Below are 56,159 nucleotides of genomic sequence, written 5' to 3'. Positions count from 1 at the left end.
GATCATATTCGCCTCAACCGGATGCAGCAGTGTCGCGCCCTGATCGGTCAGCCCTGCCGCCAGCCGTGCGGCCTTGGCATTGGCCGCCCCGGCCAGACGCAGCCAGAGGTCATCCGCAAACCACGCCTCGAACTGCGCTGCCATATAACGCAGTTTCGACCCCAGATGCCCGGCCCGCTTGCGCCGCAGCTGAAATTCCCATGCGCGGGCCGGATCGAAGATAACCACCGCCTCACCCGCCATCAGGCCGTTCTTGGTGCCCCCCAGCGACAGGATATCCACCCCCGCCCGCCATGTCATGTTGGCGGGGCTGGCCCCGGTCGTGGCCAGCGCATTGGCAAGGCGCGCGCCGTCCAGATGCACCGGCAGGCCGTGATCCCGCGCCAGCGTGGCAAGGGCGGCCAGATCGGCGGTGGAATAGACGCTGCCCGCCTCAGTCACAGTGCTGAGGCTGAGCGCACCGCGCTGCGCGCCGTGAACCGACCCGCCCGCACCCGCGATGGCCGTCGCCAGCGCCTGCGGGGCAATCCGGCCATGCGCGCCATCCACCAGTGTCAGCTTTGCGCCGCCGGTGAAAAACTCGGGCGCGTTGCATTCATCCTCGGCGATATGGGCGTGGCGGTGGCAGAAGATCGTCGACCAGGACGGGGCCAGTATCGCCAGCGCCAGCGCATTGGCCGCCGTGCCTGTCGAGACCAGAAACACTGCCGCATCCGGAGCCTCGAACACCGCGCGGATCGTCGCGGTCAGCGCGGCGGTTGCTGCATCATCGCCATAGGACAGCGAGGGCGCTGCATTGGCCGCCATGATCGCGGCCATGATCTCGGGCGCGACCGTTGCGCCATTGTCCGAGGCAAAGAACATCAGGGCCGCTCCTGAATGACGTAATCTTCCCAATCCTCTTCCGCGACCTCGTTTTCCGGCACGGTCCAGCCGCGCACCGAGGCCCCGGCACGGTGTACCGATTCCGGATCGCCCGAGATCAGCGGATGCCAGTCTTCCAGCGGCTTGCCCTCATGCAGCAGGCGATAGGCGCAGGTTCGGGGCAGCCAATAGGCGATCTGTTCCAGCTTGTTAGGGGTCAGGCTGACGCAATCGGGCACGAATTGATGGCGGATCGGATACTGGCTGCAGCGGCAGGTCTCACCATCCAGCAGGCGACAGGCAAGGCGGGTGAAATCCACCTCGCCCGTATCCTCATACTCGATCTTGTTCAGGCAGCATTTGCCGCAGCCGTCGCACAGTGCCTCCCATTCCGCGCCGGACATCTTTTTCATTGGCACGGTTTCCCAGAACCGGTCCCGCAGTTTGCCGGGATCGGCGATCAGGCCGGGGCGGCGCGGCGGGGCCATCAAAGCGCGCCCAGACTCTGGCGCGCGCGGGCGCAATCGGCATCCATCTGGGCGATCAGGGCGGGCAGGCCGTCAAACTTCGCCTCCCCACGCAGGAACTCGACAAAGGCAACTGACAGGTGCTGGCCGTAAAGATCGCCTGAGAAATCAAACAGGTATGTTTCCAGATTGGGCGGGTTTTCCCCGAACATCGGGCGCACCCCCAGATTGGCCGCGCCGTGATAGCGGCCCTGATGCGGGCCGGTCAGCACATCGACCAGTACCGCATAGATGCCGGGTTTCGGCAGATGCAGATTTTCCACCGCCATATTCGCGGTCGGATAACCCAGCTCGCGGCCCCGTTTCGCGCCATGGATCACCTCGCCCTCGATGCGGTGCCAATGGCCCAGCATGTCGCGGGCGCGCACGGGTTCCCCCTCGGTCAGCGCGCGGCGGATCTGGGTTGAGGAAATATCAACCCCGTCAGTCTGGATCAGCCCTGCCTGCGTGACGCCGATCCCCTGTTCCGCGCATAGCCGCTGCAGATCGGCCGCCGTGCCCTTGCGGCCCTTGCCGAAACAGAAATCTGCCCCTACGACGACATGCGAGATGCCCAGACCTTTGGCCAGAACATCGGTAACGAAAGCCTCGGGCGACAGACCGGCAAGGCGCGCATCGAAGGGCAGTTCGAACAGAACCTTTACCCCCAGCTTGGCAAGGCGGTTGGCCCGCGCCTCGGGGTTCATCAGGCGAAAGGGCGGGGCCTCGGGCGCAAAGAAGCTGCGGGGATGCGGCTCGAATGTCACGACGCCCAGCGGTCCCCCTGTCAGGGCCGCCTGTTCTGACGCCAGTCCGATGACATGCTGGTGGCCCAGATGCACTCCGTCGAAATTGCCCATGGCAACCGCAGCACCCCGGTCGCCTCCTGCAATATCCTGCCAGTCGTGATAGATGCGCATTATGCCCCTGCGGGCCCGGGCCCGCGCCTCAGTCGAACTTGCGCGACGGCGCCAGAACCAGCGCCTCGCCCTTCAGCACAACCGTATCGCCCACGGCGCAATGGGTTTCAAGGGTCACCCGGCGGCGGGCGTGGTCAATGGCGGTGACGCGCACCTCGGCATGGACACAGTCGCCGGGGCGAACGGGGGCCATGAATTTCAGGCTCTGGCCCAGATAGACCGCGCCATGACCGGGAAGCTGCTCGCCGATCACCGCTGAAATCAGCCCTGCGGTCAGCATGCCATGCGCGATGCGGCCCTGAAAGATCGTGTCCCGCGCATAAACGTCATCCAGATGCACCGGATTGCGGTCGGTCGAGACCTCGGCAAAGAGCGCGATATCCCGGTCGGTCACGGTCTTTTGCAGATGGCGCGTCATGCCGATCTCGATATCCTCAATGCAGATCGTGCCGCGTGGCTGGTTGTCGGTCATGCCGGATGCTCCCGCTATACGGGTCAGAGCCTAGCGCCTGCTGCGATGCAGCGCAATCCGTCACGCAAGATATTTTCGTTAAGTTGGTGCGGAGAGCAATATTATTTCTGGGTCAATTCAGCGCAGAAACCCTGTGGTCAGCGTCGGATTGCGCCCTTCGGCGGTCAGGAACGCCTCCAGCCGCTCGGCATCCAGCCGTTCGGCCGGGCCGAAATTGCCTGCCTGCAACCCTTCGGTCAGGAAAAGCGTGTCCAGCCCCTCCATCTCGCCGCCCAGAATATCGGTGCCGATCCCGTCCCCGACACACAGGATGTCTCGGTCGGTCAGCGTGCCGTCAATGGCGGCAAGGCGGCGGCGGGCCAGATCATAGACCGGCGGATGGGGCTTGCCGAAATACAGGGCTTCGCCCCCCAGTTCCTCATAGAATTTCGCCAGCGATCCGGCGCAAAGCAGCCGGGTTTCGCCGAAATCTACAATGAGGTCGGGATTGGCGCAAAGCATCTTCATCCCGCGCGCCTTGGCGTAAAGGAATGCCGCGCGGTAATCTTCGGGACGGTCGTCATATTCGTTCAGCGGTGAGGTGCAGACAATGCCCTCGGCCTGATCCAGATCCACCCGTTCGATCGCGGGGCCTTCGGCGCGCAGGGCCTCAAGCTCGGGCGGGACATCGGTGAAGAACGGATCATCCTTGGGCGTGGACCCGATATGATGCACCCGATGCCCGACCGCGCCCGCAAACAGCGCATATTGCGCCGCATCGCCCGAGGTCGCGATATCGTCCCAGGCATCGCGCGGCACGCCCATACCCGCAATCTGTTCCGCGACCGGACCTTTGGGGCGCGGCGAATTGGTGACAAGGATCACCCGCCCGCCACCCGCGCGAAACTCCTGCAAGGCCGCCACCGCCTCGGGCCATGCGGTCTTGCCGTTATGGACGCAACCCCAGAGATCGCAGAACAGCGCACGATAGCTTGTGCCGGTATCGGACAGGCGGCGGATGATACGGGTCATGGGAACCTTTCGGATTGGGCTGGGGAAAGGGCGGAGCTATGCGGATCAGACAGGCATTTCAGACTGGCGCATCAAAGGGCCGGATCAGAAGCGCAGCGCGGGAAGGATCTGTTTCTTGCGGCTCATCACGCCGGGCAGGGTGACGGTGTCGCCGCTGACGCTGACGCCGAAGGAGGCCTCGGCCAGTGATTTCACCAGATCATTCGGGACCAGCAGCGTGGCCTCCTCGCGCAGGATATCGACGATGAACAGCAAGACCTGATCGGCCCCGTCCTCGGCCGCGACGCCTTCCATAGACCGCATCAGGCTGTACTTGCGGTCCAGCACCACCTGCGGCGCGGTGGTTTCCAGCACCGAGACGCGCAGTTCGCGGCCCGCGACGCTGTATTCCTTGCTGTCCATGCGCAGCAATTCGGCATCCGAGAAGGCCGAGACATCGGATTTCGCGGCAAACATCGCGGCGGCGAGGTCAGGGATCGCAACGCCCAGATCGGCGGCAAGGCTTTCGGCCACGGCGCGGTCATGCGGCGTGGTGGTGGGCGACCGGAATTCCAGCGTGTCCGACAGGATGCAGGACAGCATCGCGCCCTTGATGCCGCGCGGTGCGCGGGCCAGATCATCGCCGATCAGGTCATGCATGATCGTGGCGGTGCAGGCCAGCGGACGGATGGTGATGTCGATGGGGCTGCGTGTTTTGAGCCCGCCCACCAGCATGTGATGGTCGATGATGCCCTCGATGCGCGCCTCATTCACAGTGGCGGGCAGTTCGGCGGGGTTGTTCGTATCCACGATCACCACCGGCGTGTCGGGGGCCAGATCGCCCAAAAGGTCGGGTTTCGGCAGATCCCAGTGGCGCAGCATGAAGGCGGCTTCGGTATTGGGTTCGCCCAGCAGCATCGCGGTCGCGGGGATGCCCTTCACCTCGGACAGATACCAGGCCCAGATGACGGGGGAGCCGGTGGAATCGGTATCAGGGGATTTGTGGCCGAAAACGAGCGTGGTCATGGATCTGCCTCGGAAAGTACGGTTTCGCGCCGGGTTATAGGCGGGCCGGGCGGGCTTGTCACGCGGTCAGGCGGGAGGCAGGCCGACAGGCAAGGGGCCGCGCGCTATTCGGGCAGCCGTTCCAGCGTGAAACCCTCGGCCTCCAACAGCGCCAGCACGCCTGCCTTGCCGGGCAGATGCAGCGCGCCGAAGGCGGCAAAGGCGGGGCCTTTCGTGGCAGCGTCGATAAGGGCGGCCAGCCAGTCGCGGTTGCGCTGGCTCATCAGGGTTTCTTCCAGCTTTGCAAACTCGGCCTCGACCTCTGCGGCATCGGCACCGGGTTGTTTCAAGGAAAGATGGCGGTTCAACTCCCAGATCAGCCTTGTGCGCGCGGTGAAAAAGGCCTCGGAGGTGGTGTGCAGCAGATCGGCGGCGCGGTCCTCAAAGGACAGCGCATTGCGGATCATGGCGACCTGTTCGGCCTCGGTCATCCCGTCGAACAGCCGCAGCGCGGTGTCATAGGGTTCCAGCGCCCGGACCGGGATGCCGCGCAGGTCGGCCGCCTCTATCAGCCGCTTGTCCAGCCCGGCATCGCGGGCGGCAATGGGCAGGGCGCAGGGTGGAATGGCCAGCATCATCGACAGAAACCACGGCCGCAGCCGTTCGGCAATCGGGCCGGGGATACCGCGTTGCAGCAGCGCATCGGCAAGGCGGTCGCGTTCTTCCGACCCAAGCCGGTCGAATACAGCTGATCCGCCCTCTGCCAGCATGGTTCCGGGATCGGCCGCCATGCGGTCGCGCAGGGCCTCCTCCTCCTCGGGGCCCGCCTCGACCAGCAGCACCGTCGCGCGCTCCAGCAGCGGCAGCAGACGGTCCATCACCCCGTCATGGCGCGGATCGTCCAGATGATAGGTGCCTGCCAGCATAAGTTCGGCCTCGCCCCGCGTGGCGCGCCACAGATTGCCCTCGGGATAGGGGACTGCGGCGGCCCGGGCCATGAGCTCCTGCCGCTCGGCGGCGGGCATCACCTCCAGCAGATCCGTGCCCCGGCATTGCGCCTGCGCCGCACTGCTCAGCGCGAGGCAGATCAGCAGGACAAGCCCGGGCAGACAGGCAGGAAGGCGGGGAATGCGGTGCATGGTCTGCGGGCTCCTCTGGCGGGATGGGTCCGGGCGGGTCGCAACAGTCTGTCACGGGCGGCTGCGTCGGGAAAGGGTCGGCGTCCGGAAGGGGCGGCACCGGGCATGTGGACTAAAGGCATTGGATCAGCGCCAGTCATGGCGCAGCCTTTTGGTCAGGGTTTCCCGGCTTGTGCCGTCACATTCGAAAGCAAGGCCGCGATCATCGCCTCGATCCGGTCCAGCGGGACGCCGGAAATCCTTTTCTGCAGGCCCAGAAGCACGATCCCATGGACCGAGGAAAACAGCGTGCGGGTCATCAGATCGACCCGGTCGCCCGGCCAGTCGGGAAAGATCCGCGCGATCGGGGCGGCGATCAGGGCAAACAGCGCGCCCAGTTCGGCCAGATACCATTGCGGCACGTCCATATCCGTGGACATGTCCAGATCAAACAGCGCGCGCCACAGGTTGTGATTGCCTTGCGCGAAATGCAGATAGGCCAGCGACATGGTGATCAACTGGTCCTGCGCGCGGTCCTGCGGGCGTTCTGCCACCGTTTCGGACACATGGCTGCCCAGTTTGCGGAAGGTGCGCCCGTTCACCGCCATCACCAGACCGTTGAGATCGGTAAAGACATTGTAGATGGCGCCGACCGCGCAACCCGCCTCGCGCGCCAGATCGCGGACCTTGACCGAGGCCAGCCCCTGCGCGGCGATCCGGGCCTCGGCAATCCCGATCAGGCGTTCGCGCAATTCCTCACGCCGCTGGTCGGTCTTGCTGATCTTTCCGGCCATGTGCTGCCCCCGTCCTTGTCCCGCCGTGACGTCATTCTGAACGCCGTTCAAATTAGCGCGGAGCGACGGGGAAGGCAAATCCTCGGCATCGTGGCAGACCTCAGCGAGGGGGGGGAGCCCCTTGCGGCACGCCGGGCAGAGCGCAGAGCATTTCATAAAGCAGGTTCGCGGCGACCAGTGCTGTATTGCCCGATGGGTCATAGGGGGGCGAAACCTCAACCAGATCGGCCCCGACAAGGTTCAGGCCCGCACAGCCGCGCACAATCTCCAGCCCTTGCCAGATGGTCAGGCCGCCGGGTTCGACCGTGCCGGTGCCGGGGGCAAAGGCGGGGTCAAGACTGTCGATATCATAGCTGAGATAAACCGGCGCATCGCCGATCTTCGCGCGGATATCCGCCATCAGTGGCGCAAGCGAGCGGTGCCAGCACGCCTCGGCCTGCACCACGGTCCAGCCTTTTGCACGGCCCCAATTGAAATCCTCGGGGCTGTAGCCGGTGCCGCGCAGCCCGATCTGGAACACCTTGTCATTGATCAGGCAGCCCTCTTCCCATGCACGGCGGAAGGGGCAGCCATGGGCAACCTTTTCGCCGAACATTATGTCGCTGACATCAGCATGGGCATCGACATGGATCAGCGCGACAGGGCCGTGCCGTTCCTTCATTGCGCGCAGGATCGGCCATGTCAGCGTATGATCGCCGCCCAGTGTCAGCGGGATTGTCCCATGCGCCAGCACCGCGCGATAGTGGTCCGCGATGATCCCGACCGATTTCTTCAGATCGAAGGTGTTGATGGGGACATCTCCGATATCGGCCACCTGCAGATGGTCAAAAGGGGCGGCCCCGGTCGCCATGTTATAGGGGCGCAGCATCCTGCTTTCATCACGGATCTGGCGGGGGCCAAGCCTTGTGCCCGGACGGTTCGAGGTGCCGATATCCAGCGGGATGCCGATGAAACAGGCATCCAGCCCCGCGGCACTGTCCTGCACGGGCAGGCGCATCATGGTGGCCGGGCCGCCGAAACGGGGCATTTCGTTGCCGCCAAGGGGTTGGTTGAGCTTCCGTTCCGTCATCCACGCCTCCATCCTGTCCGGGGCATCCTTGCGGATGTGCTGCGAAGTGCAAGCGCGAAGTTGCGGGCCGGGGCAGGGGCGCAGGGGGGCGCTGCCCCCCTCTTTGGCTATGCCAAATTCACCCCCCGGGATATTTATGGACAGAAAAAGGGCGGAGGGGGCAGAGGCGTCCGGGTGAGGCCTTAGAACCCCGCGACCTTGCGCAGCATGTTCAGCGCGACCAGCGTGATGAAGATCGCAAAGGCGCGTTTCAGCGGTGCGGGATCCATCCAATGCGCGAGCCGCACGCCCAGCGGGGCGGTCAGCAGCGTCATTGCGATGATGATGCCGAAGGCGGGCAGATTGACCGCGCCGACCGTATAGGGGGGCGGCGCGTCGATCCTGAGAAACAGAAAGCCGATGACCGAGGGCAGGGCGATGATCAGCCCGAAGCCCGCCGCGGTGGCCACCGCCCGGTGGATCGTCATGTTATAAAGCGTCATGACCGGCACACCGAAGGACCCGCCGCCAATGCCCATCAGCACCGAAAAGAATCCGACTGCGCCCCCGATCCCTGCGCGCCGCGCGCCCCTGGGCATCTCCGATCCCAGCCGCCAGTGGGACCGCCCGAAGGCCATGTAAAGCCCCGCGATCAGCGCCAGCACGCCGAAGATGATCTGCAATGTGACCGAGCGCAGTTGCGCCGCTGTCAGCATTCCCAGCACCGCGCCCGCCGCTATGAAGGGCCACCAGCCGCGCAGCACCGACCAGTCCACCGCGCCGCGCTTGTGATGCGACATCACCGACCGTGCCGAGGTCACGACGATGGTGGCCAGCGAGGTTGCAAGACAGACCTGCATCAGCTGATCGGACCCATAGCCAAGATGCGAGAACATGTAGAAGAAAGCCGGAACCAGCACGATCCCGCCGCCGACCCCCAGCAATCCGGCGATGATCCCGGCAAAGCCGCCGATCACCAGAAGCAGCGCAAGCATCGGCAGCAGCGTGGAAAGATCGTGCATGGCAGGTCTCCGGGGCAGATTTCCGCCCAGCCATAGACCGCAAGGCGCGAAAGGACCAGAGGTGCTGCGCGCGCCGGATGTATCAATCGGGCCGGGGTCCCTTGCCTGCACCGCCCCTGGCGGTCGGTCAGAGCCGCTGTGTGATGCGGTGTTCAGACCGGAACGGTCACGCGTTCCAGCGCCATGTCGACCACATCCAGACCCGCCCCGGGGCGCGAGGCGTTTTCTGACAGCACCCGCCGCCAGCCGCGCGCGCCCGGTCGTCCGTGAAACAGCCCCAGCATATGCCGCGTGATCTGGTGCAGCCGCCCGCCGTCTGCCAGATGTGCGGCGATATGGGGCCGCATCGCCTGCACCACCGCCACCGCGTCGGGGGCATGATCCTCCCCCCAGAGCCTGTCTGCCCCGATCAGCACCGCAGCCGGATCGTGATAGGCCGCACGCCCGATCATCACCCCGTCCAGACCCTGGGCCAGCAGCGCCTCGGCCTGCGCCAATGTCGTGACGCCACCATTGAGGCAGATCGTCAGTTCGGGAAAGTCCCGTTTCATCCGCAGCACCAGCGGATAATCCAGCGGCGGGATCTCGCGGTTTTCCTTGGGGCTGAGGCCCTGAAGCCAGGCCTTCCGGGCATGGATGATGATATGGCGCACGCCCGCGCCCGCGACCTTTTCGATGAAATCGGGCAGCACCGTCTCGGGGATCTGGTCATCGACGCCGATGCGGCATTTCACCGTGACGGGCACCGGACTTTCGCCGATCATCGCGGCCAGACAGTCGGCGACCAGCGCGGGCCGTTCCATCAGCACCGCGCCGAAACAGCCCGATTGCACCCGGTCCGAAGGGCAGCCGACATTGAGATTGATCTCGTCATAGCCCCAGGGGCCTGCAATCCGCGTGGCCCGGGCCAGTTCCGCCGGATCCGAGCCACCAAGCTGCAGCGCGACGGGATGTTCGACTGCGTGGAAATCCAGCAGCCGCGCGCGCGGCCCATGAATCACCGCCGCTGCCGTGACCATCTCGGTGTAAAGCATCGCACGGCGCGTCATCGCGCGGTGAAACACCCGGCAATGCCGGTCGGTCCAATCCATCATCGGGGCGACGGACAGGCGGTGACTGCCGTGATCATGGGGCAGGATGTTCTGGGTCATCGCGATGTCACTCCCGTCGCCGGTCTGTCCTTGCGGAAGATGTCTCGGTGCCTGCCGTCTTTCCTGTCCGCTGATCCGGGGGCAGCGCCCGGGCAGGACATGCGGTCTAGCACGGCTTGGGCGGAGCAGGGAAGCATCCCCGGCGCGTTAAATCACCGTTTGCGGGCGGTGTGGGGCCCCCATCAAGACCGGAGCCATGAGCGGCTTGGGTCAACCCTCACTGGGTCGGTCGCGGTGGCGCTGCCAGGGCCAGCGACCGGCAATCTCAACCTCCAGCGTGAAACTGAGGAAGGTGCGGATCACAACGATGATCGCCAGTTCGCCAAGGTTCTGCAGCGTGGGATCCACTGTGACCGTGCCGATCAGATCGGCGGCGATCAGGAATTCGACGCCGATCAGGATACTGCGGGCAAGACGCGTGCGGAACAGATCGAAGATCAGCGATCCGTCCCTTTGGCGCAGCGCGTGGCGCAGGGCCTCCCAGATCGCAAGGACGATCCCCGCAAGGATTGCCAGAACTCCGCAGAACTCAAGCAATTGGGCTATGATTTCCAGATATGTCTGCCGTTGCTCGGCTCCCATGAAGAAAGACCTTTCCGTTGCTCGGTGCCGATCCTGCTGAATGGCCGCGCAGCCTGCTGCCCCTGCGGGAGCCCGGACCGCGCTGTTGGAAGACCTGAAGGCCCGGAACTCAAGACCCGGCCCCCAAGGCGGGGATCGACTTGCCGCGCAACCCGGATGACCGCGCGTTTCATGCGCCGATAACGACCCGGCTGCGCCCATCGTTCCGGATGCCGGGCGGATTTTCCGGCAAGATGGCTGTTGATTGCGCTCAGGGCCCCGTTGGTCGGGCATCGCCTGTCGCAGGCAGGACAGAGGCAAACCCGGGCCGGTCATCGCTAGGCCGTGGGCACGGTTCCGCCGTCGATCACATATTCAGTCCCGGTGATGCTGCCTGCCCGGTCCGAGGACAGGAACGCAATCAGGTTTGCAACCTCGTCGGGGGTCGAGGGGCGGCCAAGGGGGATGCCGCCAAGGCTCTGCATGATCATCCGCTTGCCGCCCTCCAGATCGGTGCCCGCCTCGGCCGCCAACCGCTCTGCCAGCCGGATCGAGGCATCGGTGGCGATCCAGCCGGGCGAAACGCGCACCACGCGCACACCTTCGGGTGCCACCTCTTTTGACAGGCTTTTGCTGTAGACCGACAGCGCGGCCTTTGCCGCCGCATAACCGGTGGTCGCCTCGGGCAGCGGCAATTCGCGCTGGATCGAGGTGACATGCACCACGACGCCCGACCCCTGCGCCACCATGCCCGGCAGCAAGGCGCGGTCCAGCCGCACGGCGGGCATCAGGTTCAGGTTCAGTTCGGCCTGCCATTCGGCCTCACCCAGGGCGGCGAAACCGCCGCCGGGGGCCGAGGAGCCGCCCAGCATATGCACCATGATATCCACCCCGCCCAGCCTGTCGTGAATGGCCGCGGCCACCGCCTCGCAGCCCTCGGGCGTTGTCAGGTCTGCGGCGACGAATTCTGCTTGCCTCAGGCCCTTGGGTTGGCTGCGCGCCGTGGTCAGCACCTGTGCGCCCAGTTCGCGGAACAGCGCGACGGTCGCGGCCCCTGCACCCTGCGTGCCGCCGGTGATCAGAGCGCGCTTGCCCTGCAATGTCAGAAAATTGTCCATCAGCCGATCCTCAGGTCGCGGATAAAGACTCCCGAGGACCCGCCCGACAGGCCAAAAGTGAAGGTCAGCATCGCCGGGCTGCCCGGAAAATCGCCGCTGACGCGGGCGCGTATGACGGCTTTGCCCTCTGCTTCGGTCAGTTCCAGCGGCTCGGCGCTGTGGCGATACTTGGCTTTCGCCGCCTTCCACCATGCCTCGATCTCGGCCGGGCCGCGATGGGTGGCGCCTTCGTCATGGACGATGGCATCGGGGGCAAAGGCCGCCGCAAAAGCGGCGCCGTCCTGCGGCGCGACAGCGGTGAAATAGGTGCGGATCGGGGCGGGCAGGTTCATTTCGGTCTCCATCATGTCTCTGCCAACAACATAGCCCTCGACGCGCTTCCCGATAATCGGGATAAAGTGGCATCTGATGATGACGAAATCGGGATAATAAATGGAAACCGGTCTGAAGGGGCTTGAGGCGGTTCTGGCCATCGCGCGGCGCGGATCCTTTCGCGCGGCTGCGCTGGATCTGGGCCTGTCGACCACCGCGCTGTCGCATACGATCGGGCGGCTGGAGGCGGGGCTTGGTGTGCGGCTGTTCAACCGCACCACCCGCAGCGTTTCCCTGACCGATGCCGGGCGCGATTTTGTTGCCCGCGTCGCCCCCGCCATTGCCGAGATCCGCGCCGCGATGGACACGGCCCGGTCGCAACGCGAAACGCCCTCAGGAATGCTGCGGATCAACGCGTCGGCACAGGCGGGCCGGGAGGTCGCGCCGCTGGTGCTGGATTTCCTGCGCCGCTATCCCGAGATGCAGGTCGATCTGGTGACCGAGGGGCGGCTGGTCGATATCGTGGCTGACGGCTTCGATCTGGGCATCCGTCCCGCCGATCTGGTGCCGCGCGACATGATTGCCCTGCCGTTGGGGCGCCCCGAGCGTCATGCCGTGGTGGCCGCGCCGGAATGGCTGCTGCGGCATCCGGCACCCCGTTCCCCCGCCGATCTTGACCCGGCGCATTGTCTGCGTATCCGCCTGCCCAATGGCGCGCTGCTGCGCTGGCCCTTTGAAAAGGACGGCGCGCCCTTGCCCTTTGAGGCGAAGGGCCGCCTGACGATGGATGAGCCCGCCATCGCCCGCGCGGCCGTGCTGGACGGGGCGGGGATCGGCTATTTCATCGAGGGCGATGTGGCCGAGGATCTTGCCGCCGGGCGCATGATCCGCCTGCTGGAGGACTGGACGCCCGCGCGCCCGGGGTTCAGCCTGTATTATCCCGGCCGCCGCAACCCTTCGGCAGGTTTTGCTGCCTTCATCGCCATGGTGCGGGACGGAAACAAGGCGCCACCGGTCCCGCGATGACTGCCACGCCTGCGACCTTGCATTTCTGTCCCGCGCTGCGGTCACAACACCGGGCCCGGTCAAGAGGCCTTCATCACGCGTTTCGGACAAGATCTTCTGCCGCAGTTGCGCTAAGGCGGGCAGTACGGAGTTTGTCGCATGGATTTCAGCCCGCCCTTCGATCCTGATCTGGATGCCTGCGCGTTGGCCCGTGCGCTGATCGGTGCGGCGCTGACCGTGCGGGGCGTGGGCGGCATCGTGACCGAGACCGAAGCCTATGCCGCCGATGATCCGGCCTCACACAGCTTTCGCGGCCCGACGCCGCGCAACCGCGCAATGTTCGGTCCGGCTGGCCATGCCTATGTCTATCGCGCCTATGGGCTGCATCTGTGCCTGAATGTCGTCGGCCGCCGGGGGGAGGCTGTGCTGATCCGTGCGCTGCGGCCGGAATGGGGGATCGCCGAGATGCGTCAGCGCCGCCCGACGGGTCCGCTTTGTGCGGGACCGGGGCGGCTCAGTCAGGCACTGGATGTGCGGATCGACGATGATGGCAGGCCCTTCGACGGCACCGATCTGCGGCTGCGCCCGGCTGCCGCGCCGGTGACCGGCATCGTTTGCGGCCCGCGCATCGGCATTTCCCGTGCGGTCGATCTGCCCTGGCGGTTCGGTCTTGCGGGCGAACGCGGACTGAGCCGGCAATTCTGAGACCGCTGCGGGTGCCGCGCCCGTTTTTCCGCCTTGTTTCGGGTCAGGGGCGCGGGCCTTTGCGCAGGCAGCCCCCGCGCCCCTACGATCCCCGCGCCCTGATCCTTACATCCCCGGCTTGTTGCGGGTCGTTTCAGGGTTTGCCCGCCCCTTCGCGCGACCAGAGCCGCAGCGGGCGGCAGGCGGCAACGAAACCGGCAGAGGTGCCGGGTTCCAGCGCAATAATCCCCTCATCCGCCGCCGGGTCGATCCCCGCGGCCTTCAGCAGGGCCGCCGCGCCCGGGCTGTGGGCGATGAACTTGCAATGCGCGAAAGCATCGCGGACAAAATCGCGCGCCGGGGCCTCTTGCGCCAGACGCGCGGCCCCTTCGGCCGTCAGGACCAGCGCCACCGCGTCGAAGAGGACCGAAGGGCCACCCTCGACCATATGCATCGCCGGGATCCTGCTGCCATCGGACGCCGTCACACCGCCGATTTTTGGGGCCACGATCTCCAGCGTGGCGCCTTCTTCGTGCAGCGCGTCCGACAGTTCCTGCAGCAATGTGGCATCGACACCGTCACAGACCAGAACCCCCAGCTTGCGGCCTGCAAAGCTGTCCGGACCATTGCGCTCGATGCTCAGCGCCGGCGATGCCGGCAGATCGCGCAAAGGCACGGCGCTGTCGGCAGGCTCGGGCATCGCCGCGATCCCCAGCCGGTCGGCAACCTTCCCGGCCAGCGGGGCGTCAATGTTCAGCAGATGGGCAACCATGCGTTCGCGGATGACCGGCGTTTCGCATTTCGACAATTCGAAGATCAGCGCATCGGCGATATGGTTCTGCTCGGTGGCGGTCTGGCTTTGATAGAACTGCCGGGCCTGACTGTAGTGATCGGCAAAGCTTTCGGGCCGCAGCCGCTGTTTCGGGCCATCGGCCGGGGTGGCATGGCTGAGATGTCCGCGTGCGGGATCCTCTCGTGGACCTTCCTGCCATGAATTCGGTTGATAATTGGCCCGGCCCTTCGGGTTGCGCATCGCCATATGCCCGTCCCGCTGAAAATGCGCGAAGGGGCATTTCGGGGCATTGATCGGGATATGGGTGAAATTCGGACTGCCCAGCCGTTTCAACTGCGTGTCGAGATAGCTGAAATTCCGCCCCTGCAGCAGCGGATCATCGGAAAAGTCGATCCCCGGCGGCACGTTCTGCGTCATGAAGGCGACCTGTTCGGTTTCGGCAAAGAAATTGTCCGGCATCCGGTCCAGCACCAGCCGCCCCACGGGCACCGGCTTGAGGATCTCTTCGGGGATGAGTTTGGTCGGGTCGAGAATGTCGAACTCAAACCCGTCGGCGAAGTCCTGATCGAACAGCTGAAGGCACAGCTCCCATTCCGGAAAATCGCCCGATCCGATGGCATTCCACAGGTCGCGGCGGTGGAAATCGGGATCGGCGCCGTTGATCTTCACGGCCTCGCTCCACATCACCGATTGCAGGCCCAGCTTGGGCTTCCAGAGGAATTTGACAAAGGTGGATTTGCCCTGCGCATCCAGCAGGCGGAAGGTATGGACGCCGAAACCCTCCATGAAGCGGAAGGACCGGGGGATGGCGCGATCCGACATGACCCACATGATCATATGCATGGATTCAGGCGTCAGGCTGATGAAATCCCAGAAATTGTCATGCGCCGACTGGGCCTGCGGAAAGCCGCGGTCCGGTTCCGGCTTCACCGCATGGATGATGTCTGGAAACTTGATTGCGTCCTGAATGAAAAAGACCGGGATATTGTTGCCGACCAGATCCCAGTTGCCCTCTTGCGTATAGAACTTGACGGCGAAACCACGCGCGTCGCGGGCCAGATCGACGCTGCCCTTGGATCCGGCCACGGTTGAGAAGCGCACAAAGACCGGGGTGATCTCTCCGGCGCGCTGGAAGATATCGGCGCAGGTATATTCGGAAAGCGTGTCGTAGGTCTCAAAATAGCCATGCGCGCCATAGCCCCGGGCATGGACCACCCGTTCGGGAATGCGTTCATGGTCGAAATGGAACAGCTTTTCGCGGAAATGGAAATCCTCGATCAGGGCCGGACCACGCGCCCCGGCCTTCAGCGTGTTCTGATCGTCGGCGACCGGCCCGCCCTGTGCAGTGGTCAGGGGTTGCGTCCCTTCCGGGGCGGTCTGATGCAGCGTGCCGCCCGGCCCCCGGGCAAGTGTCTGGTCGTGAAGTCTTGCGCGGTCGGACTTGGTCATCTCAGTCTCCTGTGCTGGTTTCGGGCGGGCTGCGATCCGAGGAGCCGCCCGGTTGCTTGCGGTTGCCGTCATTGCGGCGGTTCGGATCGGTCCGGTGCCGTCCGGCCGGATCAATCTGTTGCTGGCGTTGGTCGATCACATGAAGTTCGACCTGACGCAGGATCTCGTTTCCCGGCAGGGCCGGGACTTTGGGGCAGTGGGTCATCGGAGGCCTTTCGCGGCATCGTGGTTAAGACCGGCGCCGACTTGTATCAGACGGCAAGGCGGCGTCGGGACAGGATCCGGTTCAAAGGGTGGGGGCGTCCCCGGATCCTGCCAGGCTCATTGCGTGATCGGCATGCCCGAACGACCCAGCGAGTCCGGGTTGTCCGCATCATATTCCGGCAGCGCCTCGATCTGTTCGCGGGTCCAGGGCAGATAGACGCGGGTTTCGCTGTCATTGCTGTAGATCGCGAGATCGCTGACCGGCACCGCAACGCTGTGCACGCCGATGCCAAGGAAGCCGCCGATATCCAGAACGGCATGGGTCGGCTGGCCCTGATCGGCACTGCTGCTGTTCATGCCGCCAGAGTCTGTGCCGGTGGCGGCTGGCCCGCCGGTGTCGGGCACGGTGGTGGCGGGCAGGGTGCTGTCGACGGCGGCGCTGTCGCTGCCGGTGGCCATTGTCGAGCCGGTTGCGGTATTGCTGCCGGTGGTGCCGGTTTGCATATCCGTCGTGCCGCCTGCGCCCGATGAGGTGTTTGCGTCAGTGCTGGCGGAGCCTTCGGTGGCGGTCCCGGTCGCGGAAGTGCCGGAGTCAGCGTTGCTGGATTCCCCTGCCGAACCGCTGGCGGCGCCAGCGCTTTCGGGCGGCCCGCCGGACCCGTCGGTTGCAGTCGTCCCGTCGGTTCCGGTGGTCCCGCCGCTCATGCCATCCGCGCTGCTGCCCGAGATGGGTGCGCCGGTCGCGTCCGTGCTGCCATCGGATTCGGGCATCGTTCCGGTCGTGGTTCCGGTCATTGTTCGGGCGGTGCCTGTCACCCCGCTGTCACCGCTGACCGATTCGGTTGCCGTGCCGGTCGTGCCAGCCGTGCCCTGATCCGTGCCAGCCGGATCCGTGCCGGTCATGCTTTGGTTGCCCGCGCTGGAGACACCGGCCCCGCCGGATGTGGTCGTGTCCATCGAGGCGCCAGCGCCGGGCATCACCTCTTCCGAGGCCTCGATATGCAGCACCAGATCCACCACTTCGCCGATCGAGTCGCCGGTGACGTCATAAAGTGTTGCGCCCAGCAGATCGTCGGCGGTCAGCGCCATGTCCTGCTGGTTGAACCCTTCGGGCACCGTGACGGCGGACATGTCTGCCCGGTTGGCAGTGGTCCCGCTCGATGCAGTTCCGTCCGACGAGACTGCCGGATCGGTGGTCTGCGCCACAAGCGGTGCGGCTGACAGGGCTGAGACAAGCGTGGTGGTCAAAAGAAGTTTTCTCATGGTCTTCTCCTTGAGGATCGGGCCGCCGGATCGCGGCGACGGGGATGCTTGGGTCGCCGGATCGCGGCGACGGAGGGCTCAGGTCAGAACCGGGCTGCGATCCGGCCGCGTGGAAGCCGGGGCGGAGCTACAGGCCGTGTCACCCGACCCATCATCGGCTGGCCTGCAGATCGGCCTCGTCGCGCTTCAGAAAATCCCGTGTGATCGTGTCGGTGTGTTCGAACAGCCAGTCCGCCATGTCCTGTTCCTCGACAAGGATCTGCTGAAGGACGGACACCGCCCTGTGATCCCCCAGGCGGTCGGCGGTGGCGATCAACACCTTGTAGGCAATGATTTCCATATGTTCGAAGGCATAGCTGCCCATGCAGTCTTTCACGACCTCGTCGATGGCAAAGAAACCGCTGAGGGCCTGACCGGACGCGGCCATCTTTCCCATCGCGTCCTTCATCATCGAACTGCCCGAGGCGCGGGTGTTCAGAAGGTCCAGCAAGGCCGCCGCCTGGCGTTCGGTTTCCGAGATATGCGTTTTGATCCGGGCGCTGAGTTCGGGGTAATTCTCAAGTCGCGACAGCTTCCCGCGCATCATCGTCAGGGCCTGCTCTTCCATCGCATGGGCATCGCGAAGCCATGCGACATAATTTTCACGGATATTGTCGTCCATTCAGTTTCCCTTCGATATGGTGCCGCGATCATTGGTCGCGCGGCTGAAACGGGCAGACGCGTCGTGATCCGGCCGTGTGGGCAGTTCCTGTCTATGCCGCTTTCATTTACCCCGAAGGGTGCGAGGGCCTTCGATGGGTCCGCTGCCCGAATGGCACCGGTGTGGGCGTGGTCCTGATCCGGCAAAGACCGGTTGTTCTTGGACAAGCAGGCGGCTGCGGGTCGAACGGATTCCTGACCTGTCTTGCCTGCGGTTTCTTCCTGCCGTTTCGGGGGCAAGCAGGGGATCAACCGGCAAGAGGTGCGAATGTTCCGTGCAGGACGGGTTCCTTTTGCGCGCCGAGAGAAAGGCCAGACCAAAAGGCGTGCGCGCAGGGGGCGGCAGAACCGGCGGACCCGTACCGACCGGCCTGTTTGTGGCAGCGCCTTTTGGGCCGCTGTCGCTTCTTGTGGTTTCAGCAGTCGTCGCGCTTGTTGATCCGGCCCGAATGATCGCGATTTTCGCTTATGGTGCTGTCGAAGTTGCGACTGCGCGGGATCAACGGTGCATCGCTGTCCTGCTCCGTGTCCTGCACTGTGGACTCGTTGCGGATTTCCTGTGGCGCGGCGCGTTTCTGTTCAGGCGACAGATCGGGCGCACCGGACTTGATTTCGCCCGCCTCTAATTCACCGGCCTTGAACTCCTCGGGCCGATGGGCGGAGCCTTCATGATCCGATTGCGCATTCTTGCGCGGCACGGCCCGGGGCGGGCGTTTTTCGGCGGCGAATTTGGGTTCGTTCGGCATCTGGGGTTCCTCCGGTTTGATGCAGCTTCAATCTTTTGGCCTTTGAAATGTTCCGCATCACTGCAACTGGCGGCGCGAAAAGCCCGCCACGAATGCCAGACGGCAGGGCCGAAGCCCCGCCGCCTGTGTTGTGACGCTGGTGGGGGTCAGCGTTTCTGATCCCGGTTATCGGGCGTGTGGCCCTTGGCATCCCGTCCGGTCTGTTCGCCCTGCTTGTGCTGGGCGTCCTGACCTTTCTGGTCCTGACCGGGCTGCTTTTGCGGCTGCTGGGTGCCGCCCTGCGTGGCCGGATCCTTCGGGTGTTTTTGGTTCTGATTGTCCCGGGTGGGATTGTGCTGATTCTGCGTTGCCATGATTTCCTCCATTCACGGACAGGCGCATGTCGTCTTGCGCATCCCGTTCAACAGGGCGGTCCCCCGAATGTTCCCGCCAAATGTTCCCGCCGAACGTTTAGCCGGGTGCCATTACGCCCGCGTGCAGGCGGCCCGTGCAGGCGGCCCGTGCAGGCGGGCCGTGCAGACGGACGGCGAGAGGTCGCAACACCACCCCCCGGATGCGGCTACCGAATTCCGGGAACATTTCGCGGTTTGCCCGGTTCAACCCTCAGGCGCATCGCGAATGCCGCTTCCAGCCTCCAGTTCATCCGAGGAAACGACATGACCTTTCCCCCCGAGGCCCCGCTTTTCCCCCCCGCCAGCCGCGCCCGCCGCCAGTTTCTGCAGGTCTCCGCCGCAAGCCTTGCGATGGTCGGGCTCAGTGCGCCGTTTCCCGCGATGGCACAGGCGGACCTGCCGCCGCTTGAGGATTATGCGCCGGAATTCTTCACCCCCGGGGAATGGGCTTTCGTACTGGCGGCCGTGGCCCGGCTGATCCCGTCAGAGGGCGCGGGACCGGGCGCGATCGAGGCGCGGGTGCCGGTTTTCATCGACCGCCAGCTGGACGGAAATTTCGGACAGGCCAGTGACTGGTACATGGCAGGCCCGCATCAGGCCGATGCAGCGCCCGAATTCGGCTGGCAGACACCGCTCAGCCCGGCCGAGGTGTATCGCGCGGCGATCCCGGTCTTTGACGACTGGTGCCGCGATACCCTTGGAGCGCCCTTTGCCGGACTGGAGACCGAGGCGCAGGATGAGGCGCTGACCCGGCTTGAGGCGGAAGAGGTGCCGCTGGCCCCCGAGATCCGGGATTTCTTCAAGATCCTGCTGGCCAATACCAAGGAAGGGTATTTTTCCGATCCCATCCATGGCGGCAATCACGGCATGGCGGCCTGGGTGCATATCGGTTTTCCGGGCGCGCGGGCGCATTACCTGGACTGGGTGGGGCAGCATAACGTGCGCTATCCGCTGGGCCCCGTCTCGATCAGCGGCGAGAGGGCCTGACCCATGGCCAGAACCGATGCAAAAAAGGATGTGGTGATCGTGGGCCTTGGCTGGACCGGGGCGATCATGGGGATGGAACTGGCACAGGAAGGGCTGGAGATTCTGGCGCTGGAACGCGGTCCCAACCGTGAGACGGTGCCCGAGATGCGCTATCCCAACATGATTGACGAGCTGAGCCAGGGAGAGCGGCATAACATGATGCTCCGCCCGGCCCAGTCCACCGTCACCATCCGCCGCAATCTGAATGAAACCGCGCTGCCGATGCGCAAATGGGGGTCGTTCCTGCTGGGCAATGGCGTGGGCGGATCGGGCGTGCACTGGAACGGCCAGAACTGGCGGCCGCAGCCGATTGAAATGCAGTTGCGCAGCCATATCCGCGACACATGGGGCGAAGAGATCATTCCCGAGGATATGACAATCGGGGATTACCCCGTCACCTATGATGAGCTTGAACCCTATTTCGACCGGTTTGAGCGGGTTGCCGGGATTACAGGCGCTGCAGGCAATATCAATGGCGAGGTGCAGGAGGGGGGCAATCCGTTCGAGGGCTGGCGGTCGGGCGATTATCCGATGCCGCCGTTGCCCGTTACCTATAATGGCATAAAGTTCGCCGAGGCCGCGCGGGCGATGGGTTATCATCCCTTTCTGCGTCCGGGCGGCAATGCCTCGACCTCTTATGTCAATGAATATGGCATGCAGATGGGGGCGTGCAATTTCTGCGGCTTTTGCGAACGCTATGGCTGCTACCAGTATTCCAAATCCTCACCCCAGACGACGATCCTTGCGGCATTGTTCCGCAAGCCGAATTTCAGCTATCGCACCGGGGCCGAGGTCTTGCGTGTCGAGATGGCAGCAGACGGGCAGACCGCGACCGGCGTCACCTATTTCGATGAGGAAGCGGGCGAAGAGGTGTTTCAGCCCGCCGATATCGTGATCCTTGCCGCCTATCAGATCGAGAATGTCCGGCTGATGCTGCTGTCGGGCATCGGAACGCCCTATGATCCGGTCTCGGGTCAGGGGGTGACCGGCAAGAATTATGGCTATCAGATCACCGGCTCCACCTCGATGTTCTTTCGGGATGAGCATTTCAACCCCTTTATCGGCTCGGGCATCAACGGCGTCTGCATTGACGATTTCGGGATGAGCGCGAATGACTTCGGCGCGCTGGGCTTCATCGGCGGGGCCTATATCTCATCCGCACAGACCAATGGCCAGCCGATCCGGTCGATGCCGCTGCCGCAGGACACGCCGGCCTGGGGGGCGGAATGGAAATCTGGGATCGCCGAATGGTATGGCCATCAGATGAGCATCGGGCATCATGGGTCAGTCATGTCCTACCGGGGGCATTACTGCGATCTGGATCCCACCTATCGCGACCGCCATGGCCGTCCGCTGATGCGGATCACATTTGACTGGCATCCGAATGAGCTGCGGATGAATGCCTATCTGAAGGAAAAGATCGAGGAAATCGCGAGGTCGATGCAGCCCGATGTGATGCAGTCGAGTTACAAGGATTATAACAGCCGCTATGACGTGCGCCCCTATCAGACCACGCATAATACCGGTGGTACGATCATGGGGGCCACGCCCGAAACCGGGGCGGTGAACCGCTATCTGCAGGCCTGGGACAAACATAATGTCTTTGTCACCGGGGCCGGGGCTTTCGTTCAGAACACGCAATACAATCCCACCGGACTGGTGGGCGGGCTGGCCTATTGGGCGGTGGATGCGATCCGGCGCCAGTATCTGCGCAATCCCGGGCCACTGGCCTGAAAGGGGGACAGGATCATGATGATATTTCTGCGTATCCTCGCCGCTTTTGTCCTGATGGGAATTATGGCCCTTGTGGCCATCATCTGGCTGCCGGTCAGCCGTTCGCCGCTGTCGGAATCAGTACCTGCGGATTGGACGGCCAGCCCCGGTGAAGGCGAATATGTCATGCGCGCGGGCGATTGCATGGCCTGCCACACGGCCGAGAACGGGCCGGATTTCGCGGGCGGTCGCGCCATCGAAAGCCCGCTTGGCACGATCTATACCGCCAATATCACCCCCGACCCGGAAACCGGCATCGGCAGCTGGACCCTGCCGCAATTCCGCGCCGCAATGATCGACGGGCTGCGCCCCGACGGGGCGCATCTTTACCCCGCGATGCCCTATGAAAACTACCGCATGCTGACCGAGCGGGATATCCGCGCGCTTTACAGTTACTTCATGGACGAGGTGGAACCGGTCAACAGCCCGGTGCCCGAGCCTGAACTGCCCTTACCGTTCAATCAGCGGTGGGGCATCCGGGTGCTGAACTGGGCGATCCTGAGCCATGACAACGGCTTTGACGGCACGATGGGCGATCCGGTGCTGGATCGCGGGCAGTATCTGGTCGAAGGCCCGGGCCATTGCGCGGCTTGTCACAGCCCCCGCACCGTCTATATGGGGCAGGACGGTATTGCCGCCGGTGAACCTGACTTTCTGACCGGCGGTTTCATCGCCGGGCAGGAAGCGCCCCCCTTGCGGGGGCAGGGCAGCCGCATCCGCCATTGGCCGATCCAGGAACTGACAACCTTTCTGGCTACCGGGCGCAATTTCGAATCCACCGCCAATGGCGAGATGGGCCTTGTCGTCGATCATTCGCTGCAACATCTGACGGATGATGACATCATCGCCATTGCCCGTTTCCTGCGCGCGGCGGATCGTCTGCAGCATGAGGCCCCCGAGGAGGCCGTGGCCACTGGCCCGCTTTCGATACCCTATGCGCAGGCCAATGCGGAAGGGGCGGACACCGCGCGGATGCTGACCGGGGCGCAACCCGACATGCCCTTGGGCGCGCGGCTTTATCTCGACAATTGCGCGCAATGCCATTTCGTGACCGGTCGCGGCTCACCGGGGATCTTCCCGGCGCTGCAGGGCAATTCGCTGGTCACATCGTCCGAGATCGCGCCGCTTGTCTCGATCATCCTGCAGGGTGCCCGGGTCGAGGGCACCGAGAAACGGCCGATGCCGCTGGTGATGCAGGGCTACAAGGACCGGCTGGATGATGCCGAGATTGCCGAACTGGCCAGTTTCCTGCGGCAAGCCTGGGGCAATGCGGCAGAACCCGTTACCGAAGCCGAGGTCGCGGAAATTCGTCAATCCGGCGAGGCGATCGGACATTGATCGACCCCAATGCTGCAAACCAGTGAAGTCTCGGGGCGGTCCTGCGGCAATCGGTCAGATGGAGTTGTGCCGGAATGGACCCTGTCATTCCCCTTGACCTGCAGCGGATGTTTCTTGGGGAGGATCCTCCGCTTTTCCTGCTGGAAATCCTGCTGCGGATCGCCATCATCTGGCCCTGGACCATGCTGCTTTTGCGCTGGATCGGCGGGCGCAGCATTTCACAGCTTTCCCTGATCGAGTTCCTGCTGGTCATCGCGCTGGGTTCGGCTGTGGGGGATTCGCTGTTCTATCCGGAAGTGCCGCTTTTCCATGCGATGCTGGTGATCTTTGTCATCATCGCCATCGACAAGGCGATTGATCACGCGATCCGGCGGGTTCAGATCGCCAAGCGGATTTTCGACGGCCGCCCGGTCGAGGTGATGACCAACGGGGTAATGCGCGTTAGTCTGATGGGGGCAAGGCAGATTGGCAGTCTGGAACTGATGGAACTGCTGCGGCTGAAAGGGGTGCGCAATCTGGGCTCGGTTCATCGGGCCTATATGGAACCATCGGGGCAGCTTTCGGTCTTTGCCGCCGATCCGCCGCTGACCGGTCTGCCGATCATGCCGCCGGTCGAAGCCCATGATCCCGACAGGGCGCAGGTCGGCGCGCGCTGCTGTCTCAATTGCGGCAGGCTTGGCGATCTTGCGGCGGACTGTCCGAATTGCGGGGCGGACAATTGGGCGATGGTAGCGGTACCGGCGCCGAAACTTGGCTGAATCCGGGGCAGGGCAAGATCCGCGCGCGCCGCGACAGGGGGATGCGTTAGTCCTGATGCCTGCTGCCGCTTTCGCGGTCTTTCAGAAACCCGCGAAGCGGAAACGCTGGCAGCCAGCTTTCGCGCCGCAGGGTCCAGAGTTCATAACTGGGCGTCAGTTGATCGGTCTGGTCCAGCGCACCCAGATTGATCTCGATTTCATCATCTGTGCGCCCGAAGACCGGTGACCCGCATTCAGGGCAGAAATGCCGCCCCCGGAAGTCGCGCGTGGGTCCGGTGATCGTCACCGCTTCGGCCGGAAAGATGCCCGAGGCGTGAAACAGCGCGCCGTGATGCTTGCGGCAGTCGATGCAGTGACAGATCCCGACGCGATAGGGCGCACCCGTCGCCACGAACCGGACCTTGCCGCAAAGACAGCCCCCTTCATAGCGCATGGCCCTTTTCCTTTCCTTGCAACTGCCGTGTCTGGTCTTGGCGCACCTGCGTCGCAAGATCTACGGCGCAGGTCCGGGATGCCTTCAGAAAACAGATGAAGCCGTCGCGGGCAAGGTTGAACCCCTGCGGGTGGAGAATGTTCAGATCCGATCCGGGCCGGGCCGTGGCGGGGTCCGGTGGAACAATGCGGCAGAGGAATGGTTGACTCCCCGTGGCGGCGCGGTGCCGCAGACCCAGGACAGAAGGAGTGGATCCATGGCAACCAGACGGGATGACGGGCAGGATATGCCGCCGGACCGTGGCCGGGGCGAACGCCCGCAGGACAGTCGCGAACAGGACAGGTCGGGGCGGGATCGCAATGAAGACGGATATCGTGACCAAAGGGCCAGTCAGGGCTATACCGAGGATGACCGGGGCCGCAATCGCGGTGATCTATGGCATGGCGAGGGGCGCGACCGGGATCGCCGCGACTGGGATCCGGCCAATTACGGCGGGCTGAACCGCGAACGCGGCCCGGGAATGGCCGGAGGCTGGGACGATCCCGCGCGCAACGACGCGGTGGGCCGGGGAGATTTCCCCTCTCGGCAGGATACCCGCTCCGACAGACCGCAGGACAGGTCGCCACAGCCCGAAACCGGCCCGCATCGTGGCAAGGGGCCGAAGGGCTACAGGCGGTCGGATGAACGGATCCATGAGGATGTCTGTGACCTGCTGGGCCATGACGACAAGCTGGATGCCTCGGGCATCAGTGTCACGGTTGCTGGCGGAGAGGTCACGCTGGATGGGTTTGTCGATACCCGCATGGCCCGCCGCTGGGCCGAGGACTGCGTCGAAGCCTGTTCCGGCATTGGCCATATCCAGAACAATCTGCGCCTGCGCGATGACGGGATGCACGGCCACGATCAACACAGCGGTGATGACGCCAGCCATGGCATGGTCCGGCCGCGCGGCGGGCAGGACTGACCGATGGCCGGCCACGCCGACGGGTCCGGCGTGGCGGGCCTGCCCCGCTTTCAAGGATTTGATCACCGGGGGGCTGTAATCGCGCGGGATCATTGCTTAGGGTCGGCGATTGGGGCGTTAAACGCTCGGGCAGGCTGGAAACAGATTTATGAATCGTCGCGCAATCCCTTTTCCCGGGCAACCTCCCGCACAACCGCCGTATGAGGAGGAGCCGCTTTCGCATGAAGCGAAGGAACTGGCCGAGCAGATCGCCGCCGAACCCGTGCCGGAACGGCTGCGGATGATGGCCGCCGAACTGGGCCGCGCGCTGGATGCCAGGCAGAAGGATTCCGACCGCGATATGCCGTCTGATACTGAAAAACCGGCGGACTGATCGCTTCGGGGATACCCGGCAGGACTTTGGCGGTCCCGATTGCCCCGTGCCTTACTTCACCGCGACAGACCACATTGCGCGAATATGCGCCCATGGCGGGAATGACGCGGAACGCCCTGATCTGGCCGGGGTTGAATCCGGCAAAGGATCAGGGAGATTGCGATGTCCAGATCAGACAAGACCCGAACAGCGACATATGACCAGACATCAGCGGGTGAGACCACCGCGGATGAACTGGTTGAAATGATCCCCGCCTTGCGGATCTACGCGCGCAACCTGATGCGCGGCGCGGATGAGGCGGATGATCTGGTGCAGGAAACCCTGATGAAGGCGCTGGCCAATGTGGACAGCTTTCAGACCGGCACCAATCTGCGGGCCTGGCTGTTCACCATCATGCGCAATTCCTTTCTGACCCGCGTGACCAAGCGCGCGCGGGAACGGGTTGGGTCCAGCGATTGCGTTTCGGGCAATGTGATCTGCTTTCCCCGGCATGACGCGCAGATTGCCGGAAATCGTCTGATGGCCGCGATCGGCCGTCTGCCGCAGACCTATCGTGAGGCGCTGGTACTGGTTTTTCTGATGGGAGAAAGCTATCAGGAGGTGGCGCGGATCACGGATTGTGCCATCGGCACCGTGAAAAGCCGCATCAACCGCGCCCGCAATCTGGTAATGGAGGATCTTGGGGCGCGGCGCGTCGATGATCTTATCGTGGTGAACCATTGATCGCCGTTCATCACTGATCGCCGTTCATCACTGATTGGGTGGCAGGGTCAGTGGCGTAACGCCCTGCACCGGACCGAATTCTGCCACCTTGCAGCGCAAGCCCGACCGTGCAGCACGCCGTCGGATCCGATGGCAAAGCGGGTCTTGGCGTCCAGTTGATGGGGGCTGCGCCCGTTCGATCACCTCGCGGCCCTGACCGCTGGGAAAGCCCTGACCGCTGGGAACGACGGTGCCGGTTAGTGTGACACCGCTTTCCCGTCAGTCGATGACCAGCACCGGGACCAGCACCGGGACCTCCTGCCTTCCGGTCAGGGCAGATCAAGCCGCTTTGCAGCTGCGGGATCTCATACAGAGAACGGCCCGGAAAACTGCGGTCCCGGGGCCCGAAGACGGTTTCATGCTATCCGCATCCTGCCTTGCAAAACGGGCGGGCCGGTTTTGGCCCGCCCGCCATCTCAGGTCACGTCACCTCAGGCCGCTTCGACCGCCGCCTGATTGACCGATCCCTCGGCCAGCCGTGTCAGTTTCACATCGGTGGCTTCTTCCTCCGACAGGGTCTTTTTCAGCAACGCGACCACGTCCTTGTGGCCCAGCAGCTTGGCCCAAGCGCACAGCGTACCATAGCGTGCCATCTCGTAATGCTCGACCGCCTGTGCGGTGGCGACAAGCCCTGCGTCCAGCGCGGGGGAATCCTTGAAGCCCTCCATCACTTCCTCACCTTCCTCGATGATGCCGTCGATGGCCGGGCAGGTCTTGCCGCGCGCCGCCTTGCCGATCATCTCGAAAACCTGCTGCAGACGTTCGACCTGCCCTTCGGTTTCGTCGCGATGGGACTCAAAGGCCGATTTCAGGTCCGGTGACTGCGCGCTGCGCGCCATCTTGGGCAGCGCCTTCAGGATCTTGCGTTCGGCGTAATAGATGTCCTTGAGCATGTCGATGAACAGATCTTCCAGCGTTTTCGTTTTCATGGCGTCACTCCTGTTTCGCGGATGGGGATTGTCTGTCCTGAACCGGGGGCGGGGCAGATTGTTCCCGGTCGCTGGGGCAGCCCGGGCGGAACATCACGACCCGCTGCGGGTTCAACACCTGTCCCCCCAATGGAGTTTCCCCATGACCGACGCCAAGCAGAACCCGTCCAACCATTCCGTGATCATCGTCAATGCGCCGGTCCGCGAAACCCCGCCGGGCGTTTCAGGGTCTGACCCGGCGCAGGAGGGCCGCCCGCCGAACCCGGATCCGGACCGGCAAGAGGCCCCCCTCCGGCCTGCCGCCTATCCGCGGCCGCCCTTTCCCGAACAGACGCAGGACCTGCCCGGCAGTTTCCGCAAGATGGACCCGCGCCCCGACCATGGCGAGGAAAGCTGGCAGGGAAGGGGCCGACTGGCGGGCATGATCGCGCTGATCACCGGCGCCGACAGCGGCATCGGACGCGCGGTCGCGATTGCCTATGCCCGCGAAGGCGCCGATATCGTGCTGTGCTATCTGGACGAGTCCGAAGATGCGGCCGATACCGCAGGGCTGGTCGAACAATGCGGGCGGCGCTGCATGCAGATGAAGGGCGATATCGCGGATCCCGCGCATTGCCGCGCCATCATCGGGGGCGCGGTGCGTGAATTCGGCCGGATCGACATTCTGGTGAACAACGCCGCCCATCAGCAAAGCTTTGACGAGCTGACCGACATCCCGGATGAGGAATGGCAGCGCACCTTTGCGGTGAACATCCATTCCATGTTCTATCTGGTCAAAGCGGCATTGCCGCATATGGGCCGTGGCAGCGCCATCATCAACACCGCCTCGATCAATTCCGATATGCCGAACCCCTCATTGCTGGCCTATGCCACGACCAAGGGGGCAATCCAGAACTTCACAGGCGGGTTGGCACAGATGCTGGCAGAGAAGGGCATCCGGGTGAATTGCGTGGCCCCCGGGCCGGTCTGGACACCGCTGATCCCGGGCAGCATGTCGGGCCGGGAAGTCGCGCATTTCGGTGAAAACTATCCGATGGGGCGTCCGGCACAGCCGGTGGAACTGGCCTCGGCCTACGTGATGCTGGCCGAACCGATGTCAAGCTACATCTCGGGCGCAACCATTGCAGTGACCGGGGGCAAGCCGCTGATCTGAAGCGTGGGCGGGGCTGCGCGCGCCGCCGCCTGTAGCGGCGATGCGGTCAGGGCGGAGGGACCGGGGCACGCGATTGCCGCCAGCCCGCCCCTCGGAAACCTGCAGATATGGTGCCGCAATCGCGGATCGGGACGGCCCACCGGACGGAACAGCTGCCCGCAACCGCAGAAAGCTTGTGGAAAGACGCGTGGCCCGGGTCCGGCATGTTCAGCGGCAGGGTGGCGGCGGTATGCCGTCCCACGCGCTGGAAAGGCCAGCCGGAACGATGCCTGCCGTCTGCCGATCAGGCGCGCGGGCACGGGGGCCGCGTGATCGGTGCCCGCGTGATCCCGCAACACCACGGCACTGGGCGGTGCCGGCCCGACATAGGTGCGGACCATCGGGAAACGATGTTGATACCGGGGTCTTTCAAATGTGTCGCTTTCCGGCTATGCATATCGGTGTAATGGTTTTCTGTTGTGAGTGTGCGAGTGATGACCCGGCCCGATTTTTCCCAGGCTTTTCGTGGTGGCAGACTGGTCAAGTGGAAGGGTGGGGTCGCCAGTATCGCCCCCTTCGCGGTGTCGGTCGCAGGGGCTGCGGGGGCGGTTCTTGTTCTGGGTGGCGATCCGGCATGGGCGGCCTGCACCTATATCGAACCTGGCCAGTACACGGCCTCGGGTCCCGGTGAAAACTGCGTCGTCACCGATGAAAATTTTAGCGTTTTCAATAACTTCACCGGCAATGACGCCATCATGGTGCATAATGGCGCCACGCTGACATTTTCCGCGGCTTCCGGCGGGAATGCAAATGTCAGTGCAAATGCCACCGGCATCCGGCACGGCGTTTCCCTCGGTGTTCGTGTACCCGGCCCCTCCACCCTGACCGTCAATGGCAATCTGGATGCGCGCGCAACCAATGCAAACAACGGGCGCGGGCTGATCATCAACGGCGCGGGCAATGAAGCCTATATCACCGGAACCCTGACGGCCGTGCGCAACGGCGGTTCGGGCGGGGCGGCGGTTGAGGTTGTCAGCGGCGGCCTTCTGGATGTCGGCGGAAATGCCGATATGAGCTCGAATCTCGCTCAGGCGTTGCGCGGCTACGGCACCACCACCCTGCGCGGCGATGTCATGGCCACGACGACGGCAGCCACCATGGCGATTATCACTTCAGGCACCACGCGCATCGTGGGCGATCTTACCGCCACGGCCAATCACGCCTCGGGCACGGCGCTGGTCCAGTCGGCGGGTTATTTCATTGCCGAACAGGGTTCAGTGCTGACGGCCGGGGGCAACGGCGTCAATATCAGCGGCGGCACGCTGGCACTTGGCGGCAGCACTCAAGGTTTTGTGGCCGGTCAGACGGTGGTTTCTGTCGGTGCGGATGCCACGATCGCGGCCACGAATGCCAATGCGATTGTGGTCGGTGGCACGCAGACCCAGACCGTCATCATTGACGGCACGATCACCGGCGGCAGTCTCGCAACAGCCGCCGCCCTGCGCACGCAAAGCACTGCAGGCATGGCGGTCACGGTGGATTTTCAGGATGATGCGGTGGTCAGCGCGGCCTCGGGCATTGCCTATCGTGATGATGCCGGTAACGCGACGGTGACCGTGGCCGAGGACGCCGAGGTTTCCGGATCTTTTGCCCTTGGTGACGGATCGGATCATCTGATCCTTGACGGACTGACCGATGTTTCAACGATCACGACCCTGGATCTGGGTGACGATCTGGACAGTGCCGATGGCTGGGTCGATACCCTGACACTGCGCGGCATGTCGTTGGCGATGACCGGGGCGACTATCCTGAATGCCGAGATTGTCGAGGTTGACGGCGGGCAGATCAGCTTTACCGACAATGCGCTGACGACGGGCAGCGCTGATGGTCTGGGGCTGCATGTGAGGAATGGCGGCGTTCTGGCCGCCGGGTCGGTTTTTGATCTGACCGGCAGCCTGCGGATCGCGGCCGATGGCACGATGCATGCCTTGGGCGGCGGTGCGGGACAGTATACCGTGAGCGGTGATGTCAGCCATGCCGGAGTGATCGACCTGCAGGACGGGCTAGCGGGCGATCTTCTGTCGATTGACGGTGATTACCTTGGTCAGGGCGGCACGATCCGTCTGGATACGGTCATGGCGGATGACACCAGCCTGACGGATGCTGTGCGCATCGGGGGTGACGCATCGGGCAGCACCGTTCTGGATATCGCCAATGCGGGCGGTCTGGGGGCCATGACGGTCGGCAATGGCATCCGTGTCGTTGAAATCGTCGGAAGCAGCACCAGTGACGCCTTTGCCTTGATGGATGAATTTCTGGTCGCGGGCGCCTTCGAATACCGGCTGTTTCATGCGGCGACGGACGGGGCGGATGAAAGCTGGTATCTGCGGTCGGAACTGAGCCCGACGGATCCCACCGACCCCACCGATCCGACGGACCCCACTGATCCGACGGATCCCACCGACCCGACAGATCCCACTGACCCAACGGATCCCACCGACCCGACAGATCCCACTGACCCAACGGATCCCACCGACCCGACGGATCCCACCGACCCGACGGATCCCACCGATCCGACGGATCCCACCGATCCGACGGACCCCACTGACCCGACGGATCCCACCGACCCAACGGATCCGACCGACCCGACGGATCCCACCGACCCGACGGACCCCACCGATCCAACGGACCCCACCGACCCGACGGATCCGACCGACCCGACGGATCCCACCGATCCGACGGACCCCACCGATCCAACGGATCCCACCGATCCGACGGACCCCACCGATCCAACGGATCCCACCGACCCGACGGATCCCACCGATCCAACGGATCCCACCGACCCGACAGATCCCACTGACCCGACGGATCCGACCGACCCAACGGATCCGACCGACCCAACGGATCCAACCGACCCGACGGATCCCACCGATCCGACGGACCCCACTGATCCGACGGATCCCACTGATCCGACGGATCCCACCGATCCGACGGACCCCACCGATCCAACGGACCCCACCGACCCGACAGATCCCACTGACCCGACGGATCCGACCGACCCGACGGATCCCACCGACCCAACGGATCCGACCGACCCGACGGACCCCACCGATCCAACGGATCCCACTGACCCGACGGACCCCACTGATCCGACGGATCCCACTGACCCGACGGATCCCACCGATCCGACGGACCCCACCGATCCAACGGACCCCACCGACCCGACAGATCCCACTGACCCGACGGATCCGACCGACCCGACGGATCCGACCGACCCGACGGATCCCACCGACCCAACGGATCCGACCGACCCGACGGACCCCACCGATCCAACGGATCCCACTGACCCGACGGACCCCACTGATCCGACGGATCCTACCGATCCGACGGACCCCACTGATCCGACGGACCCCACCGATCCGACGGATCCTACCGATCCGACGGACCCCACTGATCCGACGGACCCCACCGATCTGACGGATCCTACTGATCCAACGGATCCTACTGATCCAACGGATCCGACGGATCCTACTGATCCAACGGATCCTACCGATCCGACGGACCCCACTGATCCGACGGATCCTACCGATCCAACGGACCCCACTGACCCGACGGATCCCACTGATCCGACGGATCCTACCGATCCAACGGATCCGACCGACCCGACGGATCCCACCGATCCGACGGACCCCACCGATCCAACGGATCCCACGGATCCCACCGACCCGACGGATCCCACTGACCCGACCGATCCCACCTTCCCTACCGATCCGACCGATCCCACGGATCCGGTCCCGACCTATCGGCCGGAGGCCGCGCTTTATGGTGCCGCGCCGGGGCAGTTCCGCTTTGCGGATACGACCATGCTTGGCAACATGCACCGCCGGCTGGGGGAGACCATTACCGATGAACGTCAGCTCGTCTGGGGGCGCCTGATCGGCAGCCGGTATGAAAATCGCATCGACAGCGCTGTCAGCCCGCATTCGGAGGGATCGCTTACCGGTCTTCAGCTTGGCGTCGATGTCTGGCGGAACAGCGACTGGCGCAGCGGGGTCTATATCGGCACGCTTCAGGGCCGGATGGATGTTTCGGGCTTTGCCAGCGGCCGTATCGGCCATGTCGGCAGATCCGAGAGCAATTCATGGTATCTGGGCCTTTATGGCACCCGGACCTGGGCGGATGGCACCTATCTGGATCTGGTGCTGCAAGCCTCACGCCATGACGCGGATCTGTCTGCCCGCAGCGGCAGCGAGGGCGACCAGAAGGGCAGGGCGCTGACCGCCTCGGCCGAGATCGGCAAGCCTTTCCAACTGGATAACAGTCCCTGGATGATCGAGCCGCAGGCGCAGCTTGTCTATCACAAGCTGTCGCTGGATGATGTGGTGATCGGCAATACCCGTATCAGCCACAAAAGCGATGAGGCGTTGCTGCTGCGTCTGGGGGTCCGTGCGCAGGCGGACTATATGCTGAATGATGGCCTGTTCGAGCCCTATATCCGTGCCAATCTTTACCATCAAAGCTCTGGCAGCGACCGGATAACCTTCACATCGGGCAGCACTGCGACCACCCTGCTTAACCCGTTCGGCTATACCAGCGCCGAACTTGCGGTCGGGGGAACCTACATGGTCGGCCAGAATACGCAGATCTATGGAGAGATCGGGCGGATGTGGTCGCTGGGCGGGCGGTCCGAACTGGACAGTTCCGTGCAGGGATCCCTTGGCCTGCGGATCCGCTGGTAAGACAATGCCCGGCACCGGCGGCAGCGTATTGCCGCCGGTGCCGACCGGCCAAAGACGGGCTGTGCGCCTGCTTTCGGCTCCGGCGGCCGGCAAGGGCAAAGCTGCACGCGCGCTGGCTCGGTGGCATAACGCGACAAATGTCATCGGATTCAGGCTTGAAAAACGGTGCGGGTGGTTCAGACTGACAGTGTCGGACCCTCTGTGCGAGGTCCGGCAGGGCTGTCGGCCTCGGCTGGTCTGCCCCCGTCACCTTCGCGCTGCCGGTTTACGAGTGTCTCTTTGTATCAGGTCCCGAAATGCCCCATCCCATCATCGAAAATCTTGCGCCTGTCGCGGCCCTGCGGCGGCTGAGCCCGGGGGAGACCCCGCGCGTCAGCAACATGGAACTGTTCTTTGATCTGGTCTATGTTTTTGCGATCATTCAGCTTTCCCATTTTCTTCTGGCCCATGAAACATGGCTGGGGGCCTTTGAGGGGCTGATCCTTTTCGCCGCTGTCTGGTGGGCCTGGAACTATACCGCCTGGGCCACGAACTGGCTGGATACCAACCATCATCGCGGGCGGATGCTGATGGCGGTGCTGATGGCCTGCGCCCTTCTGATGGCGGCCGCCATGCCCGAGGCTTATGGCGACCGCGCGCTGCTTTTTGCCGGGGCCTATGTCGCCATGGCGCTGATCCGTGCGGGCTATATGGCCTGTCTGTTCCGCGGGCAGGCGATGGGGCGCAATTACGGCCAGCTTTTCGCGTGGGGGGTGGTTTCGGGTCTGTTCTGGATTGCCGGTGCCCTGCTGCCGGAACAGCGGCTGGCTCTTTGGCTGATCGCAGTGCTGATCGACTACATTGCACCTTATCTGGGGTTCTGGCTGCCAGGCCGGGGCGCCACGGATATGACCAGCTGGCCCCTGCGCGGGCTGCATCTGCTGGAGCGTAATCAGCAGATTTTCATCATCGCCCTGGGGGAATCGATCCTGCTGATCGGCGGATTGCTGGTGCAGAACGAGCTGGGCTTCGATGTGCTTCTGGCCACGATGATCGGGTTCGCGCTGATCGTTTCCCTGTGGTGGATCTATTTCGTGCATCTGACCGAGATCGGGGAACATCGTTTTGAACATGCAACGGATCATGCGCAACTGGCCCGGGCCGGGCTGGCCTATGCCCATGGGCTGATGATCTGCGGCACGATCGTGATGGCAGTCGCCATCGAGCTGATCGTTGCCCATCCGCACGGGCATGTCTCCATGCCGATGGCGCTGATCGCCTTTTTCGGGCCGACGATCTTTCTGACCGGCTCGGCGGTCTTTCATCACATCATGGCCGAACGGATGCCCTTGTCCTATCTGGCGGCAATCCTTGCGCTGGCCCTGTGGTGCTGGATCGCGTTGCGGCTGAATGGTGAATGGCTGGGGGCGGGCATTCTGGCGGTGATGGTCACCCTTGTGGCCCTGTCCCATCGCAAGGGGGGCGCGAAATGATCGGGCTTATCAACCGTATCCCCGCCCCCGGTGGTCTGCCGGTGACGCTGGGGCTTCTGGTCGCGATCCTTGTGCATAATCTGACCTATCCGGTGACGGGGATGGACGGGATATTGCCGCTGATCTTCTATCTTTTCTACGGGTCGATGTTCACGGTTGCCACCTTCGGCCTGCTGGCGGATGTCAGGCTGCGGCTTCTGGCATTGTTCAGCAGCCTGCTGCTGATCGGGGCCGAGATTGCCAATACCTATGCGCCGGGCATCTACAGCCCTGCGGCCGTCTATCTATCCTCGATCCTTTACCACATTGTCATCTCGGTGGTGCTGACGATCTACATCTTCCGGTCGACCAAGGTGATGTCGGATGTGCTGATCGCGGCCGCTGCGATCTATCTTGTGGTCGGATCTGGCTTTGCCGCGATTTTCGCACTGATCGAATGGATCGTGCCGGGCTCCTTCGTGATGTCCTCGGGGGAAGCGGTCAACTGGCAGATCCTGTTCTATTACAGCTATGTCACGCTGACGACCGTGGGCTATGGCGATGTGCTTCCGATCGGGTTCCTTGCCCAGTCCTTCGCGATCTTCGAGGCGGTTCTGGGTGTGCTTTACACGGTGATCCTGCTGTCGCGGCTGGTTGGCATGACAGGGCAACCCAGTTCGGGCTGACCGCCCCGGATTGCCCGCACCCCGGGTCGCGCGACGATGGAAAGCGCGCGCTCCGCGCCCTATTGCTGGATCAGGGCGATATTGGCGATGCCGTTCTGGGTCAGGCCGGCGGCATTGCCATTGCCGATCTGGCGCAGGACTGCCTCATTCTCGTTACCCTGCACGCTGAGAAGGATCGAGTTGTCCAGACCGTTCTGCAACAAGGCGGACATGTTGGCATCCCCCAGCACCGCGACCGAGGCGCTGTTGCCAAAGCCGCGCTGTTCATAGCTGCCGACGGCAAGATCGGCCAGATCCATGGAAAACCCGGTCGTATTGTTATTGCCATTGCCTTCGATCAGGATCAGTGCGCTGTTGCGGCCCGATTGTAACAGGTCTGCCCGGTTGTCATCGCCGGTCACGCGCGTCTCGGCCTGATTGGTGCCGCCAAGCCCGGCTTCAAGCCCTTGCCGGGTGGTGATGACATTGCGGTCTCCGGCAATCTCGGTCAGGGCGTCATTGGTGCCCATCTGGTCGATCAGGACCTTATTGCGGCTGCTGCTGCCCTGCAGCGACAGAATCGCGACATTGGTGCCCAGTTGCGACAGGCCGATTTCATTGTCATTGCCTTCGACCAGCGACAGCACGATGTCATTCTCGGTTCCGTCCTGTTCGATGCCGATGGCATTGCCGTCGCCGGTGATGACAATTGCCCCGGTGCGGTTGATCCGGCCGCGTTGCAGGATGCCGAACGCATTGGAGTTGCCAAGGATTTCAAGATTGGCAAGGTTCCCGTTGGCCCCGGTATCTTCGGTTCCGCGGCGCTGGATCAGGGTCGAGGCAATCGCCCCGGTAAAGCCCGCATAGCCGCGCAGCGCGGTCGTGCCGTTATTGTCCCCGGTGATCAGCAGGAAAACATCATTGGATTCGTCCAGAAGGTCCGAGGCGCTTTCCTGTTGCAGCATGTCGATGCGATTGCCAAACCCCGTCATCGTGACATCGGCCGACTGGCCCGGCATGCCTGATTGCTGGTTCTGGTCGATGCGCTGGATGACATTGCCGTCCCCGCCATTCTGTTCGATGGTCAGGCTGTTGGCGTCGGTCGGAACCGGCCCCAGAACGCGCTGCACCACCTCATCAACGCGGTTGTTATTGCCCTGCTGGCGGATCGTTGCGCGGTTCTGGCTGTCGAAACGACCGAAACTGTTGCGCTGCAGCAGGCCGCTTCCTGTTGTCCCGATCTGATTGGCATTGCCATCCTGCCGGATCACCAGACTGTTGTGATAGCCTTCCTGAAACAGGATCAGATCCTCGGTTCCGGCGATGTTGCCCAAGCCGATCTGATCGACCACGGCCGCATTGTCCGCGCCGTTCTGGTCGATCACGGTGCTGTTTTCAATGTTCTGCGTCTGGCCCGCCACCGGCATCGACAGCAGGAAGGCCAAGGCAAGTCCCGAATGTCTGAAGGGTCCTGTGATCACGGTCGCGCACCTGCCATTATTGGTTAATCGTTATCGAGTTAAAACCGCCGAGTTGTGAGAAAACGGCGCTGTTCTGGGTTCCGGTCTGGGTCACGACCGCCTCATTCGCGGTGCCCGATTGCTTGCCTTCAATCCGGTTCAGGTCACCCAGCACGTCGAAAAGGCTGGAATTCCCGGTGCCGTCCTGAATAAGGCCGATGCTGTTCAGATCACCCGAAAGCGTTGCGATCAGCGCATTGTCGGTGCCGTCCTGCCGGATCGACAGTCGGTTGTCCGATCCGGCGGGGGTTATCGCAATCGCGATGCCGTTTCCGACGCCGTTCTGGACGGATCCGATATCATTGCGGTCGCCCAGAACCGTGATCGACAGGTCATTGGCGGTTCCGGTCTGCACCGCGCCCAAGTGATTGTCGGCGCCCTGCAGCAGCACGGGCAGCACCACGCCGATGCTGTTGTCGCTTCCGGTCTGGATCGTGCCTGCCTGATTGCCGGTCCCGACCATGCGCAGATCAAGACGATTGCCATAGGCCACCATCCCGGCCTCACCCTGGACGAAATGCCCGCCAAGCGCGCCGGTCAGCGCCGCCTCACCGCCCAGCGGGGCAAGCCCGTTCGCATCCCCCGTCTGTTCGAGGCGCAGGCTGTTGGCGCTGGCGCCAGCCGGTCCGGCGGCATATTGGCGGATCTCGTCAACGCGGTTTCCGGCCCCGGCCTGCTGCAGCCGGGCGTGATTGCCCGCCACGCCGCCGGAACGGTTCTGGGTCGCGATTCCAAGGTCATTCCCGCCCGAGGCTGCAACCTCGGCAAGGCCCTGTTCGACGATCAGCTCATTGCCAAATCCCGTGCCAAATCCCGCTAGCCCTGCACCCTCGGCGATCTGGGCAAGACTGCCGACGCGGTTATCGTCATTGCGCTGGGTGATCTGGGCAAGATTCGTGCCGCTGGCGCTGTCTGAGGCTTGCACAAGGCCCGTCTGGGGCAAGGGTGCAAGCGGCGCTGTCCCGGTGCTGTTACGGTCGCCCGTCTGCAACAGGAAAAGCGTATTGCCCAAGCCGGATTGCTGCATGGTAAGACCGGCGCGCCCGGCCGCATTGTCACTGCCGCCGGACTGGTCGATGCTGGCGCTGTTTCCGGCGCCGGTCAGCCCCGGCAATCCTCCCTGCACCAGAAAGGCGGCATTGCCATCGGCGCGCGCCGCCATCGGGGCGGCTGCCATGCTCGCAATCAGAATGGCGATGAACCGTCCGGAAGACATGCTGAAACCTTGTGTTCAACGAGGATCCACGCGCCCCTGAAAGGGGCGCGCGGCAAAGGCATCCGATTACTGGACGATGCCCGCATTGTTGAAGTTGCCGGTCTGTGTGAAGCCGACAGAGTTGAAGCTGCCATTCTGCGAAACCACAGCCTGGTTCTGGTTGCCGCTGATCGAACCGCTGATGCCGTTTTCACTGCCGATCTGGGCCATGGCAAAGCTGTTGCGATCACCGACCACGGTCAGGCCAAGGTCATTGCCGGTGCCTTGCTGGGTCAGTTCACCCCGCACCAGACCGCCCAGATTGGCCGTCAGGGCCGCACCCGAGAAATCGGGCGAACCCGGGTTGAAGAAGCCCGGCGTCAGGTTGTTGCGGTCGCCCGTCACACTGACATTCAGGCTGTTGTCACCGCCATCCTGCGTGATCTGCAGGCGGTTGCGATCACCGTTCATCGAAGCGGCCAGCGTGTTGCTGTCGCCCGTCACCGTTCCGGTCGCGACGTTGCGGTCGCCGTCCTGCCCAAGGCTGGAGCTGTTCGACGAACCAACGATGGTCAGCGCGCCCTCGTTCAGGCTGCCGGTCTGGCTGATGCTGGTCGTGTTGAAGTTGCCGGTGACCGAGGCCGAAGCGTCATTCAGCGTACCGTCCTGCAGGATCGAGGTCGAAACATTGTTGTCGCCCAGAACCATCAGATCGGCGCCATTCAGCGTACCGTCCTGCAGGATCGAGGTGGCAAGGTTGCCATCGCCGGTAACCATGGCATCGGCGGTATTCAGGTTGCCGTCCTGCGTCACCGAGGTGATGTTGCCGTTCCCGGCGACATCGGCGGTACCGGTGTTCGCGTTTCCATCCTGCGTGACAGTGGTCTCATTGCTGTCGCCCGAGACGGTCGCATCGCCGGAATTGCCGTTGCCAGCCTGATCGGTCAGCGTGGTATTGCCGCTGCCTGCAACTGTGGCGGTGCCGAAGTTCAGCACGCCATCCTGACGGACCGTGGTGGCGTTGCTGTCACCAAGAACCGTTGCCATGGCAGAATTGCCCGTTCCGGTCTGGTCGGTCCCGGTCGTGTTGCCATTGCCTGTCACTGAGGCGGTGGCACTGTTCAGCGTGCCGTCCTGCACAAGGTCGGTTGCGTTGTCATCACCGCCGATAACACCGGATGCGGTGTTGAACGATCCGCTCTGGTCAATGCCGGTTGTGTTGTCATCGCCCACGACCGAGATGTCGCCGTCATTGCTGTTGCCGGTCTGGACGGTCAGCGCGGTGTTGTCATTGCCACCAAGATTGGTGCTGGCAAAATTGTTGTCGCCGGTCTGGCGGAAGCCCACATTGTTGCGGTCGCCTGTGATGGCCGAAAGCGCGATTTCGTTGTCATTCCCGAACTGGCCGACACCCACAAGGTTGTCCATGCCCGAGACGATGATGCCAAGCGCGAGGTTGTCATCGCCGGTCTGCGTTACGCCATAGGCCGTCGCTTCGCCGGTCAGCGTCAGAGCAGTCTGGTTGCGATCCCCCGTCTGCAGGATCTTGGAGCTTTCCGCGTTGCTTTCCGCCGATGCACCGCTCAGACCCGGGCCACCGATCCGCGTGCCGCTCATATAGATATTGGCCGCGTTGTCGTTGCCGGTCTGCTGCAGCGTGTCGAGGCGCAGCCGGTTGCCTTCCTGCGTCACAACCGCATCGTTTCTCTGGCCAGCCTGAATGACGCCGCCGGCAGCGCCGGTGCCCGAGGAAACCTCGTTGCGCGCATTCGGCTGACCGTTGCCGCCATTGTGGGTCTGCTGGATCGTGGCCGTGTTGCCATTGCCCGCAGTTCCGCCCACCGATTGCTGAAGATTGGCGTAGTTGCGGTTCCGGCCCGAGGTCTGGGTGATGCTGGCCGACTGGTTGTCACCGGTCTGGGTCAGCACATTCACGACGTTTCCGCTTTCGTCAAACGGGACCACAGGACCGGACTGGGTGACGGTCGCCTCGTTGGAATTGCCCTGCTGCAGCATCTGCGCACCAGCAGCATTGCTGCCAACATGGTTGTCGACACTCGACTGCGTGATCGTCAGGACGTTGTCATCGCCGTTCTGCGTTGCCGCCGACAGCAGGCCGTCGACTCCGACGGTCGAATTGCTGGCCCCCGACTGGTCGATCAGGGCCGCGTTGCTGTTGCCGCTTTGCGACAGCAGCGCCTCGTTATTGTCGGCCAGCGCGCCGGATGCGACCAGCGCCGCAAGGCTGGAGGCCAGAGTAAAGGTGATACGGTTTTTCATGGTTCGCTCGATGTTGAAAAGGGGAAAGCCTTGACCCGGAACCGGGGCAGGGAGGTCTATCTGGGTTTATTGCAGGATGCCGGCGTTGTTGCCGTTGCCGATCTGGGTGAAGTTGGCGGTGTTCATATCGCCAGCCTGCACCACGGCGACCTGATTGCTGTCGCCGGTGACCGAACCGTTGATCGTGTTGCCAGCGCCGAAGGACGAGAGCGCGAAGGCGTTCATATCGCCGGTCACGGCCAGATGCGCGGTGTTGTTGTCGCCGATCTGTTCGATCAGACCCGATGGCATTCCACCCGCAACCAGCCCGGCATTGCCCGAAAGCGACTGGTTCCAGCCATTGTCATTGCCGGTGATCATCGCAGTGGCGATATTGGTGCCACCGATCTGGCGCATCAGCAGCCCGTTGGAATTGCCGCTGATATCGACCGAACCGCTGTTGGACGTGCCAATCTGTTCAACCCCGACATTGTTGAACGTGCCGTCAACCTCGGCCACCGCGATGACGTTGAGGGAACCGTCCTGATAGGTGCCGACCTCGTTCAAGTCACCTGAGATCGTCAAGGTGCCGACCGTATTCTGGTCGCCATATTGGGTGACGCCGAACTGGTTGGTGTTGCCGCTGATGATCAGGGTCGCACGGTTGTTGCTGCCACGCTTGGCGGCCTCACCCTGAATCAGGGTTGACGCAATCGCACCCGACATGTCGGCCGCACCGGTAAGCACGCCGTTGCCATTGTCGTCACCCGACATGGTGACATTCAGCTCATTGCGGGCGTTGCCGCCGCCGCTGCTGGGGCTGTATTGCGACACGCGCTCAATCGTATTGCTCGCCCCGGTCTGCGCGATATCGGTAAAGTTCCCGCGCGAGGACTGGCGCCACTGCTGAACGCTGCCGACTCTGTTTCCGTTGCCGCCAGATTGCTCGATGTTCACGGTGTTGCGCTGCAGGTTCGACATGGTCCCGGTGCTGGTCTGCGAAATCGCGCCGACCGTGTTGCTGTCCGAGGCCTGTTCGATGTCGATGATATTGCCGTTCACGCCATCGCGGTTGCTGATCTGATAGATCCCGGCCTCACCGCCATTGCTGTTGGCCTCAAGGCCGATCGCATTGCCGCTGCCGCCTTGCAGGATCGTCAGCTGGTTGCGCTGATTGACCTGACGGATGTTCTGCGCGTTGGACCCGGCATCGTTATCCGCCCCGGTCTGCTGGATCAGCGCGACGTTTGCGGTACCCGACTGGTCCAGCCAGGCCTCATTGTTGTCGGCCAATGCGCCGGTTGTGGAAATAAGCAATAGGCAAGTGGTCGTGTAAAGCACACGTTTCATGGTCGTCTCCATAATCTGGAACAGGAATCAGCGGGTCTTGGGACCGGGCGGGAAACTGACCCGCCCGGCCGAAATCACTGCATGATGGCCGCGTTGTTGCTGCTGCCGGTCTGGCTGAAGTTGGCGGTATTGTTGTTGCCGCCCTGCGCCACCGCAGACTGGTTGAAGCTGCCATCGACCGAACCGGCGATGTCGTTGGAATCCCCGGTCTGGTCCATGCCGAAGGCGTTGGAACTGCCGATGATCTCCAGCGAGGCGAGGTTCATGCTGCCCGTCTGGGAGATCTCGCCTGAGGTCAGGCCGACCGACAGGGCATTGCCGCTGAAAATCTGGCCAAAGCCGTTGAGATCGCCCAGAATGTTGACAACGGCGCTGTTGTTGTCGCCGGTCTGGCTGATGCCGACACCATTGCTGTCGCCGGTCTGGGTGATCGACAGGCTGTTGTCATTGCCGTCCTGCGTGCCTTCACCGGTGTTGAAATCGCCGGTCTGCACCAGCAGCGCAGCATTGCCGGTCTGGCCGATATTCGTGCCCTGCAGGATCGAGAAGCCGTTCGAATTCCCGGCCTGATCAATCACGATCTGGTTGCCGCCGGACCCGATCATCCGCGCCACCGATGATACCGCGCCGTTATTGCTGCCCGACTGGCGGATATCCAGCGAGGCATAGCCCCCCGGAACCAGAGGTGAGGCATTCGGATGCTGGGCGTCATTGTTGTCGCCGGTGATCGAGGCCTCGGTGATCTGGTTGTTATCGCCGCCCTGCACGATCTGCGTGCCGCGGTTGTGCCGGTTGACGGTGCCGCTGCCATTGCCGTCACCGGTCTGGGTCACGGACAGGATCGTGTTGCCGGTGCCGGATTGCTGGGTAATGACCATGCTGTTGCCGCTGCCCTGCTGCAGGGCGCTGGTCACCTCACCCTCGATCGAGGCATTGCGCCCCACCGACAGCGTGTTGTTGTTGCCGATCTGCCGTGCATCATCAATCAGGTTGCTGCCGGCATTGTTCGAATAGTTCGAGGAAAACGAGTTGGAATTTCCGTCTTGCAGGGCAGCGTCGATGACGTTGCTGCCACGGCTGAAGCCGCCGCCCGTCGATTGAGTCTCTCTGAAGCTGTTATTGTCGCCATTCTGCAGGATCGGGGCCACCGCGGTTCCGACGCGGTTTCCGCCCGGACCTGCCGCCTGCTGAACAAGAGATGCGTTTCCATCCCCGTTCTGGGTCAGGTAGGCCTCATTGTTGTCGGCATGGGCTGTAGCCAGAGACATGGCGAGGACGCTCGCAGATACGAGCAAAAGATTGGGCTTGGACACGATTCTCTCCCTGAAATCGTAAGGCATGCCACAGCCAAGGGCCGCAGCTTTCGAATTTTGACCTGTGTCTGTTCAGGAGAGTCGTCTTGGCAAAAGCTGGGTAATCGCCGGCATGCTGGGAGCCGACGATACTTTCGCCTGAGCACTCACCAAACCTACACAACACGGAACAATTTACCAAAATTGCGCATAGTTGAAACAAGTTTTTGCGAGCTTTTGCACAAATTCCCAGTTTATCTTGGAAAACAGCGGATAAGAGTGAACAATGCAGGCCGGTTATCATTATTTACGACTGTGGATATACATTCCGGTCTCAGATAACTGGATAAAAATGCACAACTTGCAACCCCTGGTGGAATTGATTTTATTTAATTACTGCTAGGTTGTGCGTCGCGTCTTGCAATATCGGTTTTGCATTGAATTGATTCCCGGTGATTCACCTGTCTAAAAGGACAGGTTGCTTGCTTCCGGTGCTCATCGGTCCGCCGATAATGCCAGACAGTTCTTCTGGCCGGGTCGTCGTTTCGGTGGCCTTTTTGTTCCCGACACACTGCGCTCCTGGGGTGCAGAGACTCCTCTGGCGCGGGTGGTCGCATCCCTTAACCAGTCCTGAGCAACCTGCCCCCTGTACCGTGTGTGCGCCGCCTGTCCGGGCCGGATCGTTCGTGGCAGGCGTAAAAAGGCAAAATGCGCAAGCCGCGCAGCATCGCGGACAGTCGCAAGGGCAATCCACCGGCGCCAAGCCGGCCTGCGCGCGTATCGTCTGGCGGTCTTTGCGGTGCCCCATACGCATCGCGGTGCCCCATGCGTATCGGCAAATCGCGGAACCACGTCGGCCCGCTGGATTGAATTCCGCATCTGCAACGCCTTGCAGATCCATTTCCCGTCCTGACCGCCTCGGAAAAACGCGGATCGGCCGGTTGCCGGTGCATGGTCCATCGCAGGGCAGCGGCACCTTCTTGTGTTTTGCGGGCCTGCCTTTATTGTCACGATGCTTCGATTTCGATTCGGTGACTTACTGGTATTGGTGTTTTCAACCGCTGGCTCCCGAAGGCATCCGTGCTGGCAGGGTTCCAGTCACTGACACGATTTTTTTGTCGTTCGGGCTTTTGTCGTTCGGGCATTTTGTCCGGGCATCTGTTGTCCGGGGGGCACAGACCATCATCCCATCAGTCGAGTTTTGCCGCCTTGGTGGCGGCAGAACAGTATATCGTTTTCCGCTGTTTTGGCATGCCCGGACAATCCTGTCGGGGCAGTTCAGTGCTGCTTTAGGGTTCGGTATCGCCTTCAGCGCCGAAGTGGCAAATTCGTCACTTGCGCCGCATGGCAAAATGGAAGCCGATTGCTTTTCGATTGCAGGTTGTTAGCCTGATGTTCAAGATTGTCGTTTCTTTTATCCAATCGGGTAAATGCAATGCAGCAAGGTATGAAATGAAACCGATACTGGGCGCTTTCTTCGTCGCCACACTGCTTTTTGCGCCAGTTGTTCAGGCGCAAGATCTTGTTTATCGGCCGGTAAACCCAAGTTTTGGCGGCAATCCCCTGAATTCCTCGCATCTGCTTTCGATTGCAGGGGCGCAGCGGACGGCAACCGCGCGGGATGCGCCGGGCAGTTCCTCGGGCGTTGTGGATGGCGGCACGCCCGGCAGCAGCGATGCCGATCTTTTCGTGCGCCAGCTTCAGGGCCGGTTGCTGTCGGCCCTCGCAGCCCAGGTTACGGATGCGATTTTTGGCACCAATCCGCAGGAAAGCGGCACGGTGACCTTCGGCACGACCACCGTCACCTTTGAGCGCAGCCTGGAGACAATCCGGCTTCTGATCACCAACACCCTTGACGGTTCGGTCACCGAGATCATCGTCCCCCAGCTGGTTGCGAGCGGCCCATGACCCTGACGACATTGACCCGCGCAGCATCGCTTTGCCTGGCGGCGCTTGCGCTGACCGGATGCGGCGATATCGGCGCCAAACTGCTGGGCCCGCCGGATGCCGCCATGGTGACCGCGGTCACCGAACAGAACCTGCAATTGCGGCTGCTTCCGGGGCCCAACCATCGCATCACCGTTTCGGTCTATGACCTGCCGGATCTGACCGGTCAGTTCCGGGAACGTGACAATGTGCAATCGCTGTCCCGCGCTGTCAGTCAGGGCGGCGGCCCGATCCTGATCAAGGCGTTGCAGGATGCCGGTGAACGTCGGTGGTTCTCGGTCCTTGACCGCACCGCGCTGGATGACCTGCTGCGTGAGCGGCAGATCGTGACCGAGATGCGGCGCCTTTACCGGGGTGAGACTGAACCCGATCCGAATGCCATCCCGCCGCTGCGCCATGCCAGCATCATCATTCAGGGCGCGATTGTCGGCTATGACAGCAATGTGCAGACCGGCGGTTTCGGCGCGCGATATCTGGGCATCGGCGGCGATCAGCAATGGAAGCTTGATACCGTCACCGTCAGCCTGCGCGCCGTGTCCAGTGATACCGGTGAGGTGCTGGCCAGCGTGATGGTGGACAAGCCGATCGCCTCGACATCACTGCGGGGCGGGGCCTTCACCTATGTCGAACTGGACAAACTGCTTGAGATCGAGACCGGCGTCGCCGCGAATGAGGCCAAGCAGGTTGCCGTCCAGATGGCCATCGAAAAGGCTGTGTTCAGCCTGATCCTTGAAGGTGCCGATCTGGGCGTCTGGTCCTTCGCACGGCCCAATGATGGCGCGAAGCTGCTGGAAATCTACCGCCGTGAGAAATATCGCGGCACCACGATGCAGACCCAGCGCAGCGTCGCAATGCCGCCCGATACCCGTAATGCGACCCGCGTTGTGCAGACCCGCCCGCTTCCCCGCTCGGCACCGCAGCGCGCCGGTCCCGTGACCCAGCGTGTGCTGCCGCCCGCGCAGGCGACCCCGCCCGCGCCGCCGCCTGCCGCAGAGGATGGCGAAGTCATCGGCTGACAGGGGGCCTGACCCGGTCACACCGCCCTTGCGCCCGTCAGGACAAGGGCGGTTTACCTTTCTGTTGCCTTTCTGCGGGGCTTCGCAAAGTCCTTTGCCGATCCGAATAATTGGAAACGCGGGCAATTCTTTTGCCATGATCTTGCCTAGGTGTCACCACAACGCGATGCAAGCCTGTTCTCAAATGACAGCATGTGAGGTGGGGCATGTCGTGGATGACGGTGGCAAAGGGTGGCCTTCTGATGCTGCTCGCATTCTCGGGGCCGGTCTCGGCCAATGGCATTTCGCACGAGAATCAGATAATCCGCTTTGCGGTCGAAGGGGATGACAATCATATTCACATAGCGCAGGAATTTCTTGATGTCGGAATTCCGGACGCGAACATCATTGATGTCGAAATCATTGGCGACCGGAATGGCGGATTTCAGCCCTGGGCCTCGCGTCTGGTTTCCGGTCTGGGTCTGGAACCGGGCAGCCTGAGTCAATCGGGCTGGGGCAATGAGCTTGGCCTGAAGGTCACGGGAAGCGACAATGTCTTTGCGACCCGTCAGCAGGGCCAGTGGAATGTGATTGACGGCGTTATTACCGGATCCGGCAACCAGGCGGCGATCCAGCAAAGTGGAATCGGAAACAATGTTGCCTTCTCGCAATCGGGTCAGCGCAACATGATAGTTGTATCCCAATCGACAAATTAATGATAAGGTCGTGCATCTCAGAGACTCATTTGAATTGGGGTTCCTTCGTGCGCACGATCCTTGCAGTGTCCTTCGCGGCCTTGGTCGCCTCTGCGGCGGCTGGTCTTGCAGGGGACGGCAACAGCCTGAACCTGTTGCAGATTTCTGATGGCGCGGCGGGGAATACCCTTTACATCGACCAGTCCGATGCTTCCGGCTCTGTGGTCGCGGGCGACAGGGCAGGCGATCTGCCCGCCTCGCAGATCGGTTCGGCCAATGTTGCCAATCTGACCGTTACCGGCAATGGCGGCTCGGTGGCGCTGAACCAGAACAACGCGCTGACGGGATTTGCCATCGGCAATACGGCGGATGGCGTGATTTCCGGGCTTTATGGTTTTGGTTCCATCCTGCAGCTTGGCGATGGCAACAATGCCTCGCTGGAGGTCAATTCGCCTGACGGTCTCAATCCCGCGGCGGGCCGCATTATGCAGACCGGCTTTTTCAACGATGCAAGCCTTGTCGTGACTGGCGCGGGCGCAGAAGGCACGCTGCGCCAAGTTGGCAGCGGCAACAGCAATGCGCTGGTTGTGGAAGGCGCGGGAACTACGGCCAGTTATACCCAGATCGGCAATAATGCCGTCAATCCGCAGGGTGTCACCGTCATATCGAATGGCGGCAGCGTCGCAATCACCCAGTATTCCTTCTGAAATGCCGTCTTGCGCAAAGCTGGGCACGGGCGTTCTGGCCGGTCTGATTGCCGGAACCGTTGCCTGCGCCGACGATAGTCCGGTTTCGACGATTGAACTGACAAGACTGGATGGTGCGCTGCGCATAGAGGGTTTCGTATCAGGCGGGACCGGTGAAGCCACGGCGCGACTGGAAATTCAGCATTCCGGCAGCGGCGGCAATATGACCACGCGGCAGGCAAGAACGCTGATGCTGCAGCAGGGTGCGCGGTTTTCGGTCGCCTCGACCCAGATCAATTTTGACACGACATCGACACTTGCCGTGGATCTGGTGGTGGAAGCTGCCGACGGGATCGTGGCGCATAGCCAGACCCGGATCACGCGCGAAGCAGACTGAATTCATCTGACAGAGTAATCCCATGCGCCAAGTCCCTGTTCTAGCCTTTCTTTCCGCAGCCATCATCGCAGTTGCCGGATCCGCTTCGGCGCAATCGCGCGCGCAGTTGATCGAGGCTTTCTCGGGCGAGTGGTTCGTTTTCGATCCGGGATTCCACTCGGCGGCTGAACCCTGCGCGCTGACGCTGACAGCCACTGAGACGGGCCGGGACGGACGACTGGAAGGGGCGTCGGGAAATTGCAGCGGCGCGCTGGCGGATCTGACGTCCTGGAGCATTGAGGGCGGTGTCCTGCGCCTGTTCGATGCCGCCGAAAACCAGACCGCCGAACTGGGGGGCAATCAGCGTCGCGTCACCGGAACCACCTTGAAAGACCAGCGCGGTCTTGTGGTTGAGCGCGCGAAAGGCGATGGCACCTCCGAGACGCTTGCGCTCGCAGTGCAGCGGCATCGCTGTTATTTTGTCGGGCTGACCCCGGTCTGCGCCGGTCCGGGGGATCTGGCGCTTCCGATCTTCACGCCCGAGGGCGACCGGATGCTGGCCGAGATCGAAATCTTCGGCAATCTGGTCGTTCGTGGGCAACCGCGCCGCGATGCCACCCAGATCGGCACCATTCCTGACGGGGCCTGCATCCGCGTCAATCAATGTCTTGTCGCCTCGGACGGGCTGTGGTGCCGGGCGGCCTTTGGTGACACGCAGGGCTGGCTGGCCAAGACCGCCCTGCGGCGTGAGGAATGGCCGATCGTCACCTATAAATCGGGTTGCAGCGCAGTTGCCGACTGAGGGCAGTATCCGGGGGGGCATCGCCCTTGCCCGCCCTTGCGATCTGGCGCCCCGGATGACTGCGCGCGCAGCCGCACTGACATGATCGTTGTGGCGTGTCGGATGCCCTAGTCCGGCTTGTCGGCGGAGTGGATGTCGCTTGCACTCAGAACCGGCGAGGCGTCGATATCCTTGGCGTTCAGCATGGCCGCCACACGCTCCAGCGAGGCGACAAGCTGGGCCTGTTCCCAGTCCTGCATCCGCTCGAACGCGCGCACGAATCGCTGTTGCAGCGCATCCGGCGCGTTTTTCAGCGCGGCGCGCCCTGCAGGCGTGATGACCACATTGCTTTGCCGCCGGTCCGCCTGGGACCGCCGCCGGGTAATCTTGCCTGCCGTTTCCAGCTTGTCCAGCAGGGCGGTGATCGTGGCCTGCGCCACGCCCATCTGGGTTGCCAGCGCCTTGGGCGTCGTGCTGCCATCCGGCCGCCCGTTCAGGATCTGAAGCACGCGAAGCTGCGCCGGGGTCAGACCGGCGGCCTGTGCAAGCTCCCGCTCATGCAGCCAGGTTGCGCGCAGGATACGCCGCAGCGCGATCAGGCAGTCATCAATGCGATCACCTTGGGTCTCCATCGCGCCAGTATCGCATGAAGCATCCCATCGCATCAATCCTTCCGCGACGTGCCAAAAATAATTCGGCAGATGCAGCATCATGCGCCTGAAGAGTGGTACAGACAGACTGAAAAACTCTACATCATGCCTCTGCATGCCCTCTAAAATGCTGCATCTGGGAAAGAAAAACGCTTCACAGGTTGAATTTTATCCCGAACCGATATACTTAGCATGCCTAAGCAGTATGCGGTGTGTGTCTAACCAGTTTCAGTTGAGCAACAAGCCAATCGAAGGAACGGAACAGATGCCGAAAGATATCGCCACCCCCCGACAACGGATGCCTCGCCTGCGTAAGCCACTTGCGACGGACGGGGCCGATATCTGGGCGCTGATCAGATCATGCAAGCCGCTCGACGAAAATTCGATGTATGCCAACCTGATTCAGGCCGATCATTTCCGCGATACCTGCGTGGTGGCCGAACTGGATGGTGAAATCGTCGGCTGGGTCTCGGGTCATATGATCCCCGACCGGGGCGAATTGTTTGTCTGGCAGGTCGCGGTCAGCGCCAAGGCCCGTGGTCTTGGGCTGGGCCGCAAGATGCTGCTGGAACTGGTGGATCGCGCCGCCTGTGACGAGGCGACGCATCTCAAGACCACCATCACCAAGGACAACGCCGCGTCCTGGGGCCTGTTCAAAAGCTTTGCCCGGATCATCGGCGGCAAGCTGACCGATGCCCCGCATTTCAAGTGTGATGAACATTTCGACGGCCAGCACGCGACCGAGCATATGGTGACGATCGCCTTGCCCGAGGTGTCGACACTGGCCCGCGCGGCCTGATCCCCAATTCAGAAATACAAGCAACGCACCAAGTGCGAAAGGATGACTCATGCCCAAGGACATGACACCGACCCCGTCTATCTTCGAACGTCGCGAAAGCGCGGCGCGGTCCTATTGCCGCGGCATGCCCGCCGTCTTCACCAGCGCCTCCGGGTCAGAGCTGAAGGACTCCGAAGGCAATTGCTACATCGACTTTCTGGCGGGATGTTCCTCGCTGAACTATGGCCATAACGACCCCGATATGAAGGCGGCACTGATTGACCATATCACCTCGGATGGCATCGCCCACGGGCTTGACCTGCATACCGAGGCCAAGGGCGCCTTTCTGCGCGCCCTTGAGGACCATATCCTTGCCCCGCGCGGCATGGATCACAGGGTGATGTTCACCGGACCCACCGGCGCCAATGCGGTCGAGGCCGCGATGAAGATTGCCCGCAAGGTCACCGGGCGCAGCAATATCATCGCCTTCACCAACGGCTTTCACGGGGTGACCATGGGCGCGCTGGCCGCGACCGGAAACAGCTATCATCGCGGTGGGGCGGGGATGGACAAGGCGGGCGTGACGCGCTTGCCTTTCGATGGCTATGCCGAAGGCGTGGACAGTGCCGCATTGCTTGAACAGATGCTGGGCGATCCGTCGGGCGGTATCGACGCGCCTGCGGCGATCCTGCTTGAAACCGTGCAGGGCGAAGGCGGGCTGAACGCAGCCAGCCCCGAATGGGTGCGCCGCGTGGCGGCCCTTGCCAAAGAACATGGCGCGCTTCTGATCATCGACGACATTCAGGCCGGTATCGGCCGCACCGGCACGTTCTTTTCCTTTGAAACCATGGATGTGACCCCCGATATCGTGACCATGGCCAAATCGCTTTCGGGTTTTGGTCTGCCGATGGCCATGGTGCTGGTGCGCCCCGAGCATGATGTTTTCGGCCCGGCCGAACATAACGGCACCTTCCGCGGCAATACCCATGCCTTTGTCACCGCCCGCGTCGCGATTGAAAAATTCTGGTCCGATGGCCGTTTTCAGCGCGAGCTTGCCGAAAAATCCGCCCTGCTGCGCGATGCGCTGCAGAAGGTTGCAGCCCTCGTTCCCGGTGCACGGCTCAAGGGTCGTGGTCTGATGCAGGGGGTTGATGTGGGATCCGGTGAACTTGCCGGTGAAATCTGTGGCCGCGCCTATCAGATGGGGCTGGTGATCGAGACCTCGGGCAATAAAGATCAGGTGGTCAAGGTCCTCGCGCCGCTGACCACTCCGGCCGCGACCTTCCGCAAGGGCTTTGACATCCTGCTTGACGCCACGCGCGACGCGATGGCGCAACGGGTCACGCTGGCTGCAGAATAAGGAATGACGACATGATTGTACGCGACTTCAACGAGATTCTGAAAAACGACCAGTCCCGCATGGTGTCGGATGCGAAATGGACCTCGGTCCGGATGCTGCTGGCAAGTGACGGTATGGGGTTTTCCTTTCATATCACCACGCTTGAGGCGGGGTCCGAACATACGTTCGAATACAAGAACCACTTTGAGAACGTCTATTGCATGAAGGGCAAGGGCTCGATCACCGATCTGGCCACCGGTGAGACGCATCAGATCACACCCGGCGTGATGTATGCGCTCAACAACCATGACCGCCATACGCTGCGGGCCGAGGAAGAGCTGGTCATGGCCTGCGTCTTCAACCCGCCGGTCACCGGCACCGAAGTGCACCGCGAAGACGGGTCCTATGCCGCTGCCGATGAGGGCTGACATGACCCATACCGTAGAAAAGATCGGCGGAACATCGATGTCGCGCATCCATGAATTGCGCGACACGCTGATCATCGGCGACCGCAAGGGGGCGGATCTTTATGGCCGCATCTTCGTGGTCTCGGCCTTTGGCGGGATCACCAACCTGCTGCTGGAGCACAAGAAATCAGGGGAGCCGGGGGCCTTTGCCGCCTTTGCCAACAATGACAGCGGCCATGGCTGGCATGACCGGCTGGACCGCGCTGCCGAGGCGATGCGCGAGGCCCATGGACGGGTGCTGGACCATCCCGCCGATCTGGAACGCGCCGATGCCTTCGTGCATGACCGCATTCTGGGCGCGCGCAACTGCCTGATCGATCTGCAGCGCCTGTGCTCCTACGGGCATTTCCGGCTGTCGGAACATATGGCCTCGACGCGGGAACTGCTGTCAGGTCTTGGTGAGGCGCATTCGGCCTTTGTCACCACGCTGATGCTGTTGCGGGCGGGTGTGAATGCGCGTTTCGTCGATCTGTCGGGCTGGCGGGATGGCGGCGATCTGGGTCTTGACGAACGGATCACCTCGGCGATGGAAGGGGTCGACCCCGCCACCGAAATGCCCATCGTCACCGGCTATGCGCAATGCGTCGAAGGGCTGATGACCGAATTCGACCGGGGCTATTCCGAGGTGACCTTTTCACGGCTTGCCGCGCTGACCTGCGCGCGAGAGGCGATCATCCACAAGGAATTCCACCTGTCATCGGCCGATCCCAAGCTGGTCGGGGAAGGGGTCGTGCGCAAGCTGGGCCGCACCAATTACGACGTGGCAGACCAGCTTTCCAATCTGGGGATGGAGGCGATCCATCCCAAGGCCGCCAAGACCCTGCGCCAGTCCGGCGTGCCGCTGCGGGTCAGCAATGCCTTTGAACCCGAAGATCCCGGCACGCTGATCGACGATCAGCCCGCCGAGGAACCGGCGGTCGAGATCGTCACCGGGCTTGATCTTATCGCGCTGGAACTCTTTGAACAGGACATGGTCGGGGTGAAGGGCTATGACGCCTCGGTGCTTGAGGTGCTGACGCGGCACAATGTGCGGATCGTCTCGAAGGTTTCGAACGCCAATACGATCACCCATTATGTCGATGCCTCGCTCAAGCTGTTGCGGCGGGTCGAAAAGGATCTGGCCCGGCGTTATCCCTCGGCTGAAATCTCATCGCGCCGCATCTCGATGGCGGCAGTGGTCGGCCGCGATCTTTCGGGGCTTTCGGTGCTGACCCGGGGGCTTCAGGCCATTGCCGGGGCGGGGCTTGAGGCGATCGGTGCAACGCAGGGCCCGCGCAATGTCGATGTGCAGTTCATTCTGGACCGCGACGCGCTGAACCCGGCCATTGCCGCGCTGCATCAGGCCCTGATCGAACAACATCAGCGCCCCGCGCTCTGTCATGCCGCCTGACGGCCGGGGCTTTCAGGGCCGGAAAACCCGCCCCGGAAAGCCCGCCCCGAAAAGCCCGCCTCTGTAATATCTCATGGGGCGGGTTTTCCGCTTTTGTATGTTTTTCAGATATTTTTGCCGAGTGTCGCAAGGGTTTGAAACCCGGGCTTTGCCGCAGGGTCAGGGCTGCGCGATGCAAGACCGGCGCCCCCGTCGGAACGAACCCGCATGATGCGCTGTCCGGCTGCGCTGGCGATTGCCCGTCCTGATTACGGCGCTGTTTCTTGCCACCGGATGCGGATGCCGCCGATCCGCGACCGTCCGGACCGGGCGATCTGCCGGGGGTGGACGGCTTTTTGCCGAAAATTGCCGATCGCACGGGGCCGGCCCGCTTTGCCCTTTTTCTGCCACGATAAGTTGCACCGTAAGGTTGGAGTGTAAGAGTATGAGGTCGCCCAATGGTCAGTGCCGATCTGAAGGATCAACTGAAGGAACTCATCTTTGTCGATTATCTGAGATCCGTGGCCCGGGTGCGCTTGGGCGAGGAACCGCAGCGGGCGTTCACGGACCATGAGGCGCGGGTTGCGAAACTCCGCCGGAAGATCGAGAAGATCGAGGCACAGGAGGTCGTTCAGGCAAGGCGATCGCTCTTCCGCCTCGTCGGCTGACGCCAAAGCCTGCATCGCCCCAACGAGTTTCCGCCCTTCAATGCCCCCGCGCAACGCACCCGCAATCTGCCCCTGAAGGCGCGGTTTACCGACAATTCCGCGATAGACTAAGAAATCGCAACAAGGCGAAAACGGTCGAGATTCAACAGGAAGGCTGTAGGAAAAGATTTTAAAACAGATGCTTGGATCGCCTGACGTCAGGGGCGTGGCAGGGCGCTATGCCGCCTCTTCACGCTATGCGGCCTCTTCACAAGGCCCGCACTGCGCTGGATCTGCGGGCCAGAGATCCGGGCCGGTCCTGCATCGCGACACGGACCCCCAACGCGACAAAGAACAGCGGATTGGCCGGCTGGCAGTGAGCCGATGAACAGGCCCAGTGCCATTTAGGTCATTTGCCCTTTTTCTCACCCAGCGAGACCGGCTTTACCGCGCCGGAATTGGCCGTGGCCAGCGTCTTGGGCTTTTCCTGTTTCGGCTTCTTTACTTCCTTGTTCCCACGCTTGTTGTCGCCTTTTCCCATGATAACCTCATATGCCGAACTACCCTCCGGCGTCATGCCGGATGGACCGATCCTCAGGAAAATCACGGTTGCCTGATCCGCATCAGGGCGATGACCTTGATGAGTTGCGCCGCCCCCTTCCAAGGATCACGACGCGGTTCCAATGTAAGCTTTGTTCCCCGTCTCACAAGCCGCTGGCCGAAGAAGGGGCTCTGTTGCGCAAATCGGGTGATGGCCGAGGTTCCCCTTTCCCCGGACGGACTTATCCCAGAGCTTCCGTGACGGGTATGCGGGGCAGCCGACGCAGGGCTGGGCGCAGCGGGTCAATCAGCAGGTCGCGGCCTGGATCGCCTTGCAGCAGGGCTATCTGGATGGGCCGCTGGCCAGGCGGTTCGGGGACGGCACGGCCGCGCTGCCGGGGCTGGCCTTTCTGACGGATCTCGATACCGGCCTGCGCCGCCCCGGCGCCAATCGCGCCGCCATTGTCACCGGCGGGGCAGATCGCTTTGAGGTCAACAATGCCGGGGCAATCCTCAACGGGTTGCTGAGCGGTACGGCGGTCACGCAGAACCCGATGGACGGCACATCGGGGCGGCTGATGAAGGTGGGGGATTTCGGGCTCGGGGCCTTCGGCGTCCTGCTGGCCGGGTCCACCCCGCTTAAGGATCGCAACCTTGCCTTGGGCCGCTATTGCTATGCCAGAAACAGCATTCCCGATGCGCCGAATGCCTCGACCTGGATCCACACGCTGGATGTGATCGCGGTTCCCACCTTTGTGGTGGGGGGGGGGAATGTCCGGCGCAGCTGGATCACGACGCGGGTCACCACCTACGATAACTGCCCAGAGATATCAGATTTGTACCGAACGCGTCGCCAGTTTAGCTTTGATATTCAGTATTCTATACAAACTAAGCGTCTCGGTAGCGCACTTCTGATCGTTTCAGATCAAGTTCGGTTTACCCAAGGTCTGCCGCTAAACCCCTTTCTCGGGTCTCAAAGGCAAACTCCGTCGACCTGAAAGCAAATCTTTCAACACCCCCGCCGCAGCCCTCCCGCCCGAAAACCGTTCTGCTGCAACATTCGGTGTCAATCACTGCAAGAATCCGTGGCGAGCTACAACAACCGAACTGGGCGAACAGCCCCTCCCCGCGTGTAAGGTGACACGAGAATCTGCAGTAGACCGGGAACAGGTGAAAGCAGCCGGTATTATCTGGGAGCCGACAAGAAAACAGGGGCTTAGGTGCAGCCCGGCGGCGCAGAGGGTGCGCGGCGCGAAATCTGCATAGGGCCCCGAAAAGACCGAAATCGCGGCGAAGTCTCCGATTGGGCGGCCTTGGAGGCCACCTCGGAGGCCGGTGTTTAAACCATTGATAAACGGGTGTTACAGGCTGGATCAGGGGCGGGAAGGCGCACCGCGCGGCCGACAACCGGTCGTCGGAACTGGGAAGTGCTGTTCCCAGTTCGGGAGGCACTTCCCGGAAAGGCGTATGCCTTTGATTTATAGAGAAAGGTTCTGGTGTTGCGAAGATCGGCGGGAGACACGTTCTGGGAAGCGATTTTCACGCGTGCCGCATGCCTTTCCCTCGATCAAGTTGGCATAATCCGCATTATCGGACTCCAGGGGCCGTTGAGAGGGGCTGGTAACGCTCTGAGCTCACTCTGAACGAGAAGTCACTTCGGCCATGTCCCTTGAAGTCGCAATCATGGGGTAATCCTCCCCGTTTTAACGGGGCCCAGAAGTAGACTTCAGGCAGCCATCTTCAGTTTCTGGGCGGGTGTGATGCCGCCGATGCCCATGTTGGGGCGCTCATTGTTGTAAGTCCATAGCCAGTCG

The 56,159-nt window shown here is 62.8% G+C and carries 55 protein-coding genes (1 of these 55 running past the window's edge); 26 read left to right on the top strand and 29 right to left on the bottom strand.

All coding sequences use genetic code 11. From position 1 onward, the window contains the following. The 14 genes from JL811_RS17010 to JL811_RS16945 form a co-directional block, all read right to left on the bottom strand. On the bottom strand, positions 1-864 hold the 5' portion of the coding sequence (locus JL811_RS17010; protein WP_202689906.1) for a threonine aldolase family protein. 168 nt of this gene lie to the left of the window's left edge; 864 of the gene's 1,032 nt are visible here — the first part of the coding sequence; its start codon is at positions 862-864; the stop codon falls past the left edge of the window. Next, complete coding sequence (locus tag JL811_RS17005) at positions 864-1,352, bottom strand: YcgN family cysteine cluster protein (RefSeq protein WP_202689905.1); 489 nt, start codon at positions 1,350-1,352, stop codon at positions 864-866. Before JL811_RS17005 ends, JL811_RS17010 begins: the two co-directional genes overlap by 1 nt. Beyond that, a complete protein-coding gene (locus JL811_RS17000; protein WP_202689904.1) occupies positions 1,352-2,290 on the bottom strand; it encodes a bifunctional riboflavin kinase/FAD synthetase in 939 nt (312 codons plus the stop codon). The genes JL811_RS17005 and JL811_RS17000 overlap by 1 nt, the downstream gene beginning before the upstream one ends. Before the next feature lie 28 nt (positions 2,291-2,318). Beyond that, a complete protein-coding gene (locus JL811_RS16995; RefSeq protein WP_202689903.1) occupies positions 2,319-2,762 on the bottom strand; it encodes a MaoC family dehydratase in 444 nt (147 codons plus the stop codon). Between the two features lie 117 nt (positions 2,763-2,879). Continuing rightward, complete coding sequence (locus JL811_RS16990; protein ID WP_202689902.1) at positions 2,880-3,773, bottom strand: TIGR01459 family HAD-type hydrolase; 894 nt, start codon at positions 3,771-3,773, stop codon at positions 2,880-2,882. Between the two features lie 84 nt (positions 3,774-3,857). Continuing rightward, positions 3,858-4,778 (bottom strand): manganese-dependent inorganic pyrophosphatase, encoded by a 921-nt coding sequence (locus JL811_RS16985; protein WP_202689901.1) that lies wholly within the window; start codon positions 4,776-4,778, stop codon positions 3,858-3,860. Between the two features lie 104 nt (positions 4,779-4,882). Then, positions 4,883-5,896 (bottom strand): TraB/GumN family protein, encoded by a 1,014-nt coding sequence (locus tag JL811_RS16980; protein ID WP_202689900.1) that lies wholly within the window; start codon positions 5,894-5,896, stop codon positions 4,883-4,885. Positions 5,897-6,051: 155 nt separating this feature from the next. Then, positions 6,052-6,669, bottom strand: a complete 618-nt coding sequence (locus JL811_RS16975) for a TetR/AcrR family transcriptional regulator (RefSeq protein ID WP_202689899.1) — start codon at positions 6,667-6,669, stop codon at positions 6,052-6,054. Between the two features lie 100 nt (positions 6,670-6,769). Further along, positions 6,770-7,738, bottom strand: coding sequence for an agmatinase (speB, locus tag JL811_RS16970; RefSeq protein WP_202689898.1), 969 nt, complete (start codon positions 7,736-7,738; stop codon positions 6,770-6,772). A 182-nt stretch (positions 7,739-7,920) separates the two neighbouring features. Then, entirely contained in the window at positions 7,921-8,739 is an 819-nt protein-coding gene (locus tag JL811_RS16965; RefSeq protein WP_202689897.1) for a sulfite exporter TauE/SafE family protein, read from the bottom strand. Positions 8,740-8,891: 152 nt separating this feature from the next. Continuing rightward, positions 8,892-9,890 (bottom strand): tRNA dihydrouridine(20/20a) synthase DusA, encoded by a 999-nt coding sequence (gene dusA, locus JL811_RS16960; protein WP_202689896.1) that lies wholly within the window; start codon positions 9,888-9,890, stop codon positions 8,892-8,894. 210 nt (positions 9,891-10,100) lie between these two features. Beyond that, entirely contained in the window at positions 10,101-10,472 is a 372-nt protein-coding gene (locus JL811_RS16955) for a DUF1622 domain-containing protein (protein WP_202689895.1), read from the bottom strand. Between the two features lie 317 nt (positions 10,473-10,789). Beyond that, positions 10,790-11,569, bottom strand: a complete 780-nt coding sequence (locus JL811_RS16950; protein WP_202689894.1) for an SDR family oxidoreductase — start codon at positions 11,567-11,569, stop codon at positions 10,790-10,792. Then, positions 11,569-11,901: a nuclear transport factor 2 family protein gene (locus JL811_RS16945; protein WP_202689956.1), complete on the bottom strand. Its 333-nt coding sequence runs from the start codon at positions 11,899-11,901 to the stop codon at positions 11,569-11,571. Before JL811_RS16945 ends, JL811_RS16950 begins: the two co-directional genes overlap by 1 nt. 100 nt (positions 11,902-12,001) lie before the next feature. On the opposite strand from JL811_RS16945, the gene JL811_RS16940 reads away from it, so the two are divergent. Together JL811_RS16940 and JL811_RS16935 are read left to right on the top strand one after the other, a co-directional pair. Continuing rightward, positions 12,002-12,907, top strand: coding sequence for a LysR family transcriptional regulator (locus JL811_RS16940; protein WP_202689893.1), 906 nt, complete (start codon positions 12,002-12,004; stop codon positions 12,905-12,907). Between the two features lie 138 nt (positions 12,908-13,045). Next, complete coding sequence (locus JL811_RS16935; protein WP_202689892.1) at positions 13,046-13,591, top strand: DNA-3-methyladenine glycosylase; 546 nt, start codon at positions 13,046-13,048, stop codon at positions 13,589-13,591. Between the two features lie 133 nt (positions 13,592-13,724). On the opposite strand, the gene katE is transcribed toward JL811_RS16935, so the two are convergent. From katE to JL811_RS16905, 6 genes are all read right to left on the bottom strand, one after another. Then, complete coding sequence (gene katE, locus JL811_RS16930) at positions 13,725-15,812, bottom strand: catalase (protein WP_202689891.1); 2,088 nt, start codon at positions 15,810-15,812, stop codon at positions 13,725-13,727. Between the two features lies 1 nt (position 15,813). Then, complete coding sequence (locus tag JL811_RS16925; protein WP_202689890.1) at positions 15,814-16,017, bottom strand: hypothetical protein; 204 nt, start codon at positions 16,015-16,017, stop codon at positions 15,814-15,816. A 116-nt stretch (positions 16,018-16,133) separates the two neighbouring features. Then, positions 16,134-17,279, bottom strand: a complete 1,146-nt coding sequence (locus JL811_RS16920) for a PRC-barrel domain-containing protein (protein WP_202689889.1) — start codon at positions 17,277-17,279, stop codon at positions 16,134-16,136. 151 nt (positions 17,280-17,430) lie between these two features. Beyond that, a complete protein-coding gene (locus JL811_RS16915; protein WP_202689888.1) occupies positions 17,431-17,940 on the bottom strand; it encodes a ferritin-like domain-containing protein in 510 nt (169 codons plus the stop codon). Positions 17,941-18,394: 454 nt separating this feature from the next. Then, the gene (locus JL811_RS16910; protein WP_202689887.1) at positions 18,395-18,724 is read right to left on the bottom strand and encodes a hypothetical protein; all 330 of its coding nucleotides are present in this window, start codon (positions 18,722-18,724) and stop codon (positions 18,395-18,397) included. A gap of 146 nt (positions 18,725-18,870) precedes the next feature. Beyond that, positions 18,871-19,077: a hypothetical protein gene (locus JL811_RS16905; protein ID WP_202689886.1), complete on the bottom strand. Its 207-nt coding sequence runs from the start codon at positions 19,075-19,077 to the stop codon at positions 18,871-18,873. 303 nt (positions 19,078-19,380) lie between these two features. On the opposite strand from JL811_RS16905, the gene JL811_RS16900 reads away from it, so the two are divergent. From JL811_RS16900 to JL811_RS16885, 4 genes are all read left to right on the top strand, one after another. Then, positions 19,381-20,103, top strand: coding sequence for a gluconate 2-dehydrogenase subunit 3 family protein (locus tag JL811_RS16900; protein WP_202689885.1), 723 nt, complete (start codon positions 19,381-19,383; stop codon positions 20,101-20,103). A 3-nt stretch (positions 20,104-20,106) separates the two neighbouring features. Further along, positions 20,107-21,876, top strand: coding sequence for a GMC family oxidoreductase (locus JL811_RS16895; RefSeq protein ID WP_202689884.1), 1,770 nt, complete (start codon positions 20,107-20,109; stop codon positions 21,874-21,876). Positions 21,877-21,891: 15 nt separating this feature from the next. Further along, positions 21,892-23,253: a cytochrome c gene (locus JL811_RS16890; protein ID WP_202689883.1), complete on the top strand. Its 1,362-nt coding sequence runs from the start codon at positions 21,892-21,894 to the stop codon at positions 23,251-23,253. Positions 23,254-23,327: 74 nt separating this feature from the next. After that, the gene (locus tag JL811_RS16885) at positions 23,328-24,011 is read left to right on the top strand and encodes a DUF421 domain-containing protein (protein ID WP_202689882.1); all 684 of its coding nucleotides are present in this window, start codon (positions 23,328-23,330) and stop codon (positions 24,009-24,011) included. Between the two features lie 46 nt (positions 24,012-24,057). Here JL811_RS16885 and JL811_RS16880 read toward each other — a convergent pair whose 3' ends face one another. Next, positions 24,058-24,444, bottom strand: coding sequence for a GFA family protein (locus JL811_RS16880; RefSeq protein ID WP_202689881.1), 387 nt, complete (start codon positions 24,442-24,444; stop codon positions 24,058-24,060). Positions 24,445-24,700: 256 nt separating this feature from the next. Here JL811_RS16880 and JL811_RS16875 point away from each other — a divergent pair, with 256 nt between their 5' ends. The 3 genes from JL811_RS16875 to JL811_RS16865 all read left to right on the top strand — a co-directional run bounded on the left by JL811_RS16875 (position 24,701) and on the right by JL811_RS16865 (position 26,504). Continuing rightward, positions 24,701-25,408, top strand: coding sequence for a BON domain-containing protein (locus JL811_RS16875; protein WP_202689880.1), 708 nt, complete (start codon positions 24,701-24,703; stop codon positions 25,406-25,408). A gap of 148 nt (positions 25,409-25,556) precedes the next feature. Beyond that, positions 25,557-25,781 (top strand): hypothetical protein, encoded by a 225-nt coding sequence (locus JL811_RS16870; RefSeq protein WP_202689879.1) that lies wholly within the window; start codon positions 25,557-25,559, stop codon positions 25,779-25,781. A gap of 162 nt (positions 25,782-25,943) precedes the next feature. After that, positions 25,944-26,504 (top strand): sigma-70 family RNA polymerase sigma factor, encoded by a 561-nt coding sequence (locus JL811_RS16865; RefSeq protein ID WP_202689878.1) that lies wholly within the window; start codon positions 25,944-25,946, stop codon positions 26,502-26,504. A 470-nt stretch (positions 26,505-26,974) separates the two neighbouring features. Here the strand turns inward: JL811_RS16865 and JL811_RS16860 are convergent, their stop codons facing one another. Continuing rightward, on the bottom strand, positions 26,975-27,472 hold the full coding sequence (locus JL811_RS16860) for a YciE/YciF ferroxidase family protein (RefSeq protein ID WP_202689877.1): 498 nt from the start codon (positions 27,470-27,472) through the stop codon (positions 26,975-26,977). A gap of 142 nt (positions 27,473-27,614) precedes the next feature. Between JL811_RS16860 and JL811_RS16855 the strand changes: the two genes are divergently transcribed. The 4 genes from JL811_RS16855 (at position 27,615) to JL811_RS16840 (ending at position 35,480) form a co-directional block, all read left to right on the top strand. Continuing rightward, positions 27,615-28,625 carry an SDR family oxidoreductase gene (locus JL811_RS16855; protein ID WP_237685026.1) on the top strand — a complete coding sequence of 337 codons (1,011 nt, stop codon included), beginning with the start codon at positions 27,615-27,617 and terminating at the stop codon, positions 28,623-28,625. Between the two features lie 473 nt (positions 28,626-29,098). Further along, positions 29,099-33,343, top strand: a complete 4,245-nt coding sequence (locus tag JL811_RS16850) for an autotransporter outer membrane beta-barrel domain-containing protein (protein ID WP_202689876.1) — start codon at positions 29,099-29,101, stop codon at positions 33,341-33,343. Between the two features lie 296 nt (positions 33,344-33,639). Then, positions 33,640-34,815 (top strand): low temperature requirement protein A, encoded by a 1,176-nt coding sequence (locus JL811_RS16845; protein WP_202689875.1) that lies wholly within the window; start codon positions 33,640-33,642, stop codon positions 34,813-34,815. Next, on the top strand, positions 34,812-35,480 hold the full coding sequence (locus JL811_RS16840) for a potassium channel family protein (RefSeq protein ID WP_202689874.1): 669 nt from the start codon (positions 34,812-34,814) through the stop codon (positions 35,478-35,480). Before JL811_RS16845 ends, JL811_RS16840 begins: the two co-directional genes overlap by 4 nt. Positions 35,481-35,539: 59 nt before the next feature. On the opposite strand, the gene JL811_RS16835 is transcribed toward JL811_RS16840, so the two are convergent. The 5 genes from JL811_RS16835 to JL811_RS16815 form a co-directional block, all read right to left on the bottom strand. Further along, positions 35,540-36,904: a hypothetical protein gene (locus JL811_RS16835; protein ID WP_202689873.1), complete on the bottom strand. Its 1,365-nt coding sequence runs from the start codon at positions 36,902-36,904 to the stop codon at positions 35,540-35,542. Between the two features lie 52 nt (positions 36,905-36,956). Further along, a complete protein-coding gene (locus JL811_RS16830) occupies positions 36,957-38,195 on the bottom strand; it encodes a hypothetical protein (RefSeq protein ID WP_202689872.1) in 1,239 nt (412 codons plus the stop codon). A gap of 66 nt (positions 38,196-38,261) precedes the next feature. Next, on the bottom strand, positions 38,262-40,454 hold the full coding sequence (locus JL811_RS16825) for a beta strand repeat-containing protein (protein WP_202689871.1): 2,193 nt from the start codon (positions 40,452-40,454) through the stop codon (positions 38,262-38,264). A 66-nt stretch (positions 40,455-40,520) separates the two neighbouring features. Continuing rightward, a complete protein-coding gene (locus JL811_RS16820) occupies positions 40,521-41,783 on the bottom strand; it encodes a hypothetical protein (protein ID WP_202689870.1) in 1,263 nt (420 codons plus the stop codon). Positions 41,784-41,857: 74 nt separating this feature from the next. Then, a complete protein-coding gene (locus JL811_RS16815; RefSeq protein ID WP_202689869.1) occupies positions 41,858-43,051 on the bottom strand; it encodes a hypothetical protein in 1,194 nt (397 codons plus the stop codon). A gap of 710 nt (positions 43,052-43,761) precedes the next feature. Between JL811_RS16815 and JL811_RS16810 the strand changes: the two genes are divergently transcribed. The 7 genes from JL811_RS16810 to JL811_RS16780 all read left to right on the top strand — a co-directional run bounded on the left by JL811_RS16810 (position 43,762) and on the right by JL811_RS16780 (position 48,576). Beyond that, positions 43,762-44,463 carry a hypothetical protein gene (locus JL811_RS16810; protein ID WP_202689868.1) on the top strand — a complete coding sequence of 234 codons (702 nt, stop codon included), beginning with the start codon at positions 43,762-43,764 and terminating at the stop codon, positions 44,461-44,463. A 4-nt stretch (positions 44,464-44,467) separates the two neighbouring features. Further along, a complete protein-coding gene (locus JL811_RS16805; RefSeq protein ID WP_237685025.1) occupies positions 44,468-44,983 on the top strand; it encodes a curli assembly protein CsgF in 516 nt (171 codons plus the stop codon). Beyond that, entirely contained in the window at positions 44,980-46,038 is a 1,059-nt protein-coding gene (locus JL811_RS16800) for a CsgG/HfaB family protein (protein ID WP_202689867.1), read from the top strand. Before JL811_RS16805 ends, JL811_RS16800 begins: the two co-directional genes overlap by 4 nt. 242 nt (positions 46,039-46,280) lie before the next feature. After that, positions 46,281-46,733 (top strand): hypothetical protein, encoded by a 453-nt coding sequence (locus JL811_RS16795; RefSeq protein WP_202689866.1) that lies wholly within the window; start codon positions 46,281-46,283, stop codon positions 46,731-46,733. A gap of 47 nt (positions 46,734-46,780) precedes the next feature. Continuing rightward, the gene (locus JL811_RS16790) at positions 46,781-47,419 is read left to right on the top strand and encodes a hypothetical protein (RefSeq protein WP_202689865.1); all 639 of its coding nucleotides are present in this window, start codon (positions 46,781-46,783) and stop codon (positions 47,417-47,419) included. Between the two features lies 1 nt (position 47,420). Beyond that, on the top strand, positions 47,421-47,795 hold the full coding sequence (gene csgH, locus JL811_RS16785) for a curli-like amyloid fiber formation chaperone CsgH (RefSeq protein ID WP_202689864.1): 375 nt from the start codon (positions 47,421-47,423) through the stop codon (positions 47,793-47,795). A 22-nt stretch (positions 47,796-47,817) separates the two neighbouring features. Then, complete coding sequence (locus JL811_RS16780) at positions 47,818-48,576, top strand: SH3 domain-containing protein (protein WP_202689863.1); 759 nt, start codon at positions 47,818-47,820, stop codon at positions 48,574-48,576. Positions 48,577-48,683: 107 nt separating this feature from the next. On the opposite strand, the gene JL811_RS16775 is transcribed toward JL811_RS16780, so the two are convergent. Further along, positions 48,684-49,220, bottom strand: a complete 537-nt coding sequence (locus tag JL811_RS16775; RefSeq protein ID WP_237685024.1) for a MarR family winged helix-turn-helix transcriptional regulator — start codon at positions 49,218-49,220, stop codon at positions 48,684-48,686. 250 nt (positions 49,221-49,470) lie between these two features. Here JL811_RS16775 and ectA point away from each other — a divergent pair, with 250 nt between their 5' ends. The 5 genes from ectA (at position 49,471) to JL811_RS16750 (ending at position 53,826) form a co-directional block, all read left to right on the top strand. After that, positions 49,471-50,004 (top strand): diaminobutyrate acetyltransferase, encoded by a 534-nt coding sequence (gene ectA, locus JL811_RS16770; protein WP_202689862.1) that lies wholly within the window; start codon positions 49,471-49,473, stop codon positions 50,002-50,004. A 49-nt stretch (positions 50,005-50,053) separates the two neighbouring features. Beyond that, a complete protein-coding gene (ectB, locus tag JL811_RS16765; RefSeq protein ID WP_202689861.1) occupies positions 50,054-51,343 on the top strand; it encodes a diaminobutyrate--2-oxoglutarate transaminase in 1,290 nt (429 codons plus the stop codon). An 11-nt stretch (positions 51,344-51,354) separates the two neighbouring features. Continuing rightward, a complete protein-coding gene (locus tag JL811_RS16760) occupies positions 51,355-51,750 on the top strand; it encodes an ectoine synthase (protein ID WP_202689860.1) in 396 nt (131 codons plus the stop codon). Between the two features lies 1 nt (position 51,751). Next, positions 51,752-53,179 (top strand): aspartate kinase, encoded by a 1,428-nt coding sequence (locus tag JL811_RS16755; RefSeq protein ID WP_202689859.1) that lies wholly within the window; start codon positions 51,752-51,754, stop codon positions 53,177-53,179. 437 nt (positions 53,180-53,616) lie between these two features. After that, complete coding sequence (locus tag JL811_RS16750) at positions 53,617-53,826, top strand: hypothetical protein (protein WP_202689858.1); 210 nt, start codon at positions 53,617-53,619, stop codon at positions 53,824-53,826. A 388-nt stretch (positions 53,827-54,214) separates the two neighbouring features. Here the strand turns inward: JL811_RS16750 and JL811_RS20180 are convergent, their stop codons facing one another. Then, on the bottom strand, positions 54,215-54,346 hold the full coding sequence (locus tag JL811_RS20180) for a hypothetical protein (RefSeq protein ID WP_273542502.1): 132 nt from the start codon (positions 54,344-54,346) through the stop codon (positions 54,215-54,217). A 331-nt stretch (positions 54,347-54,677) separates the two neighbouring features. Between JL811_RS20180 and JL811_RS16745 the strand changes: the two genes are divergently transcribed. Further along, positions 54,678-55,343, top strand: coding sequence for a hypothetical protein (locus JL811_RS16745; protein ID WP_202689857.1), 666 nt, complete (start codon positions 54,678-54,680; stop codon positions 55,341-55,343). Positions 55,344-56,159 lie beyond the last annotated feature (816 nt).

Origin of the sequence: Szabonella alba, assembly GCF_016765775.1 — a bacterium.
Taxonomy (GTDB): Bacteria; Pseudomonadota; Alphaproteobacteria; order Rhodobacterales; family Rhodobacteraceae; genus Szabonella; species Szabonella alba.
The sequence above is the reverse complement of the archived record's forward strand: the minus strand, read 5'-3'. Positions and strand labels throughout refer to the sequence as shown.

What these genes read in the sequence shown, in the direction of transcription:
- JL811_RS17005 (WP_202689905.1), bottom strand. Translation starts at nt 1,352, where the DNA reads ATGGCCCCGCCGCGCCGCCCCGGCCTGATCGCCGATCCCGGCAAACTG.
- JL811_RS17000 (WP_202689904.1), bottom strand. Translation starts at nt 2,290, where the DNA reads ATGCGCATCTATCACGACTGGCAGGATATTGCAGGAGGCGACCGGGGT.
- JL811_RS16995 (WP_202689903.1), bottom strand. Translation starts at nt 2,762, where the DNA reads ATGACCGACAACCAGCCACGCGGCACGATCTGCATTGAGGATATCGAG.
- JL811_RS16990 (WP_202689902.1), bottom strand. Translation starts at nt 3,773, where the DNA reads ATGACCCGTATCATCCGCCGCCTGTCCGATACCGGCACAAGCTATCGT.
- JL811_RS16985 (WP_202689901.1), bottom strand. Translation starts at nt 4,778, where the DNA reads ATGACCACGCTCGTTTTCGGCCACAAATCCCCTGATACCGATTCCACC.
- JL811_RS16980 (WP_202689900.1), bottom strand. Translation starts at nt 5,896, where the DNA reads ATGCACCGCATTCCCCGCCTTCCTGCCTGTCTGCCCGGGCTTGTCCTG.
- JL811_RS16975 (WP_202689899.1), bottom strand. Translation starts at nt 6,669, where the DNA reads ATGGCCGGAAAGATCAGCAAGACCGACCAGCGGCGTGAGGAATTGCGC.
- speB (WP_202689898.1), bottom strand. Translation starts at nt 7,738, where the DNA reads ATGACGGAACGGAAGCTCAACCAACCCCTTGGCGGCAACGAAATGCCC.
- JL811_RS16965 (WP_202689897.1), bottom strand. Translation starts at nt 8,739, where the DNA reads ATGCACGATCTTTCCACGCTGCTGCCGATGCTTGCGCTGCTTCTGGTG.
- dusA (WP_202689896.1), bottom strand. Translation starts at nt 9,890, where the DNA reads ATGACCCAGAACATCCTGCCCCATGATCACGGCAGTCACCGCCTGTCC.
- JL811_RS16955 (WP_202689895.1), bottom strand. Translation starts at nt 10,472, where the DNA reads ATGGGAGCCGAGCAACGGCAGACATATCTGGAAATCATAGCCCAATTG.
- JL811_RS16950 (WP_202689894.1), bottom strand. Translation starts at nt 11,569, where the DNA reads ATGGACAATTTTCTGACATTGCAGGGCAAGCGCGCTCTGATCACCGGC.
- JL811_RS16945 (WP_202689956.1), bottom strand. Translation starts at nt 11,901, where the DNA reads ATGAACCTGCCCGCCCCGATCCGCACCTATTTCACCGCTGTCGCGCCG.
- JL811_RS16940 (WP_202689893.1), top strand. Translation starts at nt 12,002, where the DNA reads ATGGAAACCGGTCTGAAGGGGCTTGAGGCGGTTCTGGCCATCGCGCGG.
- JL811_RS16935 (WP_202689892.1), top strand. Translation starts at nt 13,046, where the DNA reads ATGGATTTCAGCCCGCCCTTCGATCCTGATCTGGATGCCTGCGCGTTG.
- katE (WP_202689891.1), bottom strand. Translation starts at nt 15,812, where the DNA reads ATGACCAAGTCCGACCGCGCAAGACTTCACGACCAGACACTTGCCCGG.
- JL811_RS16925 (WP_202689890.1), bottom strand. Translation starts at nt 16,017, where the DNA reads ATGACCCACTGCCCCAAAGTCCCGGCCCTGCCGGGAAACGAGATCCTG.
- JL811_RS16920 (WP_202689889.1), bottom strand. Translation starts at nt 17,279, where the DNA reads ATGAGAAAACTTCTTTTGACCACCACGCTTGTCTCAGCCCTGTCAGCC.
- JL811_RS16915 (WP_202689888.1), bottom strand. Translation starts at nt 17,940, where the DNA reads ATGGACGACAATATCCGTGAAAATTATGTCGCATGGCTTCGCGATGCC.
- JL811_RS16910 (WP_202689887.1), bottom strand. Translation starts at nt 18,724, where the DNA reads ATGCCGAACGAACCCAAATTCGCCGCCGAAAAACGCCCGCCCCGGGCC.
- JL811_RS16905 (WP_202689886.1), bottom strand. Translation starts at nt 19,077, where the DNA reads ATGGCAACGCAGAATCAGCACAATCCCACCCGGGACAATCAGAACCAA.
- JL811_RS16900 (WP_202689885.1), top strand. Translation starts at nt 19,381, where the DNA reads ATGACCTTTCCCCCCGAGGCCCCGCTTTTCCCCCCCGCCAGCCGCGCC.
- JL811_RS16895 (WP_202689884.1), top strand. Translation starts at nt 20,107, where the DNA reads ATGGCCAGAACCGATGCAAAAAAGGATGTGGTGATCGTGGGCCTTGGC.
- JL811_RS16890 (WP_202689883.1), top strand. Translation starts at nt 21,892, where the DNA reads ATGATGATATTTCTGCGTATCCTCGCCGCTTTTGTCCTGATGGGAATT.
- JL811_RS16885 (WP_202689882.1), top strand. Translation starts at nt 23,328, where the DNA reads ATGGACCCTGTCATTCCCCTTGACCTGCAGCGGATGTTTCTTGGGGAG.
- JL811_RS16880 (WP_202689881.1), bottom strand. Translation starts at nt 24,444, where the DNA reads ATGCGCTATGAAGGGGGCTGTCTTTGCGGCAAGGTCCGGTTCGTGGCG.
- JL811_RS16875 (WP_202689880.1), top strand. Translation starts at nt 24,701, where the DNA reads ATGGCAACCAGACGGGATGACGGGCAGGATATGCCGCCGGACCGTGGC.
- JL811_RS16870 (WP_202689879.1), top strand. Translation starts at nt 25,557, where the DNA reads ATGAATCGTCGCGCAATCCCTTTTCCCGGGCAACCTCCCGCACAACCG.
- JL811_RS16865 (WP_202689878.1), top strand. Translation starts at nt 25,944, where the DNA reads ATGTCCAGATCAGACAAGACCCGAACAGCGACATATGACCAGACATCA.
- JL811_RS16860 (WP_202689877.1), bottom strand. Translation starts at nt 27,472, where the DNA reads ATGAAAACGAAAACGCTGGAAGATCTGTTCATCGACATGCTCAAGGAC.
- JL811_RS16855 (WP_237685026.1), top strand. Translation starts at nt 27,615, where the DNA reads ATGACCGACGCCAAGCAGAACCCGTCCAACCATTCCGTGATCATCGTC.
- JL811_RS16850 (WP_202689876.1), top strand. Translation starts at nt 29,099, where the DNA reads ATGACCCGGCCCGATTTTTCCCAGGCTTTTCGTGGTGGCAGACTGGTC.
- JL811_RS16845 (WP_202689875.1), top strand. Translation starts at nt 33,640, where the DNA reads ATGCCCCATCCCATCATCGAAAATCTTGCGCCTGTCGCGGCCCTGCGG.
- JL811_RS16840 (WP_202689874.1), top strand. Translation starts at nt 34,812, where the DNA reads ATGATCGGGCTTATCAACCGTATCCCCGCCCCCGGTGGTCTGCCGGTG.
- JL811_RS16830 (WP_202689872.1), bottom strand. Translation starts at nt 38,195, where the DNA reads ATGTCTTCCGGACGGTTCATCGCCATTCTGATTGCGAGCATGGCAGCC.
- JL811_RS16825 (WP_202689871.1), bottom strand. Translation starts at nt 40,454, where the DNA reads ATGAAAAACCGTATCACCTTTACTCTGGCCTCCAGCCTTGCGGCGCTG.
- JL811_RS16820 (WP_202689870.1), bottom strand. Translation starts at nt 41,783, where the DNA reads ATGAAACGTGTGCTTTACACGACCACTTGCCTATTGCTTATTTCCACA.
- JL811_RS16815 (WP_202689869.1), bottom strand. Translation starts at nt 43,051, where the DNA reads ATGTCTCTGGCTACAGCCCATGCCGACAACAATGAGGCCTACCTGACC.
- JL811_RS16805 (WP_237685025.1), top strand. Translation starts at nt 44,468, where the DNA reads ATGTTCAAGATTGTCGTTTCTTTTATCCAATCGGGTAAATGCAATGCA.
- JL811_RS16800 (WP_202689867.1), top strand. Translation starts at nt 44,980, where the DNA reads ATGACCCTGACGACATTGACCCGCGCAGCATCGCTTTGCCTGGCGGCG.
- JL811_RS16795 (WP_202689866.1), top strand. Translation starts at nt 46,281, where the DNA reads ATGCTGCTCGCATTCTCGGGGCCGGTCTCGGCCAATGGCATTTCGCAC.
- csgH (WP_202689864.1), top strand. Translation starts at nt 47,421, where the DNA reads ATGCCGTCTTGCGCAAAGCTGGGCACGGGCGTTCTGGCCGGTCTGATT.
- JL811_RS16780 (WP_202689863.1), top strand. Translation starts at nt 47,818, where the DNA reads ATGCGCCAAGTCCCTGTTCTAGCCTTTCTTTCCGCAGCCATCATCGCA.
- JL811_RS16775 (WP_237685024.1), bottom strand. Translation starts at nt 49,220, where the DNA reads ATGCGATGGGATGCTTCATGCGATACTGGCGCGATGGAGACCCAAGGT.
- ectA (WP_202689862.1), top strand. Translation starts at nt 49,471, where the DNA reads ATGCCGAAAGATATCGCCACCCCCCGACAACGGATGCCTCGCCTGCGT.
- ectB (WP_202689861.1), top strand. Translation starts at nt 50,054, where the DNA reads ATGCCCAAGGACATGACACCGACCCCGTCTATCTTCGAACGTCGCGAA.
- JL811_RS16760 (WP_202689860.1), top strand. Translation starts at nt 51,355, where the DNA reads ATGATTGTACGCGACTTCAACGAGATTCTGAAAAACGACCAGTCCCGC.
- JL811_RS16755 (WP_202689859.1), top strand. Translation starts at nt 51,752, where the DNA reads ATGACCCATACCGTAGAAAAGATCGGCGGAACATCGATGTCGCGCATC.
- JL811_RS16750 (WP_202689858.1), top strand. Translation starts at nt 53,617, where the DNA reads ATGGTCAGTGCCGATCTGAAGGATCAACTGAAGGAACTCATCTTTGTC.
- JL811_RS20180 (WP_273542502.1), bottom strand. Translation starts at nt 54,346, where the DNA reads ATGGGAAAAGGCGACAACAAGCGTGGGAACAAGGAAGTAAAGAAGCCG.